This window comes from Syntrophorhabdus sp. (genome assembly GCA_012719415.1).
GTDB lineage: Bacteria > Desulfobacterota > Syntrophorhabdia > Syntrophorhabdales > Syntrophorhabdaceae > Delta-02.
In genome coordinates, this window is sequence record JAAYAK010000272.1 from 1 (window position 1) to 56,914 (window position 56,914).

Consider the following 56,914-nt stretch of genomic DNA (forward strand, 5'->3'; position numbering starts at 1 on the left):
CAGTGGAACTGGAGATTCCCGTCAAGCTCGTGCAGCAGCTTCTCGCGGAGCTCGGGACCGCTGGCCTCGTCGTCGAGGTGGCGACGGGACGGCGGGGCGACTTTGCGTTCCAGCCGGCCAGGTCGATAGAGGATATGACCTTGAGGGACGTTCTCGACGCGTATGAGCAGCGCGGTGAAGTCTTGCCTCCCGCGGGGTCTGAAGAGGCGGAGAAGATCTCTCTCTGCCTGAAGGCCATATCCGATGCCGCCGGCAATTCGGCGGGAAACGTGAAAGTGAAGGACATCTGACCCTCCGGACCGCCATGGAAAGACACGCAAGGATAGGGAGACTTCTGCGAAGGACGGGCAAGGCCCTGGGCCTTCTCTGGCAGGCCCTGGTGAGGTTCTATGATGACAACGGTTTCTTCCTGTCGTCGGGTGTCACCTTCAACATCTTCATCACCCTGATACCCTTCATGTTCCTCGTTCTGGCCGCGGTGGGGAGCTATCTTCACAGCGACCAGGAAGTGCTTGCCCACATACGCGTCTATCTGAAGAACGCCGCGCCGACGATGGACCCGAAGATCATGAGCAACCTCATGGACGTCATCGCGAGGCGTCAGGCGCTGGGTCTTCTCGGGTTTGCCGGATCGGTATGGTTCTCCACATGGTTCTTCGCTTCTCTCCGGGTGGCCCTCAATATCGTTTTCAAGGTGGCAAGGCCACGCGGGATCATACATGCCTTCAGCGTCGACCTTCTCATGGTCGGCGCGGTGGGGACCCTTTTTCTCATGAACATGGCCCTTAGCTCCCTCTTCGCCCTCCTGCAGGGCCATGCGGGCTCGTTCCTCGTCCTTGCCCGGCCTGCCATCCAGGTGACGTTGAGGTACCTGCTTCCCTTCTTTCTCACCTTTTGCGTGTTCTGCCTGGTCTACAAGGTGATCCCCGACGAGGTGATATGCTTCAGGTCCACCCTCAAGGTCGCCCTCTTCACGAGTCTGTTCTGGGAGGCGGCAAAGCACCTTTTCGCGTGGTATGTCGGCAACATAGCCCAATACTCGCTCTTTTACGGTTCCTTGAGCACCCTCGTCGTCTTTGTCCTGTGGATTTACTATTCCGCAACGATCTTTGTTGTTGGAGGCGAGTTGCTCTATCTCCTGGAAAAGGAACGGAAGGCCCTGCCGGCAGCGGCGGCCTGACGGGTGTTGCCAGGACGTCCTCCGTTCAGGGGCAGACCGGACATGGCCCGGTGCGAGGATTCAGGAGGGCTGTCCCACATCCTGCCCCCGGGGGTTGTCCCCGGGGACCTGGAGAGCGGGGAAAATGCGGGTTCAGACGTTGTTGGCGAAGGCGGCAAGCTCTCTCGACATTCTTTTGAGGGAGTCTGTCATATCGATGTAGAGATACGAGGCCTGCGGCATGCACACGCCCGTTATGAGACGATTCTGGTGGACGTGGTCGAATTCGTCTATCATCTTCGTGACCTTGTCCAGATTGCTCTGTATCTGGTTCTTCAGCACGGGGTTCTTCGTGAAGCAGTAGTCCTTCACATCCGTGAATTCAGCCCCGACGGCGACCATGAGCTGCTTTATCTCATCAAGGGCCTTGTCCGTGAAGAGTATGTTGGACTCGACCTTTATCTCCATCTTGTCGAGAAGACTGTCGAGTGCCAGGGCGACACGCTGGAGGTGGGGAAGGGCCATCAGGAACTTCTGTTCGGCCCCGGTCTTCTCCTTCTGTTCCACGAGCTTCTCTATCCCGGGAAGACGCTCTTTCAGGGAATCCCTGAACTTCGTCCGGCTCTCCCTGAGGAGGTTGATCTTTTGCTTTACGAAACCCCTGTATATGTCGTTCAGGATCGGTACTGTCTCTTCGAACAGGTTGCATATGCGTTCAGTCATCTCTCGCTCTTCCATGTGCTCTCCTCCTCCGTTATTTTGTTGTCTTGCATGTTATATAGCATAGGAACGTTTTCTTGTCAGCGACATACCGCAGGGGGGTGGTATGGGCACCCGGCTTGTATCCGGTCCCTTCCCGTGATATGGTAGCTTCATGACACCCGTGGCCGGTACACAGAAGAAGCCTTCACCTCAGGTGGTCACCGCGGCGGTGATCGAGAAGGACGGACTCGTTCTCATCGGGAAACGGAAGCGAGGCAAGCGTTTTGCCGGGAACTGGGAGTTTCCCGGCGGCACCCTCGAGAAGGGAGAAACGCCGGAGGAATGTTTGAGGCGGGAGCTTCGGGAAGAACTGGACCTCGACGTCGAAGTGGGAGAGCTTTTCTGCTCAGCCACGGCCGATTACACCCCGGGATGGACGGTGAGGCTGCTGGCATACAGGGCGACGGTTATCTCGGGCACGTTTTGCCTCAACGACCACGAAGAGATACGATGGGTGAGACCGACAGAACTTGCCGGCTACGATTTCCCCGATGCGGACAGGCCCGTGGTGGAGAAGTTGGTCGGTCTTCACGGAAGGCGTGACGAGGCGAAATGACCGAAAGGCAGGATGGCATGCGCAAGACAGCGACGAGAGTACTGGTGGCAGGCGCCGCACTGGTCCTCGTCCTCTTCATCATCTTCATGATCAACCAGACAGTTTCTCTCGTCGCGCTGGGGGACCGCGTCCATCCGCTTGTGGGTGACGTTGTTCTGTGGGTCCTCGTAGTCTTCTATGCCCTGTGCGTCATCGTGCCCGTGTACCTCTTCTTCACGATGCCGGCGCCTCTTGTCCCACCCCGCAGCGAGATCTCGCCTGAATTTCCACGGTATCTCGGGGAGGTGGCCAGGAGGCTCGGGCGAAACCCTCACGTCGGCAGGACCGTTACGGCCTCACGGGAGGACGTGGAGAACGCCCTGGGGGAGCTTGGCAAGAAGGCTGATGACATCATGAAAGCGGCCGCGGGTCGAATATTCGTCACAACGGCCATATCTCAGAACGGCAAGCTCGACGGCCTCATCGTGCTTTTTGCCCAGTCGAAACTGGTTTTTGACATTGCCCGCATCTACTATCAGCGTCCTACCATCCGCAACCTTCTCTATCTTTACGCGAATGTTGCCGTTATGGTCTTTTTTGCCAGCGAGGTGGAAGACATGGACCTTACCGGGATCGTCCAGCCCATACTGACGGGGGTTCTTGGATCCGCCGCGGGGGCGATACCCGGTTTTCAGGTGGCGAGCATGATACTCATCAGCTCCGTCATATCCGGGTCATCCAATGCATTTCTCACCCTGAGGGTGGGGGCGATAACAAAACAGTATTGCAGATCCCTTGTCGTGCCGACGAAACGGACAGTCCGCCGCCAGGCAACTTTGGAGGCGACAAAAATGCTGGGTTCCATCGTGACCGAGGGGACAAAGAAGGTGTACGACGCGATATGGACGTCGTCGAAGAACAGACTGGGGACTGCCATCGACGATATCGGGACCTACGCGAAGAGGATCTGGATGAGACTGGGCGGCGAGGGGCCGAAAAGCGCTCCGCCCTAGAAACTGCCTGTATTCCCCGCGCCTGCTTTCTTCATCGAACATGAACCATTGAAGGTCGATCCCCTCTCGATGACGATGCCGGGAGAGGTGATATTGCCGTTATGGACGGCCGTCTCTTCCAGCACGACCTGCTCGTCGGCGTAGACATCGCCGTTGATCTCGCCGCGGGACACGAGGGTCTTCGTCCGTATGGTGGCGGTGACCTTCGCGGATGGTCCCACGGTCAGGACGCCTTCGGAGATGATCTCACCCGAGAAAACACCTTCGATCATGAGCGAACTCTTGAACGTGACCGTCCCCTGGACCTCGAGATCGCTGGCAAACACCGTTCCGGCCTTTTCATCCTTGCTTGAAGCGGTTGAAGCTACGTACGCCATTCTTTCCTCTTTCCGTTCATGTATTTTCTACTCTATTTCCCCTGCCTGACGGGAAGGTTGTACATTGTGAGCGTATATCTTACCAGATGTTGCCGAAAAACGCGAAATTAAATCTCCTCGACGGCGGAGACCGTCGCATGTCGCATGTCGCAGGTCACACGTCGCAGGTCGCGGGTCACAGGTGGCAAAAAAGAGACCGCGAAAGTGCACATGGCATGTCAACAGAACTGTCGACCCGGCAGCAAACCTTTTCGCCTTTAGACCTGTGACGTGAGACCTGTGACGTGCGACGTTTTTTACCTGTGACCGTCTTCACCTTTTCTTCCTTTCCAATTCCAGGGTGACCACGTTGGCGGCGTCGGGGCACTGGACCTCTATCCTGTCGCCGTTCCACCAGGGGAGACTGCCGCCGAACTGGAACGTTTGCAGTTCGGGGAAGATGCTGTGGTAGAAGAAACCGCACAGACCGGCGGGGTTGTGACAGCTCAGCTCGAAGGTGTCGCCCGGCCTATGGCCGGCGCTGCAGCTTCCCTTCGTCTCGACGACGGTTGCCGTTACCCTGTACCCGATGCCAGGATCCTTTGCCATATGGATCGACCTCCTTCCTCATGGTATGGCCTGCCTCATTCGATCGGAATGCCTTATTACCTATCATACAGATATTCCGGAAATACGCAACGGTTAGTGAACGCGCCTGAGGGAGGAAACGTTCCGGGGTCCTCAGGCTCCGGCCCGTATGGAGATGATGTCCCCGTCCTCAACGATGTATGTCTTGCCCTCGAGGCGCCAGACCCCGGCCTTCTTGCACTCGGCCATGCCGCCGTATTTCATGAAATCAGCGTAGGAGACGGTCTCGGCGCGGATGAATTTGGAAGCCAGGTCCGTGTGGATGGCCCCGGCCGCCTCCTGGGCGTTGATTCCCCTGCGGATCGGCCACGCCCGGCATTCATCATCTCCCACGGTGAGAAAGGAGATAAGGCCCAGGGTGTCGAAGGCAAGGCGTATCATGCGGCCCCTGATGGATTCCTTGACGGAGAACTCCTCCATGAAGGCGGCGCGCTCCTCGTCCTCCATCATGGCCAGCTCGCACTCCAGGCTGGCGCAGACGTGGATGACGGGGCAGCCCTCCATCTTCCCGGTTCCCCCCTCTTGGCCGGCCGTCCCGCCTATGGCGTCCTCGGAGCAGTTGACGGCGATCATCATGGGTTTTTGGGAAAGGAACCTGAAACCCCTGAGCGCCTTTTCGTCGCCAGCCGGGAGTTCGAGGGTCCTCAGCGGTTTGCCTTCACCCACGTGGGCGAGGCATTGCTCAAGGAGCTTTTCCTCCAGGAGAAGCGCCGTATTCTCCTTCTTCCCGGCCTGCTTTTTGATACGCTCGATGCGTCCTTCGATGAGGATCATGTCGGCCAGGATGAACTCGCTCATTATGGCGTTGAATTCTTTCTCCTGTTCCGCCGCCGTGGCCCCCTCAAAACCATTCAGGGTAAGGATGAAGGCGTCGCTCATGCGCATCTTCTGCAGGGTCTTCGCGTTTATGGTGGAATCCTTGACGTTGCCCTCCGATATGGCGACGGTGTCGGCAAGCTCTATCCGCGCGTAGGTGGTCTTCTTCGGTCTGTAGATCCTCGACAGCTCGTCAACGCGCGCGTCGGGAACGTCGATGGAGATGATGTTGTCCCCGTCGGAGAACCCCCGCGCGCTCTGAACGCCGCTTAAGGCCTGGAAAAGCGTGGTCTTGCCGGAGAGCGCCGGCCCAATGACGGAAATGTACATCCTCTTCTCCCCTGTCTCATATCTCAGGAAGCCACCGCGGCCCGACCACCGGTTGTCATGGGATTGTACCGCTGACCTTGAACGCCCGTAATGCTAACCTGCGTCATTATTATACTGTAACGGGCGTTAAAAGGAAACAGCCACGCACACAGGCACACGGGGAAAGACGTGCTCGGGCCAGCCCTGCGGACAAACGGGAACAGGGGGAGACGGTCCTGTTCCGTCTTCTCCTGTTCCCGTTTGTCTTTACCCCGTATGCTCGTTTGCGCGTCAGCGCAGACCCGTGAGCCCGTCTACGTTACCAGTCTCTTGTCGAGCGCGCGGTATCTGATCGCTTCCGCCACATGTGTCTCGGCTATGGCTTCGCTTGCGTCGAGGTCGGCTATTGTGCGGGCCACCTTGAGGATGCGGTGGTAGGCACGGGGTGAGAGGGCCCATTTGTCGACCGCGGCTTCGAGCATTGTCAGGGCGGGAGGGTCGAGGCGGCAGTGTTTGCGTATGGTTCGGGCGGACATCTGGGCGTTGGCGTGGATGTTTTTCCCGTTGAAACGGTGTATCTGGACGGTGCGGGCCCCGGCAACCCTTTCGCGGATGGCGGCGGAGGGTTCTTCGGGGCGGTCGCGGGATAGTTCCCCGATGTTGACGGGAGGGACCTCTATGTGAATGTCTATCCTGTCGAGAAGGGGGCCGGATATGCGGGACCGGTACTTGTAGATCTGGGAGGCCGTGCAGGTGCAGGAGCGTTTGGGGTCGCCGAAGTGTCCGCAGGGACAGGGATTCATGGCCGCGACGAGCATGAACCTGGCAGGGAAGGTGATAGCGTGGTTCACGCGGGAGATTGTGACGTTACCATCTTCCAGGGGCTGACGCAGGGCGTCGAGGACGTGGCGGTGGAACTCGGGGAACTCGTCGAGGAAGAGGACGCCGTTGTGGGCGAGACTGACCTCGCCGGGCCGCGGAATGTGTCCGCCCCCGATGAGGCCGGCATCGGATATGCTGTGATGTGGGGAGCGGAACGGCCGTGTGGTTATGAGGGCCTTGTCGGGGCCCAGAAGGCCCGCAATGGAGTGGATCTTCGTGGTCTCCACGGCCTCGGCGTAGCCGAGACGCGGCATGATGGTGGGGAGACAGCGCGAAAGCATGGTCTTGCCCGATCCGGGAGGTCCGACCATGAGGATATTGTGTGCCCCGGCGGCTGCCACCTCGAGGGCCCTCTTGGCTTGCCCCTGGTCCCTGATGTCGGAGAAATCAACGTCGTCGCATGCCGCGGCGCCCCCCATGTCACACTCGTTCCCCGCGAAGGTGAGGAGTTCCCCCTCTCCCTTGAAGTAGTGGAAGATCTGGAGGAGATGGTCGGCCCCGAGGACGGTGATGTCCCTCACCACGGAGGCTTCCCTGCCGTTGCCCACGGGAACGACGATGGCGCCCATGCCTTCCTGCCGGGTGAGAAGGGCCACGGGGAGAATACCCCGGACGGGTTTCACGGACCCGTCGAGGGAAAGCTCGCCCGCTATGAGATGGCCTTCGAGCGCCTCCATTTTCAGGGCCCCCATGGCGGCGAGGATGCCGACGGCGATGGGCAGGTCGAAGGACGAGCCTTCCTTGCGGACATCGGCAGGGGCGAGATTGACGGTTATGCGGTCCCCGGGGAACTCGAAGCCGGCATTCTTTATGGCGGACCTGACCCGCTCCTTGCTCTCCTTCACCGAGGCCTCGGGCAGTCCGACGATAGTGAACGCCGGCAGTCCGTAGGCGATATCCACCTCCACATCGATCTTTATCCCGTCGATCCCGTAAACGGTAGCAGTGGGAATGCGTGCGATCACAGCATACCTCCTTCCATGATATGCGGACGAAAGCGTCCGCTACCATGTATTACTTCTCGTGAAACATAAAGTGCGCGGAAAAGTGCGAATTGCCGGCAACCTGGCAGGGGCGTGATACGGTCTTTACTGTTTCTTCCCGAGCGCCTTCGCTATCTGCCGGACTTCCTGGGCCCGGGAGGCGTCGCAGATGAGGATGCCGTTCTTTGAGGCGACTATGACGAGGTCGGAGACGCCGAGGGTGGCGACGGGCGTGGCATCTGTGAGAATGACGCAGTTGGTGGTGTCGACGGAAAAGGTCTTTCCACGAAGGATGTTCCCTGTGGTGTCCCTGGGGAGGACGCGCAGAAGGGAGGTCCAGGTACCGACGTCATCCCATGTGAAAAGGGCTGGAACCATGAGAACGTTCTTTGCTTTTTCCATCAGGCCGTAGTCGATCGACAGCCTCGGGAGGCTGGCGAATATGGCGTCCGCGGCGTGCGTGTCGCCTGCGGCAAGGGTCTTTCGGAACCTGAGGAGGCCGGAGTGGAGGTCGGGCATATGATGCTTTAGCCCTTCGAGGAGAACGCGGGCGCGCCAGACGAAGATGCCGGCGTTCCAGAAGTAAGCGCCATCCCTGAGGTAGCGGCGGGCCTTCGGCAGATCTGGCTTCTCGACGTAGCGGGCCACCTCGAAGCAATCAGCATCCCGCGGTGCCGAGATCTTCCTGCCTGTCTTGATGTAGCCGTATCCCGTCTCCGGCCGGGCGGGAGGGACACCGATGGTGACAAGGTGGTCGCCGCGGCAGGCAGCCTTCACCGTTTCCCGGATGCAGCGGGAAAAAGCGGCAGTGTCGGGGACGTAGTGATCGGAAGGCAGAACGACCATGACGGCATCGGGGTCACGCCCGTGCAGCATCATGGCTGCCAATCCCACGCAGGGTGCGGTGTCCCGGCCGACGGGCTCGATGATGAAATTGCCGTGAGACAAACGGGGGAGACACTTCTTCGCCGCCGGAAGATGCTCCCTGCCGAGCACCACGAAGATGCGGTCAAGGGGAACTACCCTGCGGGCCCTCTCGACAGTGAGCTCTATGAGCGTCTTCTTCCCGGTGATGGAGACGAAGGGTTTGGGCACGAGTCCGGTGCTCTGAGGCCAGAAACGCTCTCCCTTGCCTCCCGCCATTATCACGAAGTACGTGTTGTCAGAAGCCCTTCTCTTTCGGGATGTTCCTTTTCCTGCCGCTGTCTCTTTCCTTTTCATGGCGCGCCAACCCTTTCAAAGGTGTTTGAGTATCTCGGGGAGGATCTCCGAAGCCGTGCCCTTGAGAAAATGGTCCGTGATGGATGAGGTGAAAGGCGTCCTTTCGACGTTTATCTCCACGATGACGGCACCCTTCGATTTCGCGCGATAGGGTATGTCGGCGGCGGGGTAGACGACGCCCGACGTGCCTATGATGAGCATGACCTTGCACGTGTTCGCCTCTTCATTGGCCCTCGCCATCTCCATCATGGGAATGCCCTCGCCGAAGAAGACGACATCGGGTTTCAGGGCCGCGCCGCACCTGTCGCACCGCGGATAGGGGTGGACGGTGGCTGCGTCCGGCGTGAAGGGCAGGCGCGTGTGGCAGTGCATGCATACGAGCCACCGGTGATTGCCGTGGTACTCGATGACGTTGCTGTTGCCGGCCTCCTGGTGGAGGCCGTCCACGTTCTGGGTGATGACCGCCTTCAGGTAACCCATCTCTTCGAGCCTGCCCAGGGCGCGGTGCGCCTCGGAGGGGGCCGACGCGAATACCACCTCTGCCATCTCCCGCAGCATCACCCAGACCTTCTCTGGTTTGCTCACGAAGGAGCTTATCTCGGCATACTCCATGGGGTCGTACTTCTCCCACAGGCCCTGGCCGCCGCGGAAGGCCGGTATGCCGGCATCAACGGATATCCCGGCGCCGGTGAAGGCCACGACATATTTTCGCTCCCTGATGATGTCCGCTATCGCGCCAGAGTCTTCCATTTTGCCCTCCACCTCAGCCCGCTTTCCAGCCTTTGTTGATGTCCCTGAAGGCCGGGATGACGCCGAACCCGTCCGCCTTCTTGATGGCCCTCTTGATGGCCTCGGAAAGGACGAACTCGGCGAGGACGCCGACCTTGTTGATGTCCGCCTCGATATCTCCCAGGGAGAGGGCGAAGACAAGGTCCCCGTCGAAGGTGGTGTGGACGGGATTGATCGTCTTTATGAGACCCCCCTGGGCCATCTGCGCGACCTTGGTGATATCCCTCTTGGTGAAGCTTGCATTCGTGGCGACAACACCGAGCGTTGTGTTCACGATCCCGAACTGCTTCTTCACAATGCCCTGCTTCAGACAGTTGGTCGTGTTGGCGAATTCGAGACTGTCTCCGGACTTTCTCAGACCGGCTATGATCTTGCCCGTCACATTGTCGATGATATCGCCGAAGGCGTTGACGACAACGAGGGCGCCCACCTTGAGACCGTCGGGCATGGCGACGCTGCATGTCCCCAGTCCGCCCTTCATGGCGCGGGAGATCTCGAAAAGCTTGCCGACGACCGCTCCCGTCCCGGCGCCCACGCTTCCTTCGGCGACCTCTTCGCCGGCGTTGAGACAGGCCTCGTAGCCCATCTGAGCGTTGGGACGGATCCTGTGGTCGCCGAAAAGAAGGTCGAAGATGACGGCCGTGGGGACTATGGGGATGCGGGTTATCCCCACATCGAAACCAACGCCCTTTTCCTCCAGGTAGCGCGATACGCCCGATGCCGCGTCGAGGCCGAAGGAGCTTCCGCCGCACAGGAGGATAGCGTGCACCTTCTCAACGATGTGGCCCACGTTGAGCGCGTCCACCTGCCGCGTTCCGGAAGCGCTCCCGCGAACATCGATCCCGGCAACGGCGCCCTCTTCACAGAGTATGACGGTACACCCCGTCCGACCCGTGAGGTCGGTGGCGTGCCCCACCTTGATGCCCGGAATATCAGTTATGGAATTGAACATGGATGATCACCTTTCGCTGATGAGCTTGTGTCAATTGCCCAGTTTGTTCCGAATATTCAGGGATTTCTGCTCGTTTTCCCGCTTGAGGTCCTTCTTCAGTTCTATCAGCGCCTTCGCAATGGAGTCGTACTTGATGGAGAGTATTTCGCAGGCCAGTATCGCCGCGTTCCTGCCGGCGTCGATCCCGACGGAAGCCACGGGGACTCCCTTGGGCATCTGGACTATGGAATAGAGCGCGTCCTTTCCCTTGAGGATGCCGCCGCTCGCAGGAACCCCGATGACGGGCAATGTAGTGTGGGAGGCGATGACGCCCGGCAGGTGAGCGGCCATCCCCGCAACGGCGATGATGACCTCGATGCCATCCTCGCGGGCACCCCTGGCGTAGGTCACCGTTTTCTCGGGGTCCCGGTGTGCCGACGAGATATCGATCATGTAGGGAACACCCGTTTTCTTGAGGAAGGCGAGCCCCTCCTCGATGATGGCGAGGTCGCTGTCGCTGCCGAGCAGGACCAAAACCTTTGGTTTTTCCATACCTGCCCCTCCAACCCCGGTCTTTCTTGTCACCATGATCTGTAACTAATACCACATTTTAGCGGGCGAATACATCCGTTTTGTTCGTTCTTCCCCGATGGTCGTTGTCTTTTTCCCGCGAATATGCGAATCATAATAGCATAGATGCAGAGAACGGACACGATGAAGGCGGTTCCCCTTTTTGAGGGCCTTTCGGACAGGCAGCTCGAAAGCCTGTCCCGCGCCTTTCCTCGGCGCTCCTACGGTGCTGGCGAAACCATCTTCAGAGACGGGGAGCCCGCCGAAGGCTTCTATATCCTCCTTTCGGGAAGGCTGAAGATATACAAGCTCTCGATGGAAGGAAAAGAGCAGATCCTGCACATCATCGAGGCCGGTGAACCTTTCGCGGAGGTGGCGCTTTTCTCGGAGACCACCTTTCCCGCCTATGCCGAGGCGATCAGGGAGAGCGAGGTGATGTTCTTTTCGCGAAAGGCCTTCCAGCAGCTTGTCCGGGACGACCCCTCCATCATAATGAACATGCTCGCCATCCTGTCCCAGAGACTCAAGTATTTTACCCGCCTCGTGGAGGACCTGTCTCTCAAGGAGGTTCCCCAGAGACTTGCCGCGTATCTCCTGTTCCTTGCCGAAAGGGAAGGCTCGCCGCAGGTATCGCTCGGGATATCGAAGGGCCAACTGGCAAGCCTCCTCGGAACCATACCGGAGACCCTTTCGCGCATCACGGCGAAAATGGCGGGACAGGGACTCATCGCGATGCAGGGACGACGCATCACCGTAGTCGACCGCAACGGCCTTCAGGCGCTTGCCGATGGGATGAAGGGACTGTAAAAGAACTGTCTCAAGTCTCAGGTCGCAAGTCTCAGGTTCAAAGGCCAAAAAGATCCTCTGCCGGGTCAACAATCGTGTTGAAAACCGATCCCCCTCCACCGTCTTTCTTTGACGACCTGCGACCTGCGACCTGCGACCTGCCCGGGAACGGGGGTGGGTTGACCTTTGCTTATAGCCTGCTATAATTAATTCCATGCATGTGATTCACGATTCTTATCCGACGAGGAAAAGGAGGTGAGAAGCACATGAAGAAGGAGACGGAAAAAAGGACACTCGAGAGGGAGGCCTCGTTCTGGCACGGCATCAAGAAGGCCCTCATAAAGGACACCACGAAGAGATGCCACAAGTGAAAAAGCTGAAAGGGTTGACGTTGCAGGTCTGCAACGTGAGCGTGAAAGGCAGTGAGGGCCAGGATGCCGTCCTTACTGCCTTTCTTTTGGGTGATGCCGATGAGGTCCATCGCTGAGAACGCCTTCGATTTCTTTGTCCAGATGCACCTGACCGAGAGATGCAACCTGGCCTGTACCCACTGCTACCAGGAGGGAAGCCCGGGGAAGGAAATGACCCTCGAGGAGATCGGCAGGGGCCTCGCCGACATTTCCGATACCGTCCGAAGCTGGTCGGAGACGTACGAGATACCCTTCGCCCCGAGCTTCAACGTGACCGGCGGCGAACCCTTCCTTCGAAAAGACCTTCCCGATATATTGCGGGGTATATCCCGATATGGGTTTGCCTCCTATCTGCTCACCAACGGGACCCTTGTGGACGGGGCAAAGGCGCGGATGCTCGCCGAACTTGCCGTCCGGGGAGTGCAGGTGAGCGTGGAGGGGCCGGAGGAACTGCACGAAAGGATTCGCGGAAAAAATAGTTTTTCCGCCGCCATGCGGGGGATCGGTCACCTTCTCGATGCCGGTATAACGGTCACGATGAACGTGACCCTCTCCGAATTGAACGGGGATTCTTTTCCCGATATCGTGGCGATCGCCGCCGGCGCAGGCGTGCAGCGCCTCGGTTTCTCGAGGCTCGTGCCCTACGGGAGGGGTTCGGCCCTGTCGGGCAGGATGCTTGGCAGGGAAAGGTTGAGGAGGCTCTACGAAGAGATACTCTCACTTGCCGTCCCCGGCCTCGAGATCACAACGGGGGACCCCCTGGCGGCACAGCTCGCGGACGGCCGTGGCGGGATGGATCCCGACGCGCCTGCCCTGGGGGGATGCGCGGCGGGGATATCGGGGATCACAGTGCTTCCCGACGGGACGTTCACACCCTGCAGAAGGATAGGCATCCCCATCGGCAATATCCTGAAGGATGGTCTCAGGGAGGTGTGGGCGAATTCGGAGGTCCTCGCCGCCCTTCGTGACAGGGACTCTTACAGCGGGAAATGCCGCACCTGTGCCCGATGGGCGGGGTGCCGCGGGTGCCGGGCCATCGCATACGCCTGTTCCCTCTCCCGGGGCGGGAAGGACTTTCTGGGGGAGGACCCGCAGTGTTTCCTGGAAACAGCTCCAGGTTCCAGGCCTCAGGTTTGAGGCTGAAGGCCGGGAAACGGAGACATCCCACATCTGTTCAAAACAGATCTACGGCAACGCATATGCTGACTCTCGGGAGCAAACCAAGGTAACAAAAATAACCAATAATCAAATTCCAATGACCAATGAAAAGGATAATGACCAATTTACCAATAACCAATTGAACAAAGGGAAAGGCACAACGGACTGCCTGTATCGTTTTTGGTTATTGGTTATTGTCTGTTTGTCTGGTTATTGGAATTTGGTCATTGGTCATTATTTTCCGTCTTGTATTTTTCCTCTTCGGAATACCGGAAGATTTCGAAGACGGAGATGAAGAGAGCGAGGACGAGGGGGCCCAGGATGAACCCTATGAAACCGAAGAACTTGATACCCCCGAGGATGGCGAAGAATATGGCGACCGTGGGCATCTTCATCTTGCCCTTGATGATGAGCGGCCTCAGAATGTTGTCAACGGAGCTTATCGCAAGAACTCCGACGAGAATGAGGATGACACCTTTCAGATACTGTGCCTGAAAGAAGAGATAGATGACGATAGGGCCCCAGACGATGAAGGTGCCAACCACGGGAATGAAGGACGAGACGAACATGGCAAGGCCCCAGACCATGGGGGAGTGGATGCCGAGAAGGGCAAAGGTGATGCCGCCGATGATCGCCTGCGACATGGCGACGACGACACCTCCATAGATGGTGGAGATGACGATGTCCTTTGTCTGCTGGAGGAGCCGCGAGCGCTGCCGTTGGGAAAAGGGCATGAAGCTCTCCAGCTTTTCGATGAGGGCGGGACCATCCTCGAGAAAGAAGAAGGTGCACAGGAAAATGAAAATGAAATTGATGCCGCCTGTGACGATATTGCCGAAACCCGTCTTTATGAGACCCGTGGATGCCTTGGCCACGTTGAGAATGCCGTGGGTGACGGCTTCGTAGAATTCCACTTCCGTCATGCGGAGGATAACGAGGAGTTTCTGGACAAAGGTGTTGACCACCGGGTGGCCGAGAAAGCTCTGGAGCAGGTTGCTCTCGGTTCCCTGGAGGCGGTTCACGAGAGAGACCGTCTCCAGGGTCAGAAGATAGGCGAAATAGGAGAAAGGCCCGATGATGATAAGGAAGATGGCGAGGAGCGTGAGCACCGATGCGACCGCCCTGTACCTCACGTACCTCAGGATAAAGGCGTAGAAAGGATAGAAGACGAGAGAGAAGACGACAGCCCACATGATGGGGGATAGAAAGGGGTCGAGGATCCTGTATGTCAGGTACCCGAGCACCGCGACGATGAAGATGAGGACGAGATCGTAAAACCTGTTGCCCGTGATCATTGGTCCGCCCGAAAAGACATAAGGCTGTCCCCTCCCCGGGGGACAGCCTTAATGAGTGATGTCAGAGATTGATGGCGCTTCAACCCTGTTTTTCTCTTTCGTAAGCTTCCTTCCCGGCCTCCACGGCCTTGCCGATGATGTTCTTCTCCTTGTCGAGGAGTTCCTTGCCCCTGTCGACGAGGCCCGATGCCTTGCCCTTCACCTGGCCCACATAATCCTCGGCCCTGTCTCTGGCGTCCTCGGCGAATTCCTTGATCATCTTCCTCGTTTCCTGTCCCGTCTTCGGCGCCGTGAGCAGTGCCACGCCCGCGCCGATTATTCCGCCGATGAAGAAAGAGAGAAGAACCGTACCCGCACTGAAACCGCTGTCCTGCTGTCCCATACATTACCTCCTTTTTTTACTGCCGCGTTCCGCCCTTTGCGCAGACGTTTCTCAGAAAATAACCTATGCCCGCCTTGATCCCGGCTTTCAATCCCTGTGTTTCGCTGACCGACGCCTGAGCCGCGTTCTTCACCGCGAAGCTTACCTGTTCCACGGCCTCTCCGACACTTCTCACGGAGCCCGAGAGATACCGGATATCGTCCGTCAGGGTGCCGACGTCATCGGTGATCTTCCTGACGCTCTTCAAGGTCGCCTGCAACTCGTCCAACGCCGGTCGGAGACTCGTTTCCGTGGTCTCCACGAACCTCTCCAGCGAGGCGATGGTCCTCTTGAGATTCAGTATCATATAAACGACGTACACAACGAGAACAACTGCCGCCAGGGTTATGATACCCAGAAAGATGTTGTTCATGACACCCCCTCTTTGTCGGGACCGACCGCGGAGCAGGATACGTATGCTATGCCTTATCCCGTGAACGAACTCTGTACATTATAACCACTCTGATACCGTAAGACAAGGTTTCGGAAAGAAAAAACCGTTTCAGGTTCCACGTTTCAAGTTTCAGGCAAGAGACATGAGAACCGTTTCAGGGATAAAGACCGGTCCCAGGTTCCAGGGAAAGATAAGAAACCTTTACAGGTGTTGACAGCCCATCCCTTTTCACGGTCTTTCTCTGGTAACCTGAAACGGTCTTCTTTTCTTGAAAGTTGAAACCGTCTGTCCATATAATAAGGCAACAAAAAAGCAGGTTGTGGTCACGTGTCCCTGTCGCCCACGGCTCATTACCCATTACCTGTCTCCAAGGAGGATGTGATGAAGAGTGCGGTTATCCTTTTCGGGAGTCCCCGGAAGAAGGGCAACACCGTAGAACTGGCCCGGGCGATGTCGGCCGTGTTGAAGGACAGGGGTTGGGGTGTACGGATGCTCTATCTCAATGACCTCAATATCCGGCCCTGCCAGGGCTGTTATGTCTGCCTGCCAGGGGGCGTCTGCAAGATAAATGATGACATGAAGGATGTCCGCAAGTACATCATGGAATCGGACCTCATCATTTACGCGACACCGATCTACTGGTTCGGCCCCTCGGGGCAGCTCAAGCTCGTCATGGACCGGTCCATCGCCTTCATGGACGAGAGCTATGGGTCCCGCATAGAGGGAAAGAAGGCCGTCACCCTGACGACCTTCGCCGACGAGGACATGGACTCCTGCCGTCCGGCGATCGACATATTCCGGAAGACCTTCGACCTTCTCAAGGTCGCCTACGCGGGACAGGTCAACGCGCCGGGTTGCCAGACGGAAGGAGGCGTCAGACAGGAGTACATAGACAAGGCAAGGACCCTCGCCGAATCGCTGGCATGAACATCCGCGGCCCCTTCTACTTTATCACCAAGAAAACGGGCAAGGCCATCTGGGACTACAAGATGATCTCCGACGGGGACAAGGTCATCGTGGCCGTTTCCGGCGGCAAGGACAGCCTGTGTCTTCTCAAGATCATGCAGGAGCGGCTCAAATTCGTGCCCATCGACTACGAGCTCATCGCCTGTCACGTGGACATGGGTTTCCCCTGGGTCAACGCGGACGTGCTCGCCGACTACTTCGAAAAGGAAGGTCTTTCCTACATCATCGCCAGCCCCCCCGGGGACTGGACGGGAGACATCGAGAACCTCGACTGCTTCTGGTGCAGTTGGAACAGGCGCAAGGCGGTCTTCGACCTCGCGGGGGACATCGGGGCCAACAAGATCGCCTTTGCCCACCACATGGACGACATCATCGAGACGATGCTTCTCAACCTCTTCTTTCAAGGCGAGATCGGTACCATGATGCCCTACCAGGAGATGTTCGACGGCGAACTGGCCATAATCCGCCCCCTCGCCTACGTGGAAGAGAAGGAGCTCACCCGTCTCGCGACGATCCTTAACCTGCCCGTCATCGCCTCGGAATGCCCTCGCGGCGACGTCTCGAAGCGCAGCCTCATGAAAGGCATAGTTGCCGACCTCAAGAAACACAACCGCAACGTGAAGAAGAACATCTTCCGAAGCCTCGCCAAGATCCGTCAGGAATACCTGCCGGAAAAAGCACCAAAATGAAGACGGTTGCAGCCGCTTGAGCCGCTTGAGCGTTTAGAGACAACTTTCTTTAAATACCGTCCTACGGGGTCCCGGGATGATGGGGATTTTGGCTTTTAGCGTTCAAGCGGCTCAAGCGGCTCAAGCGGTTTAAACCGTCTTCACCCCAGTGCCGGCAGCAGCCTGTCGAATACCCAGAAGGTGATGACGAGGCCGAGGATGACCGCGTAGGCGCGCGGCAGGACGGACCGGATGCCTGTCGGTATCCTTTCCAGCCAGCGGCGCGGCAGGATGCTTGCCGTGACGAGGGCGATCAGGAAGAAGGAAAAGGGGTTGTAGAGGAGGGCGTCGGAGGGGTTGCCAGCGATGAGGCAGAGGATGGCGCGGGTCATGCCGCAGCCGGGGCAGGGGATGCCCGTGAGAAGCTCGAAGGGACAGAAGACGGGAAGGACCCCCGCGAGCGTGCCGAAGGGCAGGATGCCCGTCGCGTGCACAACGGCGAGGACAAGAAGAAGAAGGGCAAAGGCTGAGGCCATCTTTCGGGGGATGAGGTGGTGGTCCATCTTATTTGCCGAAAAACTTGTTGATCTCATTCTGCTGTATCGCGTCGGTCACGATGTTGAGGCCGATTATCGTAAGGATGAGGCTTAAGACCGGCAGGTCCTTGGACCTCAAGTAACCGCGTGAATCCTGGGCCTCCACGATGCCCTGGGCCATGTAGTACTCGTAGTAGATGTGGTAGAGACCGCATGTGATGAGCGTCAGGAAGAACCAGAGCCAGAAGCTGTATCTCTCCTGTCCGAGGAGGTGATTGATGGCGCGCATCTGCCGGGCCTGCCAGAAGAACCAGTAGATCCCGCAGGTTATGACGGAGAGGATGACATCGAGGGCGATGTTCGATGTGAGGGTTCCCGACGGGGGCTCGGAGAGAGGGGGTTGAGACATCCTCCCCTGGTTCACCTCCCCCTGCGGGGCGCCTATGGACTTCCCGCAGGCGGAGCAAAACAGGGACCCGGGGGCGATCTGGATTCCGCAATGAGGACAGACGGTTATCCCCGAGCCGGAGGCACCGAACTCCTTTCCGCATTTTATGCAGAATCGTGATCCCTCGGGGCTTTCGTTGCCGCACCTCTCACAGCGCATGATGTACCTCCTCCTGAGTTTTCCCGATTGTACCAGCGGTGCAGGGAATTGTAAAGCGCGAGTGGAGGGCCGCGATGAGTCCCCCGATGGGGGGTGATATTCGAGAATGGTCTAAAGTTTGAGGTGATTATCACGATAAACCAAGTTAGATACCGCACCTTACGAGCCATTCAGCGAAACACCAATAATCTGGAAAGGGTGAACCATGATCAAAAGTCTCAAGATCGGCACCAAATTCATGCTTTTCATCTCCGGCGTCATCACCGTCTCCGTGATCATCACGGCGCTGACCTGCCTCGGCGTTCTTTACATGGGAATGCCGCAAAGTGATTTTCTCGCGGCATTCAACCGTATTGTGCTCTTTGTGGCTGCCATCGCCGTCACACTCATCACTGCCGTGAGCGTCATGTCTTTCTTCTACATGCGCAGGAAACTCACGGTGCCCCTCGGCGAGTGTGTCGAAGCGGCGCGACGGCTGTCGGAAGGCAATCTGGCGGTAGACATAAGCGTGCGCGGCGACAACGAGACGGCCCTGTTGCTGGAGGAGATGCAGAACATGGTCCTCCGCTGGCGGGCCGTTGTCCACGAGGTCAAGGAGGCGGCGGACCAGATGACAGGTGAAAGCCGCCAGCTCAGCATCCATGCCGGCCAGATGAGCAACGGTTCCTCGCAGCAGGCGGCAAAGTCCTCACAGGTTGCCTCATCGGCGGAGGAGATGGCGCAGACCATCGTCGACATTGCGAGAAACACAAGCGACATAGCTGCGTCGGCGAGCACGGCCGTCAGTATCGCCAGGAGCGGCGCCGACGTGGTGAGCCGATCCATTGAGGAGGTAAAGAGCATCGCCGAGGTGGTCAGAAGGTCGGGCCAGATGGTGGAATCGCTGGGGAGACGATCTGAGCAGATCGGTGAGATCGTGGGGCTGATCAACGAGATCGCCGACCAGACGAACCTTCTGGCCCTCAACGCCGCCATTGAGGCCGCGCGGGCGGGAGAGGTGGGCAGGGGATTTGCTGTCGTCGCCGAAGAGGTGAAGAAGCTTGCCGAAAAGACGGCCGACGCCACCCTGGAGATCGGCCAGACGATCGACGGAATGCGCGCGGAGGTCGAGAACGCGACGAGGGCCATGGAAGAGGCCGGTGTGAAGGTCGGGGCCGGCGTGGAGCTTGTCTCACGGACGGGCGGGTCGCTGGGGGAGATCGTCAGCAGCGCCGAGGGCCTTCAGACCATGGTCACACAGATAGCCTCCGCGACGGAACAGATGTCCGCCGCGTCGGAAGAGATCAATCGTGAAATCGTCCAGATAGCCGCGGTAACGAACGAGACCTCGGCAAGTTCGGAGGTGACGGCAGCTTCGGCATCGAGCCTCCTGGAACTGTCCGGTCGACTGCAGAACCTGATGGGCAGCTTCAGGATAAAGTGAAGACGGTTTCAGGTTCCACGTTCCAGGCTTAAAGAAAGTTGAACATTCTAAGGTCTTTGACTTGAAACCTGGAACCTGAAGCCTGGAACGGTCTTTTCTACGTGAAGAGGTGGCCTATCATTCTGTTCAGCATGGGGCCGCCCTTCACCTCGGTCTCCAGCAGGGGTATGGTTGCCCTCACCCCGTCGCCGAAGATGTTCCATATCTCTTCCATGTGCTCGTCCTGCATCTTGACGCGATGGTGGACGAACTCCGCCGCGTCGGCGCCCACCTGTTCTTTCTGGATGATGCCATTGACGACGACGCCGCCGACGGGGATGCCGAACTCGAGGAACCAGTTTATGAAGCGGGTGATGACGGCGATGGGGAGGCTTTCGGGCAATGTCACGAAGAAGAACGCCGTCAGGGCGTTGTCCGTGAGCAGCGACTGGGCCCGCGCCATCCTGTCTTTGAAGCTCAGAAGGTACTCCATGAGAGGGTCCTGCTCCTCCTTTTTGGAGAAGGAGAGCATCTCCCGGAGCGACTTGGCTTCCTCCCTGCTCTTGAGCATCTTGTCGACCCAGAGCGAGTAGACCTTCGACATGCCGAGCAGCCGGCGGGCGTTGGCCGTCGGAGCCGTGTCGAAAACGTAGAAGTCGTATTCGTCCTTGAACATGATGTCCGTCATGTTCTCGAACATGGCCGATTCCTCGAAGGCGGGGTTCATCGTCGCAGACTCGACGAACTCATCGGCCTTGGTCGTGATGTCTGCGAACTTGAGGAACCAGTTTATCTTCTCCCTGATCTCCTGCTTGGACCTCTCTATGGTGTCCTTCGTGTCTATCTCGAAGGCGTGGCAGAGGGCCTCGTCGCAGACGACGGCCGTTTTGCCGAAGACGTCCTGCCCGAGGAGGTTCGACAGGCTATGGACGGGGTTGGTGGAGGCCAGCAGGGTCTTCTTCCCCTGTTTTGCCGCCCAGAGCGCGGCGGTCCCGGCCATGACGGTCTTGCCGACGCCGCCCTTACCGCCGAAGAAGATGTATTTCAGACCGGGATGGTCCTGCATGAACTTGGTCATGTTTGTTGTTATCTGGCCCATTGAAGAATCCCTCCCTTAACCAAACATGGTGTTTGACAGCTTCTCGATCATCTCGAGACCGGTGACGTCCCGTTCCATCTCGGGGACCCAGGCGTGTATCTGGTCCTTGAAGACCTCGTCGATCACCTTCAGGTAATGGTCCTGCATCTCGATGCGATGCTTGAGATAGTCGGGGATGTTCTGCCCTTTCAGCTCGGCGGGGAGGACCCTGTTGACGATGTAGCCGCTTAAAGGCACGTCGAACTTCGCGAAAAGGTCGGCGGCCTTGAGGGTGTCGTTGATGATCATCTCCTCGGGGGTGAGGACGAAGAAGAACGCCGTCTTCTGCTTGTCCGTCAGGATGCTCGATGACTTGTTGATGCGGTCCTTGATGTAGAGGAGTTCATTGAGAATGGCGTCCTCGTCGAGGTCCTTGTCCCTGCGTATCGTCGCGGCCACCTGGTCGTACTCGCGCATCTGCTGGCGAAGACCGGTGATCTTCCCTATCCAGGCGTCGTAGACGGAGGCCATGCTGAGATAGTAGAGGGCGTGGCCGAGGGGCACGAGATCGTAGATATAATAATCGTAGCCGCCCTTGACGACGATGTCGACGACCTCGTCGAAGATGGCGCTCTCTTCCATGGCCGGCTCCGCGGCCGCGGCCTGGATGTAGCTCTCGATCTCCTCGGGTATCTTGTCCATGCCGTACATGTCGAGGATCTTCTGACGGATCTCCTGCTGGTATTCCCTGACGCGGTGGTCCGCGTCGATCTCCTGCGCGTACAGGTTGGGCATGATCTCCGTCGGGCCCTTGCCGAAGATATCCTTCTTGAAGATATCGCTTAAGGATGCCTGAGGATCGACGGAAAAGACGAGCACCTTCTTCCCCTGTTTCGCCAGGTAGTAGGCGGCTGCGGCGGAAAACGTGGTCTTGCCCAGGCCTCCCTTGCCGCCGAACATGATGTAATGCCTGTCCGGATACTGTTCGAATATTTTTGCCAGTGAAATGGGAACCACCCCCTTGTTTTGAGTTATGCTGGATCCTTCAAGCCTTCATCCGACACAGGCTCGCGTGCCATGCGATCTGCCGCCGAGGCCTCATGCCAGGGCGTCCGTCAGGTCCTTCTCCCGGAGCATCCTGCGCTTCCAGGTGGATATCTGGGGGACAACGTAGGGCAGGAGCCTCAGCGAATAGTACGGCGGCAAGATAGGCACCCCGAGCATGTCACCCATGGTGATGAGGATGAACAGGTGCTCCATGCTTGCCCGCGATTTCAGGGCGAAACGCGCGGAGTCGTGTGCCGCGACGCCGTAGACGAACTCCTTCACCGCCCCGAAGAAACCACCTTTCTTCTTCTCTTTTCCTTCTTTTTCACCCATGTTCCTTATATCTCCTTAATGAGGATGGGGTTGCGCCCCCTCATCCTGGTATCTCAGGCCCCGGCCGATTCGGCCAGCTTTCCGTTCTTCAAGGCCCGGTATTTGTTGAATGCCTTGACTCCCTCGATGCCGAGGATGATCGCCGCGACGACGAGGAATATGCCCACGAGCCCCATGAGGGTGTTGCCTATGAGGGCCTGACCCTTCACGGCCCCCGTGAGCACCTTGTTGAGGAGGTTGTAGGACGTGTAGAGCAGGGCGGCGATGGTCGTGATGAACATGAATATCATCGGCCACAGGGCCCAGGAATAGGACTTTCCTTCCGACATGAGCCACGCTGTGATCAGCATCAGCGCAAGCGATGCCATGAGCTGATTGGCGCCTCCGAAGAGCACCCACAGGTACTGCCACCATCCGGTGAGGACAAGGACGATGCCGAGGATGCTGGCGATGAAGGTGCCCACGTGGGCGTTGCGGAAAACGGGATGCCAGCCGGCGAGAAGCTCCGACGTGGCGACCCTCATGAAGCGCACGACAAGCTGCATGATCGTGATCGCGAGGACCACCATCATGACACTTCCGTAGGACCTGCCTATATCCGTGGGAAGCCCCACGGCGTTGAGGAACTTCGCCACGCCGGCCGCGAAGACCCCTCCGGGGCCGAGTTTGATGGCCGCCCCGTAATCGGCGGGGGAGGCGTATATGGTGCCGGCTATGATGAGGGCGAAGGCCGCCAGCATCATCTCGACGAACATGACGCCCGCGCCGACAGGCCGCGCGTCCAGTTCGTTCTCAAGCTGCCGTGCCGTGCCCGAGCTCGACACGATGCTATGCCAGCCCGAGATCGCCCCGCAGGCTATGGTGACGAACATGATGGGCCAGACGGGGCCGATGGGGATCGAGAAGCTCGTGACGGCGGGCAGGGTGAAGTCGGGGTGCAGGATGAAGATCCCGATGATCCCGACGAAAAGGCCGATGAAAACGATGTAGGCAGCGACGTAGTTGACGGGCAGTGCGAACTTCCAGATGGGCAGGACAGCGGCAAAATAGCAGAAGACGAAGGCCGCCACCGCCCACAGGAGCCGGCTGTTCGACAGCGTCTCGCCTATTATCTGATTCGAAGGTGCCACGGTGCCGACCCAGATGCCGGCCATTGCGATGATGACGGTGACGATCGTCGTGAGGATGATGTCCCGTTTCCACCTGTAGATCATCTGTCCGGCGACGATGCCGGCAACGGTCAGGAAGAGCCATGCCATGGGTGCCGGTTTCAGCCGTATGGCAGTATCGACGACAACGTTCCCGAAGGCGCCGGCGATGAGGAGGAGGTAGAAATAGACGAAGGAGAGGAGGATCGTCCGTGCCCGGGGGCTTATGAGCTTGTGGCTCAAGCCTCCGAAAGAGGCGCCCTCGTGGCGCATGGCCATGATGGCGCTCCCGTAGTCCTGGACCCAGCCGATGAAAAAGGTCCCCAGCAGTATCCAGACGAGAGCCGGGAGCCAGCCCCACTGGATGGCGATGATGGGGCCGATGATCGGCCCGGCGCCGGCGATCGATTTGAACTGGTAGCCGAAGAGGACGTTCTTGCTCGTGGGCATGAACTCCACGCCGTCCATGTACATCTTGGCGGGTGTTGCCTTCTTGGGGTCCGCCTTGATGACCTTCCTGTCGATGTACCCGGCATAAAGGCGGTAGCCCACAAAGAACACGACCAGACTGATTATCAGGACAACCACTGAGTTCATATGTTCACCTCCGTGTTGCGTTGGAATGGTGTTGTGCGTTCACATGCTGTCGCCACATCTTTCTTGTGTTCTGGTTTACCTTATTCTCCTCCTATAAGAACCATTTTGCAATAAAGAAATTATGGTGTTAAGCTGTTATACTGTCCCGCGTGACCATTCTTGTCCTTTTCGCGTTCACCGTCTATAATTGTGTCAGGAGAGGTGCAGATGGCAGAAGACAGAACACGCCGGGTCACATCCTCGCTTGTCAAGCCCCTGATCGCCATCATGGTCCTCGCGTGTCTTTTCGTAGGAGTGTTCCTCGTTGTCACCCAGTATTACAGCAACACCCTCTTTGAGGGTGTCGAGAGGGAGTACCGCCAGGGCCTCATCAACACCGTTTCCGTCGCCCGCAACATCATAGAGCCGACACTTGCAAAGGTGCGTTCCGGGGAGATAAGCCGCGAGGAGGCTTTGCGTCGGATACGGCCCGTCGTCCGCGCCATGACGTACGAGGACCGCAACGGAAAGAACTACGTCTTCATGTCGTCCTACGATGGTATCATGCTGGTCCAGCCCTACGAGCCGGTCAGGGAGATGACGAACCAGTGGGACCTCCGGGACGTCAGGGGGACGTACATCATCAGGGAACTGGTCAGGGCCGCCAGAGAGCGCCCGGAGGGGTCCTTTGTCCGGTACCACTACTATACGCTTCCCACGGTTCACGATGTTCAGGAGAAGCTTGCCTACGTGGTCGGGTTGCCCGAGATAGGGTCCTACATCGGTACGGGCATCTACATGAGCACCGTCCTCGAGGATCAGCGGAGGATAGTGGCAAAGATGAGATACGTCTCCATATGGCTTCTGATCATGTTCCTCGTGCCCGTTTGCGTCGCCGCCCTTATCGTTCTCAACAGGAACAGAAGGCTCCTCGACGAAAGGGAGAATCGAGCGAGGGCGGAAAAGAGCCTGGCGGAGAGCGAAGCGAAATACCGTTCCATCTTTGAGAACTCTGTCATGGGTATCTTCCAGTCGTCGCCGGAGGGCCGGGTCCTCGGGGGCAATCCGGCCTTCAGCCGCATACTGGGCTATGCCTCCCCGGAAGAGATGGCGGAGGCCCTGACCGATGTCACCCGCCAGTTATACGTCACGCCCGGTGACCGGGCCAGGTTCCGGGGTGCTCTGGAGCAACAGGGCTACGTCGAGGGGTTTGAGACCGAGTTCTACAGGAAGGACGGGACGAAGGTCTGGGCGTCGGTGAATGCCCGCGCCGTCAAGGACGGTGACGGGAAGATCGCGTACTACGAAGGCACCGTGGAGAACATCACGGAACGCAAGAGATCGGAGGAGGCCCTGCGCACGAGCAGGCTCCAGCTGTCGCAGGCGATGGACCTCGCGAGCATTGTCTACTGGGAAGTTGACCTTCCGGAGGAGATCTTTGTGTTCAACGATCCCTTCTATGCCTTTTGCGGCACCACCGTCGAGCGTGAGGGAGGGTACCGGATGACGAGGGAGGAGTTCGCGGTGCGCTTCCTCCCCCCTGAAGAGTGGCCCTTGTTCCACGGGATGGTTGAGAAGAACAGGACCCTGGAGGATGCCGCCTGGTTGCCCGCCGACTTCGAGCACCGCATCATCCGTCGCGACGGGAAAGTGAGGAATGCGCTCGCGCGGACGAGGATCGTGAGGGACGACGAGGGCGTGGTCCTGAAGATATACGGGGCGGTCCAGGACATAACGGACCGAAAGATTGCCGAGAGGGCCCTCGTCGAATCGGAGGAGAAGTACCGGAATGTCGTCGAGAATTCCCTGATCGGTTTCTATATCGTACAGAACGGACTGTTCCGATACGTGAACAGGCAGTTTTGCGAGATCGTCGGATACAGCTATGACGAGATCGTCGACAGGCTGGGTCCGCTCGACATCACCCATCCCGGCGACCGTGATATGGTGGCGGAGAACATTCGGAAGAGGGCGGCCGGAGAGGCGGAACGCATCGAGTATGATTTCAGGACGGTCAGGAAAGATGGCAAGGTCGTCAACCTGAGGGTCATCGGGGCCACCACCCTGTTTCAGGGCGAGAAGGTGCCTTCGGGGAGCATCATAGACGTGACGAGGGAGAAGACCCTGGAGGATCAGCTTCTCCACTCCCAGAAGATGGAGGCCGTGGGCACGCTGGCGGGAGGTATCGCGCATGATTTCAATAATATCCTCACCGCCCTGGTGGGGTATGCAGACCTCCTGAGAATAAGTATGAGCGACGAGACCCTGCTGGCATACGTGGACCAGATACTGTCCGCCTCGCAGAAGGCGACGGATCTCGTGCGGGGCCTTCTGGCCTTCAGCAGGCAGCAGGCCATCATCCTGAACCCCGTTGGCATAAACAGCATCGTGAGAAGGACCGAAAAGCTCCTGAGAAGACTTGTCACGGAGGATATCGAGGTAAAGATCTCCCTCGCCCCCGAGGAGATCGTCATCACCGCCGATACCACCCAGATCGACCAGATACTCTTCAACCTTGCCACCAACGCGAGGGACGCCATGCCGGGCGGGGGGACCCTCGCCATAGAGACGCGGGCGGTGGAGCTCACCGAAGACTTCCGTCATCTCCACGGATACGGCCAACCCGGGAGGTACGCCCTTCTTTGCGTTTCCGACACCGGTGTGGGTATGGACAGGAAGACGGGGGAGAGGGCCTTCGAGCCCTTCTTCACCACCAAGGAGGTGGGGAAAGGTACGGGGCTCGGGCTTTCTACGGTCTACGGGATCGTGAAACAGCATGACGGGTACATCTCTCTGTACAGCGAACCGGGCAAGGGAACGACCTTCCAGATCTATCTGCCCATCGCGAAAGGCGCCGGCAGGGAGGAGGAAGCGCTCCCGCCCATGGTCGAGGGAGGTCATGAGACAATCCTTGTCGCGGAGGACAACGACATGGTCCGGGAACTGATCTGCCAGGTTCTCGCCCGCTACGGGTACACCACTGTCAAGGCCATCGACGGGGCCGACGCGGTTCAACAGTTCAGGAAGGCCGGCACCGTCGATCTCCTCATCCTCGATTCCGTGATGCCGGGAATGAACGGGCGGCAGGTATACGACGAGATACAGAAGCTGAGGCCCGATATCAGGGTGATCTTCACAAGCGGCTATACCAGGGACGTCTTTCTCGACAAGGGTATCGGGGACGGTGATCTCGACTTCCTCCAGAAACCGATCTTGCCCGACGTTCTTTTGAAGAAAGTGAGGGAAGTGCTGGGCGACAACAGGGATACCGGTTGACCCGCGAGTGATCGTCCGTCATGCCCGTCCTTTCCAGAGAGCGCTACTGTTTTGCGCGTCAACAGCGTGAAGGGAGAGGGTTGCGCCTGGCGGAACCTGTATTATACTTACCTGTAAGGTAAGCTTGCCTCGCCACTTTGGTCCGAAGGGTTCCGGTCCCCAACCGGAGTGAAGGCGCCCCAGCCTTCACCACCCTTCGCCAAGGTGGTTTTTGTTGTGATCCTATTTTGTTGTTCCGTCACTCCATGTTGCGCCCGCGAACTCGGCATTATCCAGTTTGGCACGAGATAGGTCCGCACCGGTGAGATTCGCCTCGCAGAGATTCGCACCGGTGAGATTCGCCTCACTAAGGTCCGCACCGGTGAGGTCGGCCTCGAAGAGGTCCGCGCGGGCCAGATAAGCACGGGAGAGGTCCGCGCGGGTGAGGATGGCATCCGTAAGGTCCGCGCGTGCGAGGATGGCGTCGGTGAGGACAGCGCCGGACAGGTCTGTATTGGACAGGTCTGTATTGGACAGATTGATGCCGGCGAGGGTAGCGCGAATCAGATTGGCTTCGGAGACATTGGCGCGGACGAGATTGACATCGGACAGATCCGCCTCGGACAGATCCGCCCGGGCAAGGTCCGCGCGGGCCATGTATGCTCGGGAGAGGTTGGCTCGGGAGAGGTTGGCGCCCGAAAGGTCGGTCCCGGTCAAGCGGGCGTCAAAGAGATTCGCCCCGGACAGGTCCGCGCGAGTGAGGTTGGCACGGGACAGATCCGCCCCGGCAAGGTTCGCCCCGGCAAGGTTCGCCTCAGAGAGGTTTATGCCGGAGAGGTCGGCACATTCCCCACCCTCGTCTACCGACAGCCATTGTTTGTGTCTCAGCAGGACCTCTTTCAGTTCTTCTTTTGTGATATTCATAGGACTCCCTCATGGATGTGTACGAACAGAGATACTACTAATCAACGAAACATTTATCAAATGAATTCGGCTGGACGATTGTTTTCCCGCACCCCCCATGCGCCCCCGAAACACATCGGAGGGAACATTCCTGAAATGCCGAGATGCCACCTGATCTGTCAGGTCGCGCGCTAATCTGTCAACGTATCGAGATCGTGCCCATTTGCCCTGATGGGGCATGATCGCCGTTCCGGGAAACAGGGTGTCTTCTCCTTTAAGCAACAAGGGAGCGTCTATAAAGGAGATTCTGGTTTTGCAGGGGCGCCTGCTGCCACCAGCGGAAGTGGACCGTCTCACCGGAACAGGTCAATATTGACATGGTCACTGGTCGCGGATATCATGTGAAACAGGTACCTTCGTGAACAAAAGAAAGTGTGCTGACCCTTTTGAGCAGACGGCATCGAGAGAGCGACTGGAATTCGAAAGATTCCTGGCCGATCTTTCTGCGAGATTCGTTTCCCTCCACCCTGAACAGGTCGACAACGAGATAAACAACGCATTGAAGGGGATATTACGGTTCTTCAGGATCGACCGGTGTTCCCTGCTGCGGCGCCTGCCCGTCAAGACGCTATGCATGGTCACCCATAATGCCGATGTCTCGGGTGATTCGCCGTATCCCGTCGCGGCCCCGCTGCCTACCTCGCTTTTTCCCTACTTTAACCGCAAACTGGCAGTGGAGCGGGAAATAATCGCCTTTTCGTGCCTCGACGACCTTCCGGAAGAAGCCGCCCCCGATAAACGGTGGCTCCAGGAGTGGAATGTCCGCTCCGGTCTTTACATACCGATAGCTTCCCTCCAGTCGTCCACGGAGTACACGCTCGGCATAAGCTCGGGCGAGGATGGCCGGACATGCCCGGAGGAATACGTCCCGCGGTTGCGTATGCTGGGGGAGCTGCTTGTGAATGCCCTCGAGCGAAGCATGGCGGAGCAGGCCCTGCGTGAAAGCGAGGAGCGCCTGAGCCTTGCGGCATCCGCCGCCGAAGCGGGGCTCTGGGTCCTCGATAAGGAGAAGGGTCTGATCTGGACAACCCGAAAGCTCTGGGAGCTGTTTCGCCTTGATCCCGATGAGAACGCGGGGTTTGAAGGGCTTCTCAATGCGGTACACCCCGACGACCGGCGAAGGATCAGCGAGCGGATACGGGAAAGTTTCGAGAAGAACGAGGCCTTCGAAATAGACTTTCGGGTGGTGCGTCCTGACGGGGGCTTCTCCTGGATATCTTCCCGGGGGAACCTGTCGTCGGACGGGTCGGGACTCTCGCAGCTTCTCATGGGTGCGTCCGTTGACGTGACGGAGCGCAGGCAGATGGAGGCGGAGCTCCGGGCGAACCTGGAAGAGATCGGGCGGCTGAAGCTCCAGTTGGAGAAAGAAAACCTCTATCTCCGGGAAGAAATAAAGGCGGGTCTCGGTTTCGAGAAGATCGTCGGGAAAAGCGACGCGCTCAATTACGTTCTTTTCAAGGTCAGGCAGGTAGCCCCGACGGACGCGACGGTGCTCATTCTGGGCGAGACGGGCACCGGCAAGGGAATGGTGGCCCATGCCATCCACGAAATGAGCGCCCGCAGGGAACGCCCGATGATCACCGTGAACTGCGCCGCCCTTCCGGCAAATCTCATCGAGAGCGAACTCTTCGGCCGCGAAAAAGGGGCCTTTACCGGGGCCCATGCAAGACAGGTCGGCCGTTTCGAACTCGCGCACGGCGGGACGCTCTTCCTGGACGAGATCGGTGAGATGCCCCTGGAGCTGCAGACGAAGCTCCTCAGGGTCCTGCAGGACGGGAAGTTCGAAAGGCTCGGCAGCCCTCAAACCATTGAGGTCGATGTCAGGGTGATCGCCGCGACGAGCCGCGACCTCAAGGATGATGTCGCGAACAGGCGATTCCGTGAGGACCTTTTCTACCGGCTCAATGTCTTTCCCATCTCCATCCCGCCCCTGAGGATGCGGCGGGACGACATCCCCCTGCTTGTCCGGCACTTCGTGGACAAGCATGCCCGGAAGATCGGCAGAAGGTTCGAGACGATCCCGAAGAATACCATGAAGGCCCTGCAAAACCAGTCCTGGCCGGGGAACGTGAGGGAACTGGAACACGCGATCGAGAGGGCCGTCATCACGAGTCCCGGTCCGCTATTGCAGCTTGCGGACGGGCTCGAAACACAGGTTTTCCAGGAGAGAGAGGATTCCCTTAAGGGGCTCGACGCGATAGAGCGGGAGCACATCCTCAAGGTACTCGGCGAATCCGGCTGGAAGATAGACGGCCGGGGCGGTGCCGCCTCCCTTCTCGGGCTTCACCCGAGTACGCTGCGGTTTCGCTTGAAAAAACTGGGGATCAAGCGTCCGTAAAGAGCAAAACCTCAATACATTGCTCTCAACATGTTGCGGAAACCTCAATATGTTGAGAGCTTGCCTTTCAGCACCATTTATCGATATTCAACAATACCCCCATGGAATCAAGACGTTGACCGCGGTGTGACCGGGCCAGGCTTTCCGGCACGCGTATTGCCAGTGTGAAGGACGCACGATGAGGGTCACATTTGTGAAACTTACGATCGAGATGAAGGCCAATCCGGGCAAGTTCCAGGAATTGCACCAGACACTCGAGGCACTCCTCCCCATGATACGCGGGCAGAAGGGGTGTCGGGATTGCCGGATCAGCCGGGACATTGAAGATGAGGAGGTCCTCACCCTTGCGGTCGACTGGGATGCCCGGGAGGACCTTGAACAGTATGTGGGATCTGAAGACGGAAGCGCGCTTCTCGGGGCCATTGAACTGCTCAGCGAAACGTCGAGGGTTGCCATGGGCAGGGACCTGTCGTGGGAGGGAATCGAGGCCTTGAAAAAAATGAGGAAGAAAACGCAAGAGATCAAACGGCAGAGATCATGATCGATGCATCAGCGCCGGGGAAACTCGAACACGGCCCGGCGGCAAGAAGGAGAATAGGGTGATGAAGATAACAGGCATTTTGTCGTCAGTATCCATGATATTTCTTGTATGTGTGACCTTTCTGAGTCCTTTGGCTCACGGGCAGACAACCGCGCCCGGTGCGGGCAAACCCGCAAAAGGCGGCAGCGGCGGCGAATGGAATTTCACCGTAGCGCCTTACATGTGGGCCGTCAGCATGCACGGAAAGGTTACCGTCGGCGATTACAGCACGTCATCTTCCATGTCCTTCTCGGACATCATGAAGAACCTTGAGGTCGGCGGGTTGATGCACATGGAAGCGCGAAAGGGCAGGCTCGGGTTCTTTGCCGACCCCATATACCTGAAGATGAGGGAGGACAAGACGCTCACAGCGGTATCGAGCGGCTCGGCACAGCCTTCCACGAGAGATATCACCGCCACCGTGGAAACGTGGCTCGTCGAATTCGGGGTCATCTACCAGGCCGGCAAGTGGCAGCTGGGCGATAGGGACAGCGCCAGGTCGGCCTCTCTTGACGTGTACGGGGGCGGCCGCTACTGGTACATGCACAGCAGCCTCGACACGAGCGGGCCCGAAAACCCCACCAGCTCCGTGGATTTTACGGACCCGATGATCGGCCTGTCCTTCAATACGAACCTCACCGAGAAGGTGGTCCTCAACCTGAGGGGCGATATCGGGGGTTTCGGTGTGGGTTCCGATTTCAGCTGGAGCGCCGCGGCCCTCGTCGGATACCGTTTCACCCCGGGCATAACCGGTTTCCTGGGCTACAGGGCACTCTACCTCGATTACAAGACCGCTCATTCCCCGAGGTTCAACGTGACGATGCAGGGCCCGATAACGGGGATCCAGTTCGCCTTTTGAGGCCAACCGGATGGCGAGTGGAGGATCGGCCCGGTCATGTGGACGGGCAAAGAATATAGAAGGAGGGAAAAGGGACCATGAAACAGAAGGAATGTGTACGGCAGATAGCAAAAGCGCGGGGCAGCGGTCCCCTGGTGGCAGTCAGTTCCGTGGTGGCGCTGGGGACATTGTTCGGCGGCATCGCGTCATCACAGGAAGTTCTGCCAGCGCCGCCTCAGCAGTTCAAGGGGCAGATAGGACTCACCACGAAAGATTCGAAGTCCGATTTTCCAGTACCGGTCCATGCACCAAAGGGGGCGCCAAACATCGTTCTCATTATCCTTGACGACGTGGGCTTCGGGGCATCCAGCACCTTCGGAGGGCCATGCGACACGCCTACCCTTGACCGATTGGCGAAAAACGGCCTGCGCTACACACAGTTCCATACCACGGCACTCTCGTCGCCCACGCGCGCATCGCTGCTCACCGGCCGCAACCATCACTCGGTCCACACCGGGACCATCATGGAGACGGCGACGGGATTCCCCGGCTACGACAGCCTGATGGGCAGGGACACCGCGACGATCGCCGAGGTCCTCAAGCAGAAAGGCTGGAACACCTCCTGGTTCGGGAAGAACCACAATGTGCCTGATTGGCAGACCAGTCAGGCCGGACCATTCGATGTCTGGCCCACGGGGCTCGGGTTCGAGCACTTTTACGGGTTCATAGGCGCCGAAACGGATCAGTGGAGACCGGCAGCCTTTGAAGGGACGAGGCCCATCGAGCCGTACCTCGCAAACCCGGACTATAACTTCGATTATGACATGGCGGACCAGGCCATAAAGTGGGTACGCAACCAGAAGGCCGTTGCACCTGACAGGCCGTTCTTTCTCTACTATGCCCCCGGGGCCACCCACTCACCGCACCACCCGAGAAAGGAATGGATAGCGAAATACAAGGGCAAGTTCGACCAGGGCTGGGACAGGGTACGGGAGGAGACCCTGGCACGGCAGAAGAAGCTGGGCATCGTCCCTGCCGACACCCAGCTCACGAAACGCCACGCCGAATTGCCGGCCTGGAATTCCCTGAGCGCCGACGAGAGGCAGCTTTTTACCTACATGATGGAAGTGTACGCAGGCTTTCTCTCGCAGACAGACCACAACGTCGGCCGTGTCCTTAACGCCATTGAGCGGATGGGGCAGCTCGATAACACGCTGGTCATCTACATTTGCGGCGACAACGGCGCCAGTGTTGAGGGCAATATCGGGGGCTCATTCAACGAGATAGCCTCCCTGAACGGGATCCCTGAGAACTTGAAACAGATGCTGGAGCGCAAGGACGACCTGGGCACGTGGAAGACGCACAATCACTACCCGGTGGCCTGGGCTCATGCGATGAACGCACCCTTTCAGTACGCGAAGCAATACGCCTCGCACTACGGCGGCACCGCCAACGGCATGGTCATCTCCTGGCCTGAGCGCATCAAGGACAAGGGCGGCATCCGGTCTCAATGGCACCACATCATCGACATCGTGCCGACGATACTGGAGGCAACCCGTATCGAGCAGCCTTCCGCGGTCAACGGAGTGGCGCAGAAACCCATCGAAGGCGTAAGCATGCTTTACTCCTTCAACAATGCCAAAGCGCCTTCCACGCGCCTGACCCAGTACTTCGAGATGTTCGGCATGCGCGGCATCTACCACGACGGCTGGGTGGCCTGCACCACCCCGGTAACACCCCTCGGTGATTCACGTGACCCGAAGCAGGACGTCATCAACGGTTATAACTGGGAGCTCTACAACGTGGCGAAGGATTTCAGCGAGGCGGTCAACGTTGCCGGCGAGTATCCCGAAAAACTTCACGACCTTCAGTTGCTGTTCTACGCGGAGGCCGCAAAATACAACGTCCTGCCGCTGGATAACGCCAGGTTGCCGCGGATGGACGTGTCCATCCGCCCGAGCCTCACGCGCGGACGTACGGAGTTCACGTATTCGGGAACGATCACGCGCATCCCGGAAGGGGCGGCGCCGGATCTGAAGAACAAGTCATTCCGCATCACCGCCGACGTCGTCCTCCAAAAGGGCAACGAAGAGGGGATCATCGTCACTCATGGGGGGATCAGCGCGGGGTACGCGTTGATGTTCGAGTCCGGCAAGCCGGTCTTTCACTACAACTTCGCCAACATCGAGCATTACAACATTGGCGGCAGGGAAGCCCTGAAACCGGGCAGGCACAACGTTGTCTTCGACTTCCTGCATGACGGCGGAGGCGTCGGCAAGGGCGGCACCGGAACGCTCAGCGTGGACGGCAAAGAGGTCGCCCGGGGGCGGATCGAAAAGACCGTTCCCTTCCGCCTGTCCCTGGACGAGACCTTCGACGTGGGCGAAGACACGGGCACGCCTGTCAGCCTCTCCTATGACGTGCCGTTCAGGTTCACGGGCACCATTGAGAAAGTGGTCGTGAGACCTGGTGAATCCAGGCTCTCCGCCGGCGACAGGAAGAAAGTGCGGGCAAAAGAGGCAAAGATAAAAGCTGATTGAGACTCCGACCCTTTTTCCCCGGTATATCCCCCACCCCCTTCACCCGGGGGTGGGGGATATGGTATAGAGTACCATGAGCACGTACAAGGCAAAGACTGAAGCGTCCCATGTGAGCCCTGAGGCGGGCATCCACGTGGTGGCAAAGCCCACAGGGCCGCTGTGCAACCTTAACTGCGAGTATTGCTTCTACCTTGAGAAGCAGGCGCTGTTCGGGGCAGGCGAGAAATACCGGATGTCCGATGAGGTCCTGTCCCGCTTCATCACGAGCTACATCACCTCGCAGCCAACCCCTCTCGTCGAATTCGTCTGGCAGGGCGGAGAGCCGACCCTTACGGGGGTCGACTTCTTCAAACGTGTCATTGAGCTTCAGAGGCCTTTCGTCGGGACGAAGACCATAACCCATTCACTTCAGACCAACGGGACGCTCCTCACTGACGAATGGTGCGCCTTCCTGAAAGAACACGATTTCATGGTGGGCATCAGCCTCGACGGCCCGAGAGAGATCCATGACCGGTATCGTCGCGACCATGAGGGGAACGGAACGTTCGACAGGGCAATGCGGGGATTGAGATTACTGCAAAAACACCGGGTCGACTACAACATAATGGCCTGCGTTGCCGGGGAGACAGCGAAGCATCCCCTCGATGTCTACCGGTTCTTCAGGAATGAAGGCGTCGAGTTCATCCAGTTCACGCCGATCGTCGAGCGGATGCCTGGCGAGGACAGCAAACAGCTTGGTCTGCGCCTCGCAGGGCCAGCATCGCTTGACAAAGAAGAAGGCGAGACCGGGGTCACCCCCTGGACGCTTGTCCCCGGGGAATACGGCGACTTTCTCATCTCCATTTACGAGGAATGGGTCCGCAATGATGTGGGCAGGGTTTTTGTCATGAACTTCGAGTGGGCGCTGAACGCCTGGATCGGGAACCCTTCACCCGTCTGCGTCCACGCCGACCGGTGCGGCCGATCGCTCGTCGTGGAGCACAACGGCGATGTCTACGCCTGCGATCATTCCGTCTATCCCGAGTACAAACTCGGTAACATCAAGACCGACACGCTGGCGGAAATGGCGGCCCGATCGCTCCAGTCGGGATTCGGGACCAGGAAAGAGACGGCCCTGCCCCGCTGGTGCAGGGAATGTGAGGTCCTCGCGGCATGCAGGGGCGCCTGCCCCAAGCACCGCTTCGCGACCACCTTCTACGGTGAACCGGGGCTTCACTATCTCTGCGAAGGGTACAGGAAGTTCTTCCTTCACATCAGGAAATACTGCCACGCCATGACCCAACTCCTGGAAAACGGCCTCCCCGCCTCACGCATCATGGACGCCTTCAAGGGCCCTCTCGTGATCAAACGACAAACTGCGAAGGGATAGCCGGCCCCGCCTGACCTGTTCCGAAGGGTCTCCTCGCCGGCATAGTTAGCCGCCTTCAAGGTGTCAGATTGAGAACCTCTAAGCGAAGTTATCAAGCCCAGTCCAGAAATCAAGAGGCGAGGAAACCACCACATATTCACGAGGGATCGCTTCTCTCGCGTGTCATGGCGAAAACGGAATCCATCGGCGACCGCAAGACCTGGCGAGTGCGGTCTGTGACCCAGCAGTTGAATGTTTCAGGCAAACATGGAAGAGATGCGAGATTTGCGGGAGGGACCCGGGGACCCGGTAATATGCTTCAGAAATAGAGCCCCAGAGATAAAGTGACTGAATCGATTCCTTGATTGTGTCTGTTGAGACCAGCGTTCGAGACGTGGTGTAATCGGGCGGCGATGAAATAGTCCTTGAACGGGCCCGATAAGAATTCAGCTCCTATCCCGAGTTGAGGATTGAAATTCAGTGTTGATCCCTGGTCTTCAACCTTGAAATCCGTGTAAATGACGCCTATGCCGCCTTCGACGTAAGGCCTTACAGTTGCGGTCGTCAGCGTATCGAGGTAATAGAGCGCAAACATGCCGCCGGAAATGATCGCCCGCGTGTTGGGCCGTGTGGTGATGCCCGGGCTCAACTCTATTTTGAACCGGAGCTGCTCGGGTGCTGCGTGGGGCCAAACCCTGTCGTAGTCGAAAAGGGCGATACCGGTGAGGGCAAGGAATGAGGTTTCGGAGTTGGGATTGAAGGTATTCGCACAGGTGACGGCAAGGCCGTAACGGGTGGGCTCATAAGCCGCCGAAATGTCGTCGGCAAGAAGAGGCCCACCGGTTACGGCCAAAGCAAACATTATACAGAGGATCAGCCTGACCAACTTCATGGTGCGCTCCGGGCCAACATCATAAGGATGCCCGCTATTGCCCGTCTTGCGGCCCGAGATATGGCTTTTCAGAATCAGGTTTTGCGTTCCATTTCTCGATGTACTCTACTCTCTTGGACTGAATGCTCCTCGCGTTGTCCTTCGCCCAGGCTTGAGTGTCGGGTGTGCTTTCAACGAGTTCACAACTACTGAACCATTCTTTAAACTCCTCCGAAGAGAGCTGGCTCTTGCTGACAGGCCGCAAGGAGAACCGGGCTTTCCACACCCCAAGCCTCGGGGTGACCAGCGCGTAATAGATCTTGCCGGATTCCAGGTCAGCTCTCATAAAGTCGCCGCTCTCACCGGTTACCATGAACATATGCTTGCCCGGATTGGTCTTATAGAGTACCTTTTTCTTTGCGGAAACGATACCGATGACTTTGTTCTCGCTATCCGTAATATCAAAAACGGCCGAGTCTATGGCGTAACCAAGACCGGACGGACGCATGAAGACTATAAGCGACTGATCCTCGTCCGGCCGGTACTGATCGGACCTCTCCTGGGCCAGCCTCATGTACTTGCTGGAACCGGCGCAACCGGCAAGAAAGAAGCCGGACACGACCAGTATGACACATAGTACCACGCTTATCTTTCTCATCCACTTTCCTCCTGCATCTTTATCAGGTATTTCTGAACACCCCATCGTGTTCCCCATCGCTGCTGCCGATTGTGACGAATCCAGACCAGCCTGAACCATCGCTCTTGACACATGCAATGCGCTCCCCCCCAGGGACATGCTCATTGCCTATGATCTTTGCTCCGGGTCCTTTGACATGATGACCCGGGGAAGCGAAATATCTTCTTCTTTTCATGGCGAGGGCGGCTATCGCCATATCAAAGGCTTGACCCGTGGGAAGGCTTCCATATAGCGGAGTGTAACAGGCGATAGGTGAAGGCCCCGAAAGGAAGCGTCCGTAAGAGGCTGCACACTCCCTGTGTCCATCGGCAGCGAGAAAAAGGATTGTTTCCCTACCCGCCGCACGTGCAGCATCCCTGGTCTTGTCGAAATGGATATCTTCTATGAGGGCATAACCCGGGACGCGATCCCCGCGGGACAATACAAAAAATGCTGCTCCCTCTCCCGGGATGGCGCTCTGAACATCAAGATCAAGGGGGTTCATCCCGGAGACCCCCGCCGTATCCCCGAAAAAGCGATAGCGGCAGTACCCCAGGACATCGCAGTATTCATCCACGGCGCCGAAAAGAACGGAGTCAACCATCTCCTCCTGGAGCCAGCACCGCGCCGTAAGAAGCGCCGACGGAACAGACATCCCGAACTGGCTGACGGTAAGCCCCGGCCCCGTTATGCCGAGAAGCATGGAAACGTGCGCGACGGCCGCGTTGTGAACGGAGCTTGAGAAGTGGGTAGGTGAAGAAAGACTGTCGCCTCCCTTAATGAAGGAATCGAGAAAGGTAAAGGTGGTACGGCTTGCGCCGTAACCGGTGGCAATAATGACGCCCATCCTTTCCTTTGCGGGATCGGTTATGCCGGCGTCCCGAAGTGCCAGGAATGACCCCAGGAGGGCCATCCTGGAATAACGACCGATTCGCCTGAGGGCCTTTTTGCCGGTAAAATCCTCGAGAGTCGATGTATCTGCCAGAAAAGCGGGCATATCAACGTGCCCCGTCTCCGTCTTGACGGAAACGATCCCGGGCAGGCACTCTCCCCTTGTCGCCGCCGCCGCCAGGGCATCGATGCCGCACCCGAAACCGCCGATTGCACCGACCCCGCGGATAACGGGTTTCATGACGTCCCCTCCTCCACCGACAGCACCAGGGCGGCGTTGTGACCGCCGAAGGCAAGGGATTCCGACAGGGCAACGGTGCCTTTGAGCGTTGTAGCGCATCGCACGGGAGATGCGGGCAGATCCGGGTCCGGCGACTCAAAACCGATGCTTTGCGGTATCCTGCCTTCCTCGAGGCATGCCACGGTGAAAGCCGCTTCGATGGCACCCGCTGCACCGAGAGCGTGCCCCGTACATCCCTTTGTGGACAGAAAGGGGACCTCGGGGAGCATGTCGCTCAGCACGATGGACTCAACACGATCGTTGTCTTTCGTACCCGTGCCGTGGGCGTTGACAAAGGAGATATCGTGGGAGGAAATGCCGCTCGTGCGGAGGGCTTCCCCGATAGCCCGCCTCAATCCCTGTCCATCGGGATGCGGGGCGGTAAGATGATGCGCGTCGCAGGAGGCACCATAGCCAAGGACAAAGGCACGAGGGCGTCTTGCGGCGCCGTGCCTGAGGGGTGCGGCTTGAAGGACCAGCATTGCGGCGCCTTCCCCCAGATTGAGACCCCTTCGATGGAGGTCGAAAGGCCTGCAGAAGGAGCTGTCGGTGATCATAAGGGACACGAAACCATTGTAGCTCACGTGGCAGAGTTCATCCGCTCCTCCAGCCAGAACGACGTCACACAGACCGGACCGAATCCACAGCGCCCCAACCCCGATGGCATCCGTGCCGGAAGAACAGGCATTCACGATTGTCTGGCAGGGACCGGTAAGACCGAACTGCCTGGCGACTGCCGCGGCGGGATTGCCGTTAAGAAAACCTGTAATGGGCGCCATGTCCGGCTTCTCGCCCTCGCTGTAGCGGCGATAGAAGACTTCGTCGTTCATGGCGCTGCCGACCGTTGTCCCCACACACACACCCACGCGCGGGGAGCGCAGGATTTCCCTGTCAAGTTCCGCGTTGGTCATGGCCTCCATGGATGCGGCAAGAACGAGCCTGTTGGTACGCGACGTGCCGGCGGTCCCCGACCCGGGGGCTATCCAGTCTTCAGGCACCTCGAAAACCGGATAGGATATGGAATGACCATGGCGAAAACCCCTGGGCGGCAAGGGCTTTGTCCTTCCGGCGAAAAGAGTATCCGTGCATTCCGGAAGATTCCTGCCTGGAGCGCATATACAGCCGATTCCCGTTATGGCAACACGGGGGCACCCGTTCATTATGCGGTCCTCTCCTCAACAAACACGGCCAGCGTGTTGATCGATTGAAAGGCAACGCGGCCTTCTTCAAGACTTTTTATCTCTATGCCAAAATGTTTTTCGAGGATAACGACGAGCTCGACGGCATCGAGGGAATCGAGACCGAGCCCTTCCCCGAAAAGTGGCATATCGTCATCGATCTCCTCGGGTGTGATCTCTTCGAGGTTCAACTCACTAACGAGGAGGTGTTTCAGCCGCTCCTGAAATGTCATTTGGTTCACCTTTCCACTATTTGAATTGATTTGTACGAATCCGGTTCTTCACCACATATTGTAAAAATTGAAGAACTGGTAAGGGTGTTCCGCGGTATATGCCTCGAGGGCGCGGACGTAACGCTGAACGCCGGCGGCGAGGGCTTCTTTCGTCCCTTCGGGACGGATCGTTTCGGGAATGGCTATGGTGTATTCGGACAATCCGGACCTGTGAGTGAGGAATACAGCGACAGGTGCGCCCATAGCCGCGGCAATCTTGAAGGGACCCAGGGGGAAGAGCGCCTTTTCCCCCAGGAACTCCACGCTGACACCCCCCTTCGGGCTGCCTGCCATCCTGTCACCCATGATGCAGACCACCTCGGATCTTTTGAGCGCCTGGATCATTTCGATAACGGCCGCCATGTAATCCGTGGGGTCGATGATGGTGCAAGGGAAACCTTCCCCTCCGTGCTCGAGGTAGTGGATATCGATATCCTCCCTGTCCTGTTCTACCAGGAGGTTAATGGGGGCGTTGAGGAACTTGAGTGCCGGCATGACTGCCTGCCAGCAACCGACATGAGAGGTAAGCAGTACAAGTCCTTTCCCCTCTCCGAGGACTTTGAGAAGCTCCTGGCCGGCAGGAAATGCATGGGACAAGGACCCGTAACCTCGGATGCCTATCGCGGCCCTGTCGATGAGGGCCTTGCCGAAGTTATAGTAGAGGCGCCAGCAGTGAAAGGGCATGACGTAAGGAGAATCTCCCTTGAACCTTTTCGTGAGGTATGGGTATGTCCTTTCACGTATCGAAGGCCTGCAAAGGGTGTAGTAGAGGGTGACAAAGGCAAGAAGCACATATGCGGGGACTCTCCCGCCGCAACGAATGAGACAATAGAAGATATCGTGCTGCCTTCGCGAACCGATGGAGCGGCTTGTCCACTTCTTTTCGCGCGGCGAAGCCGAACTATTGTCAGGCGGTTTCATATTTCCGGTGTTTGAGAAGGTTCGCAAGGATGTAAACGGCAACGCCGATGACAAGACCCAGTATGGGCCCGACCACAAGGGACCCTATGAACCATTCCAGGATCCTTTCCAATCCCTGATACCCCAGCGTCTGAAACGACACTTCCGTAAGGAACCTGCCATGGCGGATATAGTATCCCACCTCGATGCACACGGCAGGTACGATGGGAGGCATGCAGAGCTGGCCGGCGCCGAGGGCTGCGAACTTGTTGAACCTGAAGAAGCTTGCGGCAAAGAGGATCGTAATGGTCTGGCATGCGATGAGGGGAAGACAACTCAACAAGACACCAAGACCACTCGACATTGCGAGTTCTTCCGGGGAAGAGTGCCGTATGAGAAGGGTTCTCAGGGACCGGACGGGATGGAGGGCAGTGATCTTTCCCATGTCATCCTTTAACGGCATGAATCTCCTGTGCGGAATGGGCAGGAAGGAACGGATGGTGAGACGGGCGTGAAGGATGCTCAGGCTCAGGTTGTCCCGGAGTGCATGGAAATGGGAGACTCGCTCTTCCCGCGCCGGATAATAGACGGAAACGGGTATTTCCCTGACCTCGATGCCGGCCCATAGGGCCTTTACGAGCACCTCCACCTCAAAGGAAAACCTCTTCTCACGGAGGGTAAGCCACCTGAGGAGGGCCACGGGGTAGGCCCTGAATCCGCTCTGCGTATCATTCAGGGATGTTCCCGTCTGGATCCTGATCCAGAAATTGGAAAACTGCCTGCCAAAACGGGAAGAGAAAGGCACCGTCTTGTCAAAGTCCCTATTGCCCACAATGATGGCGTCGGGGGTCTCATTGATGGCGGAGATGATTCTTGGGATGTCGTCAGGCGAATGCTGACCGTCGGCATCAATGGTGATGACATGGGTCATCCCCAGTTCCTGCGCAACGCAGGCCGCCGTGAGGATTGCCGCTCCTTTGCCCCGATTTCTTTCGTGGCGGACAATCCTGATGCCGGGGCTTTCGAGGAGATCCGAAGCCCTGTCCAGGCTTCCATCGTCAATGACAAGAATGTTGCTGTGGAATGCAAGGGATTCCTTCACGACTCCGGGCAAAGTGTCGGGATTGTTATAAACGGGGATGACAACGAGGACCCTGACAGGTCTTTCTTTTTCCATATTGACGGTGCCGGTCGTCAGGAACCGGCGATCCTCCTCGAGGTTCTGGCGAAATTGACGAAGCTCAGGATGCCCGCGATAAACCGCTTCCAGCTGTCGGGCGACCGCCAGATCATAGAGATGTAACCGATGAGTATTCTCGGTCGCATGAAATGTTTGCGGTAAAATAGTGTAAAAAGCTTCTCAAGGGACCTTCTCGTCATCTCTTTCGGGACAAAGAGAAAATGCATGCAGTCCATCTCCTCCCACTTTTCCTCAAAAGCGCCCAGTTCGTGGACATTCCGATAGATGGGCGTACCGGGGAAAGGAGTGAATTTGGATATATTGATATCATTGATGGGCAGCGAGAATACGAAGTCCATGCTCTTCTTGATACTGGAGCGCGTCTCTCCGGGCAGGCCCATCATCAGAAGACCCTTGACCCGAATATCCGCATTCCTGATAAGGTGGATCTTTTCCGTGAGCATCCGGAGATCCGCGTTCTTTCGGTGCATAGACAGAAGTCCTTCGTCGCCGGTCTCGATTCCGAGGCTGATCATCCAGCAACCGGCCCTCTTCATCAGGCGCAGGAGGTCCAGGTCGACATGTTCGGCGCGGGCAGCGCAATTGAAGGTCATCCCCAGCGGGGCGTCGATCATCATCCGGGCGAACTCAACAACTCTTTGCCGGTTGAGCGTGAACTGGTCGTCATACAGATTGACGTGGCGGATCTTAAACCTCTCTTTCAGATATTTCAGGTGCTCGTACAGATAAGAAGCCGAGTTGTACCGGAAGGTTTGTCTGAAGACAGACCTGTCACAATAGCTGCAGGAGTAAGGACAACCCCGGCTCGTGACGCAGCTGGTGTTCGGTGTGCCGGGATAATTGAACAAGGGGAGTTTGTAGATATGGGGAAACCCGTCCAGTTTCTCATAGGATGGAAAAGGAAGGGTGTCCAGGTCAAGCCCGTCACTTCGATACCCGGTAAAACAGGGTTGCCCCCCCTTTTCCCTGTATGCCAGGCCCTTTATATCGGAAGATTCGTCCCCGTTTCGTTCGATGAGCTCACCGAATGTCTCTTCGCCCTCGCCAACCACCGCGAAATCAATAACGGGGAAATCTCTCAGGGATCTTTCCTTCAGAGCGCTCACGTGAGGCCCGCCGAAGACGACCTTCGTTTTGGGTGCAACGCTTTTCGCTAATGCGGCCAGTCGGACACCGTCAAGGAAACTCGACGTTGTGCAGCTGAAACCGACAAAAGCGGGGCGTTCCGAAAGGATGTGATCCCTGATGACCCTTTCCGAATCGGGCATTGCATAGCAATCGACTATGCGGGTCGTTATCCTTCTCGCCTCGAGATAGGCGGAAATGCTCGCAAGTCCCAGAGGCGGCATGATATTGGCCTTTCGGGAAATGTCCCGGTCGGCCATCCTGTCGCTGTAGCCAAGGGGATGAACGAGGAGGACGTTGGATCTGATACCGTGGGGACCCATAGAGCTTATTGACCGGAAAGGAGTTTTGTCCACAAGAAACCGCGGAAACCGAACGTGTTGAGGACCCGTAATCGTGCATTTGCCCTGGATGGCGGAAAGAGCCGGTCTCTCCTTCCGCCGAAGGACTCCCCGATCTTTTGGTTCATCAAAGGTGTGTCTATCTCGGGCGAATAGTAGAACGCCGGTTTCAACAGTTCATTGTCGCATGAGAGGACTCCATCGGCAATTGCCTTTCCGTGAAGGGGTGTTCCGGGAAGAACACGGATACCCGAAAAGGCCAGCACGATACAGCCCGTGAGCCGTCCTATGTTATCGAGCCCTTCCGCCACGGTCTCCATGGACTCGCCGGGGCATCCGAACATGACGTAGTGGATGCAGGGAATCTTCTCCCGGGCACAGGCATCGTTAAAGGCGATGGCATCGGAGAAACCGAAGCCCTTGTTCAATCCCGAAAGCGCAATATCGCTCGCCGCGTCGGTGCCAACCTCGATCGCCGAAAGGCCTGAGCGTTTCAAGAGGAGGATCTCTTCCCGGGAAATGGCCTGCGGGCGAAAAAAAGCGGACCATTCAACCCGGATGTCCCTTTGTATGAGTTCTTCAGCGATGGAGAGGTAGTTGCTTTGCGGTTCATTGAAGATGGAATCCGTGAAAAAGATGAATCTTACGCCGAAGTCCATGGCGAGACGTTCCACTTCATCGGCGACGGACCCGGGATCTTTGCAGCGAAGATTGCCGCCTTCTATCGCGGGGTAGGGGCAATAGGCGCAACTATGCATGCAGCCGCGCTTTGTCTGTACGCCGATGACGCCGCCCCGATTCACATAGGAACTGACGAGGCCGCCTTGCCAGAGCGGGTGGTTCCGTTCGGGGTCGGCAAAAGACCCATCGCCCATGCGGTATATCCCGCCCTTTGCTGTGCCCGCCTCAATGTCCTCGATGAGTGCCGGGAAGGAGTCCTCTCCTTCGCCGGCAACACCATGATCTGCGCCGAGATAGTCGAGCATTGCCTCGGGCATGATGGAAAATGCCGGTCCTCCCAGGACTATCGGGGCAGGGGTGATTCCTCTTACGGCCCTGATCAGTGTGCGGTCGCGATCGAGACTCCATTTTTCCGCGTCGGTGGAGTCGGTGGTGTCTATATTGCGTATCGAAATGCCGATAACATGGGGTTGGAAAGAGCAAATTGTGTCAAGCAGCTCTTTGGTTGACCCTTTGGCCTCAAAAAGATCGAATTGTCCTACCCTGTGCCCGTGTGCGCGCAGGGCCGCCGCCATCGATGCCATGCCCAGGGGGTAGACGGGGTATGGCTCCGAGTAGGTGTTCGGGGAGACCAGAAGGACGTCACTCATGCATGTCGTCCTTGCCGGCGTTCGCAGGGTGCCGCCTCTTGTGGCCCTCATATCTGCGGTAGGTGCCGTCGGCGATCTCCTTCTTTATGACCTTGCGGAAAAGTTCTCCCATTTTCAATTGATACCCGCCGCTTTGATAAAAGGTGTCCCAGGCGTAGAAGTAGAGTTCCTGCAGTCGTTCCGGTGTCATGTGCCTGGGCTGGAAGACGACGGTATCCGCGGTGTAGTCAAGCCAGTTGTTGCTCAGGACCCTGTTTTCAGCCTCGAGCTTCGCCCGGATGGGAGAGTGGGGATAGGGAGTGAGAATCGTGAATTCCGCCATATCGACGCCGATTTCCTGGATGAAATCGACAAGCCGCTTGATATAGTCCTCGTCATGGTCATCGGTCCCCAGTATTATCGTTCCCTCAACCCCTATTCCGTGGTCCTTGAGGCGCTTCACCCTGTTTCTGATCGTTTCGGATGTGTCGAAGATGGCTTGATAGACATACCAGCATCCCGCCTCGGCCGCGAGGGACAGTATCCTGTCATCGTCGATGATGGGGTGGCTTACCCACTTTTTCTTGAGAGGGGCCATGGCGGTGAACAGATCGATCAACCATTGACGGTTCTGGGCGAGGGAGTTGTCCACGAGAAAAAGGCGGTTGTTCGGAATCGATTCCATCTCCTCCAATACCCTGTCAAGAGGCCGGGGTCTGAATTGTCGCCCTCCGAGGAAACCGACGCAGCAGGGAAAGCAGTTGAAACGGCAACCCCGGGATGCGTGGACAAGGTCCACCATCTGGACGCCGCGATAGTTGTAAAGGCTCCTGTTCAGCAGATCGCGCCGTGCCGTACCGACAAGGTCGATGGCCGGACGGTTCTCCAGGTGATCGTACACGCGTTTGAGGCGACCCGCCTTCAGGTCCTCGATAACCTCGGGAAAACGATCCTCCGCCTCGCCGATGAAAACGGAATCGGAGTGACCGGCGACCTCCGGGGCGTGGAGCGTGGCTGCAATGCCGCCGAATATAACGGGGACACCCCTTCTCCGGTACTGTGCTGATATCTCGAAGGCCCTGGGGAGTTGGCTGGTGAGCATCACCGACATTGCGACGATATCCGGCGTATCGTCGAAAGCATGCCCCTCGACGTTCTCGTCGATGAAGGTGATGTCGATCTCCTCCGGGACAGTCGCGGCAAAGACCACCGGTCCGTGGGGCGGGAGGTTGAAAGGGGTCTGCCTTTTGAGCTTCGGCCACCGCGGATAGATCAAGTCCATTCTCATGATCGTGCCCCCGCGCCGGTCGGGCCATCGATGCACATACGGACAAGAGAGAGGACGGAGTCGACCCGTCTTCCGTTAAAAGAAACCTCTCCTTCCTCATTCCAGTCTATCTCGCCATATGCCTTCGGTGCCGCTATCCTGCCGTTGCGGCGCCTCAGGAGAGCGAAGATGGAACCTGCAGGGTGTTCTTCATCGGCACCCAGGGCGCCGGTACCTTCCGTGTTGCACATTCCCGCAAGCATGCTGCTGCATTCACCGCCGATGATGGAGGCAATGGCGAAACGTACCGAGGCCATACCCGTCAGAGGGTTTTCGTACACGGCAAATGCGGCGCCCGCGAGCCCGAAATGGATTGCTGCTTCCCCGAGGAAGGCATTGGGCAGAGTGTACGCAAAAAGGTTCGGGCTTGCCAGATGGCCCCCGGCGGCAATGACGGTATCGAAATAGTCGGCATCCGTGTGGAGGCACCCGGTGATGGTGGAAGAGATTATCCCCACATTCCGTTTCCTCTTCCACAGGTCGAGACCGCCATCCTTGAGTGCAAGCGAGGCGGCGGCGAGACCGCACCTGGAGTAATCATCAAGCCTTCCGAACCGTGGCAGGGGCCTCGCAAGAAACGCTTTGCGTGCAATACGGGGAAGGGTGCCGGAAAGTTCCGGTGGCGTGTCGAAATCCCGTCCCCTTCCCGTGCCGCCAGGCGTGACCCAGCCTATACCGGTGAGGAGCACACTCATGGGTCAGAGCTCCTTTTCAGGATGAGGACCGCGCTAATCCCGCCGAAACCGGAATTCGTGACCATTAAGTGATCACCCGATATCGGCGTCGGCTCTCGTGTGACGAAATCCCGAGCGGCGGCCTCGGGTTCTTCGAGTCCCACGGTGGGCGGGAGGAGCCTCCTCCTGAGGACCTCTGTCGCTATGACGGCCTCTATGCCCCCGGCGGCCCCGAAGGTGTGGCCGATGGCCCCTTTTACCGAGTATGCGGGAGGGACTCTGCCCGAGAAGAACCTGTGGAATGCCTTTATTTCCATCGCATCATTCCGGATGGTTCCCGTTCCGTGGGCGCTGATGCCGGCTATCTCCTGTTTCTCCAGGGACGCCCTTTTCAAGGCGCTGTGCATTGCGTTACACAGGCCTCGGCCGTCACGGGCCGGCGCAGTGACGTGAAAGGCGTCGTTTGCAACTCCCCAGCCCGCAATCTCGGCAACGGGACGGATGAAGTGTTTCTCCGCCAGGGCGCCGCTCACAAGGTGGATGAACGCGGCGCCTTCCCCCAGGGAAAGCCCGGCGCGCGAGCGGTCAAAGGGCCGCGCCCGGTCGGGTGAGAGCACCTGGAGGGCGGAAAACCCCGAAAAGACGAACTCGGTTATTACATCGGCACATATCACAAGGACCGATTTCTCCATACCCGCCGCGATCAACGAGGCCCCTTGCGCGATAGCCACGGTCGCAGAGGCGCAGGCGGCGCTGACATTGACGGAAGGCCGTGGGATCCCGAGCGTGCGGGATACCCTTTTGCACAGGTCGCCCGGGAGAGTGCCAAGTCCATCCGGCACGGTTCCCCGTTTGTATCTTTCGAGAGAATCGATCCCTGCCTTCGTGGTGCAGGTGGTCAGGAGTGTATCCGGCGGTGGTGGAGGTACACTCTTCAGGAGAGGATCGAGAAGATCATACACCAAAGGATGCCCGTTCGGGGAGAGGCCTTCGATGGAAGCAGCCGTCCGGGCCCGGTACTGCCCCACAGGGAAACGGGTAACCTCCGTCAAGGCGGATAGGCCGGAGAGAAGAGCCCCGTATGTCTCCTTGCCCGTCGCACCGAGGGCGGTTATGGCATCGCACCGGGCCAGCACGACAGCATTTTTCACCTTAGCCTTCCCTCTTTCCAGCGCAGGAGAAAGTCTTCGTAGAATCGAGGCGGTATAAGAAGGAGATTGTTATTGAGGTCCAGCATCACCTGTACGGAATATCCCCTTGTCGTGACCTCGCCCCTGCTGTTTCTGATGGTATACTCAAAATTGATGCGGGCCGCCTCGGACCACCTGAGTATCCCGTCGATGGTGATATCTTCCTGAAAACCTATAGGCAAAAGAAAGTCGGTGTGAAAGATCCTGAGCGGGGCTACGGTTTCGTTTCGGTAAAAGTCCATGTAGCCGATACCGTATTTCTCCCCCACCGCGGCCCTCGCATCCTCAAAATAGCTCGAATATCGGCCGTGCCAGACGATTCCCAGGGGGTCCGTCTCTTCAAACCGAACCCTTCTTTGAACCGTTACCACCAGAGGCTCGGGATCTTCTTTCTCATTGGTGAAGTAAGGTTTTACCATCTGCTTTGTACTCCCTTTTTCATGACAGCGGACTCTCGGAACAGGTGAAGACGATAGTTGAAGCGGTTTTACCTGCCACTTTCAGCCGGGCGTCAATGACAGACCGATCTGGCTTCTGAAGTTCGCGGTATGAAGCTTCCACCTTCAAGCCCGGCGTGATTTCCATCTGGAATTTTGCCTTTTCTATGGTCTGAATGCTGAGCGTGAGGCCCTTTGTCTCTTCGACAATGGACTTGACGAGAATGATCTGCATGAATGCGGGGAGGATGGGAAACCCGGGGAAATGTCCCGAGAAACCGACAAAATCGGGGGTGAAACAGTAATGACGGGAGTACCAGCCTTCCCGGGACCTCCCGATCTCATCGAGGGCGCACCTCGCGACTGCCGCCGCCAGGGAATGCTGGCCTTTCATGCCGATTCCGACGGACCTTTCCCATAAAATGCCGGGATCACGAAGACCGCCGCGGGGATTGCTCCGCACATCCCGAGGAAAACCGTGACCCCTATGGAGTGCAGCGACGGGTGGCGGGCGATCATAAGTGAACCGAGGCCCACGAGACTCGTCGATCCGCTCAGGACGACGGCAAGGATGGTGTCCTTGTCGACGCTGCCCGTGACCCGGCTCACCATGAAGATCCCGAGGTCCACGCCGAGACCTATCACGAGGATCGTCGCAATTATATTAAAGATGTTGAAATCGATCCCGCAAAGACCCATGGTGCCGAACATGAAGACCATTCCTGTCGCGACGGGAATGAGCGCAAGGAGAACCTTCTTGACGTTCCTGAAGAAGAAAGCGAGGGCGGCGACCATCACCAGAGACGAGAAAAGTATATACCGGAAGAAGTTGTCTGTCATCGCCCGGCTCATGGACTCGCTAAAGCGTTTCTGGGATATGAAGACCGCGCCGTCGGGCGATTGCCGCCCGGCAAAAAAGCTCGACGCGCCATCGGTGTCAGGCAGGTATGTCAGGACCCGGTACCCTTCGGCGTCCTTCTGAATAAACGATTCGAAAAGATCGCCCAGACCGGCCGCCCTGTATGTTTCAACGTTGATCATGGCTGGTTTTTGCGTAAGTCGCGCAAAGAACGCGGAGAACACCCCGGGGTTGAATCCCAGTGAATTGCTTTCCGTTGAGATCAGATCCCGCACCTTGTTTCTCTTCGCCTCAGACCACAGATCGCTCCAATTCCTCCAGGAGGCCTCCTGTGTCGCCGATGACGGAAGGACTGGCGCTATGCTCTTGATCTCACCGGGGGGAAAGGTTCTTCGAAGAGCTTCATAAAGGCGGTCGTTCTTTGCCAGTGCGCCCTCCAGACTGGGGGCCTTGACGAGGGCCATGCCGTGAGACCTGAAATCGCCGAAGACCCTCTGAAGCCCCTCCTCTGTCTTCCTGATCTCCTCGGACACCATCCTTACAGCCCGCATATCACCGTTGAAATTCAGGTTGGTCATCTGCCAGCCGCAAAGGGCCATGGAGAGTAGCCATATGACTATGATGATCTTTCTGCGGAACCCATCCATCGGCGCACGCTGCGGAACCGTCTCGACCAGCCGGGACCCTCCAGCCGGGACAAAGTGGGGAAGGACGACAAGGGAGAGTATGAGGGAGACGGCTATCCCGATCATGGAGAAATATGCGATCTGTCGTTGCCCGGGAAGATCGGAAAGGAACAATGTCGCAAAGGTCGCCATTGTGGTGATACCGCTGATCAGGACCGGACGTGCGACAGATGCTATGAAACGCCCCGGGTCCCTCCTGTTGCGGAGGGAAAAATACACGTATATGGGATAATCGTCTGAGATCCCCATGAGAACGGAACCGAATGCAATGGTCATGGCGGATATGGTCCGGTCGGCAAGGGCAACGACGGCCGTGGCGACGGCGACCACTATGAGAGGGACGAAGTAGACGAAAACCGCCCGCCAGTTTCTCATAAAGGCAAGCAAAAGGACCAAGATCGCAACAGAAACGGTGGTGAAAATGGCAAAAAGATCCTTTCGCACCGTTTCGGAGTTTATTGCGGTGTATAGATGGCCGCTTAGAAAAGACGCTGTTATCCCTGCCGGTAGATATTCCTTGATGAGGCCGCGCAGGGAATTGCCGAGTTTCACGGAGCCGCGGGAATCGGTTATCTTCACCGGGGTTTGGGCTATCATGAGAAGATGCTTCCCGTCGGGAGAGACAAAGTGGTTGTCCCTGACATCCACTCGTCCCAGGAAGTTGAGCGAGCTGAGCTTTGTGAGCCCTGACGCATAGAGCCTCAAGGGGTCTTCCTGGAAAAGCGCCTTCATCATCCACCCTTCGGGTGTCTCAAGGCTGCCCCGGAGAGCTTGAAGCTCCCTGCGAATGCCGTCGGCGCCGAGGCGCTTCTTGAGGTTCTCTATGTCGCCTTCGGTCGCCATGAGCGGCGCGGCCCTGGAGAAAACAAGGGCGACACCCGCAGGGTCGGGGATACGTACCCCTGTGACGACACGATCGAAAAGCGGCGGTTTCATCTGAGAAGCCAGTCTATCTGCGGAATCGATGAGTTCCCTGCGAGGCACATCATCGTTTCCGCTCAGATGAATGAAGACCTTTTCCACAAAAGGTGCGTTCCTCAGATACTGGAAATCGCGGGTCACGGCCGGGTCCCTGTCGGGAATCATGGCGCCGATGTCCTCGCCGAGCTTGATGTTGGAGAGGGCGATGACAGTGAGGACGACGATGGCAAGAACGGTGCAGAAAAGGATCCTCCTGTGTGACGAGAGTCTGGCAAAAGATGTCGAGAATAGCGTAAGGAGAGACTGCATTCCGGTCAGAAGATATCTCTTGGGAGAATCGCGTTAAGGTCCGTGTTTTCGAAAGCAATCACGGTTGAATCCCCTCCCCGCTCGTTGATCCTCACGGAACGGAGGCGGCTGAGATCATCGGAAAACCTCAGAACGATGGAACGTATGTACTTCTTTTCCTGAGGGGAAAGGGGATCGAGGGCCAGAGTTGTGTTGCCGTCCCCGGTTACGGTGATCCGATAGCGTTTTTCAATCCAGGCGATATCGGCGCGGGCCCAGGCAAACACCTGCTCGACGGTTGACCGTATTGCGGGTTCCCGCGAAAGCTCAAAAGGTTCGGAACGGTCGGGGTTTCCTATCCAGCGCCTCGTCTTTTCACCATTGACGACAAAACCTGCGGGACCCGGTTTTGAGATCTCCCATCTCAGGCGGTCCGGCTTTTCGTAGAAGAAGGACCCTTTGGATATAATGGGCTCCTTGAGCATTGCCGTGTATCGTGTCTGAACGTAATCGCTCCGGATCGTCTTGATGAGCAGGGTGTTGTGCGAGATGGTGCTTAGAATTGCGAGTTTGTTGCCTTTCGAGGGGGCAGGGACAGGGGCGCTGTCCTGGGCCTCGCAGAAGCAGGGGGTCAGGAAAAGGAAGGCAAGCATTGGGATAATAAAAAGCGTGCGACGAAATGGCCTCATTGCCGGTTATCTCCCTTCCGGAAGCCAGACGACGATATCACCGGATGCGATCCTGTCACCGTCGCACGTAACGGTGCCTTTCCCGAGCGTGAATTCGCCGATCTCTCCCGAATTGACGATGGACACAAGGAGCCTGCCCCCGGGCTTTGCCCTCCCGGATACCTGGAGATCATTGATCTTCACCAGATAGCCCTTCTTTATCGGTTTGCCCCGGACGAGGTCGCTATAGCCCTTAAGTGCCGCGAAGGATTGTGCCAGGAGTTCCACCATGACGGCCTCTTCAAGGTATCCGTCTGCATTCACGAAGATCGTGTTCTCCCCGATGGTCGATTCAACCGTCCCCGCCCCGTCTTCATAAGAGACCAAGTTTTCCACGAGTCTCATGACCGACCGATGAGGGATCAGCCGCTCGACGGGCAAAGGCAATGCAAGATCGGGAATCATCCTTCTCTCAGCACCCGGGAGATCGTGTCGGCCATGACGCCTTTTGTATGCTTGCGAAGCCCCATATGGGCCTCAGACCCTTCAAAACAGGCCGGGTCTATGGGCGCCAAGGCTTCGAGGCGGATCGTGGTCGGCCTCATCAGCCAACTGCCGGGTGGCAGTAACCTGTCGGTTCCGGTTATGCACAACGGAAGGATTCTTGCCCCGGTTTCACAGGCGAGCTTGAAGGGCCCCGAAAAAAAACGCTGAAGGCGGCCATCCCGGCTTCTGTGGCCCTCGGGGAAGAAAAGCACCGAGCCTCCCCCGGCCAGGATTTGCCTGCCCGCAGACACTGTCTGCGTCCAATCGCCGCTTTCCACATTAATATAGCCTGCCAGTCTCATGAAGGGAGCATACCAGAACATCTTGAATGGCCAGGCGCGGACCGCGAAAGCTATATCATGGAGGGGCAGGAGCGCCATGCAGTATGTATCGAAGAAGGAGCGATGGTTTACCACGATGACATAAGGCGGTTCCAGATCGAATTCGTCAAAACCCACCCGTTCGAATCGGACAAAAGGGGACATCAATGCCAGCCAGCCCTTGCCGTAGAGCCATATGAAAAGACGCATGATGCGGTCGTTCCGCCAGCGGGTAATGCCCTTGAAGCATGCAAAAAGGGGCACAAAGAACACAATCCCCGCCACCGTCCACAGGGCGATCATGCTATAGACAGCCAGAGACATGGCAAGAGAGGAGATAGAAAACCGGCTGGTATCCTCAAGAGATATGGCGTTCTCCATGTTCGGCGACCTCATCGGATGCGGCACCGTTGAAGCCGGACGTACGGTCTATTGCATCGAGTGGAGTTTGCCGAGCACGTAGTCATGGATCTGGCCAAGGGTGATTATTTCCCTGATCGCCTCTTCTTCCCGTATCTTGAAATTGAACGACTTTTCGAGGACGATCACCATGTCGACGCGATCCAGGCTGTCGAGGCCGAGATCATCGTGCAGGTGGGCCTGGGGAATCATCTGCGCCGGCTCTAACTCAAACTCGTCTACCAGGGACGTATTGATCCGGGAAATCACCTCTGTTTCAGTCATCTTTATATTTCCTTAGTATAATTGAAGAGTTAATTCCGCCGAGAGCAAAGTTGTTCTTTAGTGCATAGACTACTTCGGCGGTTTCAGATCCTGTTACATGCCTGATATTGTCGCACAACGGGTCAGCATTGTCCAGATTGAGAGTGGGAATAAGCCTGCCCCGGTTCATCATTGCGATCGTCGCTATGATCTCGAGGGCTCCCGATGCTGCCAGGGTGTGACCAAGATGGCCCTTGAGACTGCTCACCGGGACATTCTTCCCGAAGACCGCCGCGATGGCGGCGCATTCGGCGATATCGCCCTGGATGGTACCTGTGGCGTGGGCGTTTACATAACCTATCTCATCCGCCCCGACACGGGCATCGGCGAGGACCCCCGCGATGCACGATTCTATCGACTCTGCATCGGGTTCGACGATGCTTTTGGGGTCCGACAGAGTTGAGAAGCCTGCGATCTCCCCCAGGATTGTTGCCCCGCGTTCCCTGGCGGAATCAAGGGACTCAAGGAGCAGTATCCCGCAGCCTTCCGCGCATACCACCCCATCGCGGTCCCGGTCGAATGGGCGGGGGGTCTTCGATGGCCTGTCGTTATACTTCACGGAAGATGCATTTATGATGTCGAAGGTTGCCGCAGTCAGGGGATGAAACTCGTCTGCTCCGCCGCAAAGCATCATCTCCTGTTTTTTGAAGGCAATTGTTTCATATGCCAGGCCTATGGCCTGACAGCTCGTCGAACAGGCCGCCGAGGGCGCCATCACCCTTCCGGACACTCCCAGGGCCTGGGCGACATTCGACGCGCAGGAATGGTTCATTATCTGGAAAAAGAAGGTTGACCTGGTGCTATCGATACTTGCCGTGGAGATGAAGTCCCTGTAGAATTCATTGGTGGCTATGGGGCTGCCGATCGTTGATCCGATGGCGAGCCCGAACTGACCGCTCCCGTACTGCAGGGGTGTCACATGTCCCTGCAGGGCCGCTTCCTGGCTTGCCAGGGTTGCGTATATGGACATCTTCGACATGGACCGCCGGAATCTGCGGGGAATCTCCCTGGCGTCCATGTCAGGGACCAGGGCGCCGACACCAGTTCGTATGCCACCGACCTGTGCAAGCTCGGGTACCCTGCGAACCCCGCTTTCGTTTGCGGCGAGAGCCTCGATGAGTCTGTCGATCCCCCTGCCAAAAGGGGATACGGCCCCCATACCGGTAATCACGACCCTTCTCATATATACGCCCTCAGTTCTTTTCGTAGTTTTTCATGCCCTACAATGCACCCGGAAGCAACGAACCCCGAAATGGCAGCCCCGAGTATCCCCGGGGCCGTAACCGCCTGCCCGGCGACAAAGACCTTGTCGATCTTTGTCATCGGCATGGGGTTGTATTGTCCGGATTTATGTTTTACCCCGTAGAGACCGCCGGTGGGGTTGTTGGTGAACCCCATGAAGGTAAAGGGTGTTGCCGATTCAACAATCTCCATGTTGTTGTGAAGTTCGGGGATCGAATTTTCCACATGGGCCGCGAGACGACGCGTCGCTTCCCCCTTCCACCGGTCGTATTGCTGCCGGCCGGCTGGAAGACCCTGTGCCCTGAAGATGCGATCCCGTGTGTTGGGATAGGGGGAGATCACGATGACCCCGGCCTCGTACTTGTCGTTTCTTCGGGGCCCGCCGGAGATGAACAGGGGGTTTTGCTCTATGTTGGTATTGCCGGCGACAGCAGGGTATAGGGCGCTGGGCATGTGGAAGATGTTCGAGCGGGAGAGTGTTTCGGCGGGTTTCTTACACGTTCCGAAAAGGGAGATTGCCGACGAAGTATCCTCCAGGGTTTTCAAGTGGTCCCGCAAGGCAGGGCGGAAGGCCCATTCGGGCAGTATGTCGACCAGATACGAGGGGTGGACGGTGCAGACGACGCCGCCGCACGGTATGGTTTCCCCGTTTTCCAAACATACTCCCGAGATGGAGCGGTCGCCAGCCCACGCCAGCCCCGTTGCCCCCCGTCCGCAATAGATATCGGTTCCCAGATCCCCGAGCCTTTCTTCAAAGAACCTCGCGAGGCTTGCTCCGCCACCCACTATGGCGTGCGAGGAACGATAATAGGGCACCACTACGCCGGCGTGGTTTGTTATGGGTACTTCGCAAGGGGACACACCGTGGAGGAGGCAGTGTGCGGAAAGCACACACTTTAGGAGCGTGTTGGAGGTGAGCCCGTCCAGGACTTGTTGAAGGGTGGGTTCGTGGACGCTGAAGGGAAGGAGGTTTTCCGGCATTTCGCTTTCAAGGTCCATATAAGGCAACCGCCGGCAGGCCCGCGTGATAATGGACAGATATCCATCGATAGCACCTTTTTCGCCGGGAAAATCACCGAGCAGACGCTGCCGAAGCGCTTCCAGGCCAGAAGGGAAGGAAAATTCAAATGACGGCTCGCGAATACGGAGGATATCAAACCCATCGGGGTCGAATGGGACCTTTTCGAGACTCTCCGACAGTCCGAGATATTTCAGGATCACATCGAGGGGCCCTTTGTCCTCCAGGCCGCCCGCATAGTGGAAGCCGGTGTCGAAGAATTTTCCGTTGCGGGAAAAGCCCCTGATTGTTTGGGCGGACTCCGGGGCCTTTTCCACGATGGCCGTGCGGTAACCGCTCTTTGCGAGGATGATCGCAGAGACCATGCCGGACACGCCGGCGCCTATGATGATCCAGTCATATTTCATCGGGAAAAGTCGAGAACGATGCAGGAATTGGTCCCGCCGAACCCGGCGGAATTGCACATCACCTTTTGTGGCGCCCGCTCCACCGTCTCCGTTGCAATATTGAGACGAGCCGAATGCTCATCGGGATTCTCGAAGTTTATATTGGGCGCCATGAAACCGTTCATAGCCATGATGACGCTGTAGACCGCCTGTGCGGCACCGGACATCCAGAGTTCGTGACCTGTCATGGATTTCAGGGAGGAGACAAGGGGGGTCTTCGGGCCGAACACCGTGGTGATGCCCTGGGCCTCAACGGCATCGCCGACAGGGGTGGAGGTTGCGTGTGCACATATGTAATCGATGTCACCCGGCACAAGGTTTGCGCCTGCCAAAGCCTTCCGCATGACCGACACCAAACCCTCCCTGCTCGGGACCGAAAGGGAGTGACCGTCTGAGGAAAAGGCGTAGGATCTTATCTCCCCCAGGATCGGCGCATCCCTTTTCATGGCAAGGTCGTATCGCTCGAGCACTAACGCCGCGGAGCCGCCGCTTGGCACCAGACCGTCCCGGCTGCGGTCAAAGGGGCGGCTTGCCTGACCGGGCCTGTCCATTTTCGTCGAAAATGCGCCGAGGGCATCAAAGCTGCACATCGATTCCCAGCTGATCTCCTGAGCCCCACCGCAGATCACTCGTTCCTGACGTCCCATCGCGATGAGATCGGCTGCTTGACCGATGGCGTGACCGCTGCTTGAACAGGCGGAGCTTATCGACCAACAGGCGCCCCGCGTCTTGAAAAGGGTGTTGAGGTTCATGGTGATCGTTGACGTCATGGAACGGAAGATGAGTCCGCTGCCAACGGAGCGAGTGTCGCCCTTTTCCCGGACGAGGTTCACCTGCTCGGCCGCGGAAACACAACTTGAATC

General features: G+C 57.9%; 56 protein-coding genes (1 of these 56 cut by a window edge). 15 read left to right on the plus strand and 41 right to left on the minus strand.

Annotated elements, in window-relative coordinates; translation table 11 throughout:
- A partial coding sequence (locus GXX82_15885) for a hypothetical protein (protein ID NLT24522.1) occupies positions 1-290 on the plus strand: 290 nt, incomplete at its 5' end.
- A gap of 14 nt (positions 291-304) precedes the next feature.
- On the plus strand, positions 305-1,180 hold the full coding sequence (locus tag GXX82_15890; protein NLT24523.1) for a YihY/virulence factor BrkB family protein: 876 nt from the start codon (positions 305-307) through the stop codon (positions 1,178-1,180).
- A gap of 132 nt (positions 1,181-1,312) precedes the next feature.
- On the opposite strand, the gene GXX82_15895 is transcribed toward GXX82_15890, so the two are convergent.
- On the minus strand, positions 1,313-1,897 hold the full coding sequence (locus GXX82_15895; GenBank protein ID NLT24524.1) for a hypothetical protein: 585 nt from the start codon (positions 1,895-1,897) through the stop codon (positions 1,313-1,315).
- 136 nt (positions 1,898-2,033) lie between these two features.
- Between GXX82_15895 and GXX82_15900 the strand changes: the two genes are divergently transcribed.
- Both GXX82_15900 and GXX82_15905 read left to right on the plus strand, forming a co-directional pair.
- On the plus strand, positions 2,034-2,477 hold the full coding sequence (locus tag GXX82_15900; GenBank protein ID NLT24525.1) for a (deoxy)nucleoside triphosphate pyrophosphohydrolase: 444 nt from the start codon (positions 2,034-2,036) through the stop codon (positions 2,475-2,477).
- Complete coding sequence (locus GXX82_15905) at positions 2,474-3,469, plus strand: DUF697 domain-containing protein (GenBank protein NLT24526.1); 996 nt, start codon at positions 2,474-2,476, stop codon at positions 3,467-3,469. Before GXX82_15900 ends, GXX82_15905 begins: the two co-directional genes overlap by 4 nt.
- On the opposite strand, the gene GXX82_15910 is transcribed toward GXX82_15905, so the two are convergent.
- From GXX82_15910 to purE, 8 genes are all read right to left on the minus strand, one after another.
- On the minus strand, positions 3,466-3,846 hold the full coding sequence (locus tag GXX82_15910; protein ID NLT24527.1) for a polymer-forming cytoskeletal protein: 381 nt from the start codon (positions 3,844-3,846) through the stop codon (positions 3,466-3,468). The two genes, GXX82_15905 and GXX82_15910, sit on opposite strands and share 4 nt — an antisense overlap.
- Positions 3,847-4,158: 312 nt before the next feature.
- Positions 4,159-4,434 (minus strand): TIGR04076 family protein, encoded by a 276-nt coding sequence (locus GXX82_15915; protein ID NLT24528.1) that lies wholly within the window; start codon positions 4,432-4,434, stop codon positions 4,159-4,161.
- A 132-nt stretch (positions 4,435-4,566) separates the two neighbouring features.
- Complete coding sequence (ychF, locus tag GXX82_15920) at positions 4,567-5,619, minus strand: redox-regulated ATPase YchF (protein ID NLT24529.1); 1,053 nt, start codon at positions 5,617-5,619, stop codon at positions 4,567-4,569.
- Between the two features lie 293 nt (positions 5,620-5,912).
- The gene (locus GXX82_15925; GenBank protein NLT24530.1) at positions 5,913-7,445 is read right to left on the minus strand and encodes a YifB family Mg chelatase-like AAA ATPase; all 1,533 of its coding nucleotides are present in this window, start codon (positions 7,443-7,445) and stop codon (positions 5,913-5,915) included.
- Between the two features lie 123 nt (positions 7,446-7,568).
- Positions 7,569-8,684, minus strand: a complete 1,116-nt coding sequence (locus GXX82_15930; protein ID NLT24531.1) for a mannose-1-phosphate guanylyltransferase — start codon at positions 8,682-8,684, stop codon at positions 7,569-7,571.
- A gap of 15 nt (positions 8,685-8,699) precedes the next feature.
- The gene (locus tag GXX82_15935; GenBank protein ID NLT24532.1) at positions 8,700-9,434 is read right to left on the minus strand and encodes an NAD-dependent deacylase; all 735 of its coding nucleotides are present in this window, start codon (positions 9,432-9,434) and stop codon (positions 8,700-8,702) included.
- A gap of 13 nt (positions 9,435-9,447) precedes the next feature.
- A complete protein-coding gene (locus GXX82_15940; protein ID NLT24533.1) occupies positions 9,448-10,425 on the minus strand; it encodes a P1 family peptidase in 978 nt (325 codons plus the stop codon).
- A 30-nt stretch (positions 10,426-10,455) separates the two neighbouring features.
- The gene (purE, locus tag GXX82_15945; GenBank protein NLT24534.1) at positions 10,456-10,956 is read right to left on the minus strand and encodes a 5-(carboxyamino)imidazole ribonucleotide mutase; all 501 of its coding nucleotides are present in this window, start codon (positions 10,954-10,956) and stop codon (positions 10,456-10,458) included.
- A 144-nt stretch (positions 10,957-11,100) separates the two neighbouring features.
- Between purE and GXX82_15950 the strand changes: the two genes are divergently transcribed.
- Both GXX82_15950 and GXX82_15955 read left to right on the plus strand, forming a co-directional pair.
- Entirely contained in the window at positions 11,101-11,781 is a 681-nt protein-coding gene (locus GXX82_15950) for a Crp/Fnr family transcriptional regulator (protein NLT24535.1), read from the plus strand.
- A gap of 449 nt (positions 11,782-12,230) precedes the next feature.
- Complete coding sequence (locus GXX82_15955) at positions 12,231-13,307, plus strand: radical SAM protein (GenBank protein ID NLT24536.1); 1,077 nt, start codon at positions 12,231-12,233, stop codon at positions 13,305-13,307.
- A 245-nt stretch (positions 13,308-13,552) separates the two neighbouring features.
- On the opposite strand, the gene GXX82_15960 is transcribed toward GXX82_15955, so the two are convergent.
- The 3 genes from GXX82_15960 to GXX82_15970 all read right to left on the minus strand — a co-directional run bounded on the left by GXX82_15960 (position 13,553) and on the right by GXX82_15970 (position 15,417).
- On the minus strand, positions 13,553-14,623 hold the full coding sequence (locus tag GXX82_15960; GenBank protein NLT24537.1) for an AI-2E family transporter: 1,071 nt from the start codon (positions 14,621-14,623) through the stop codon (positions 13,553-13,555).
- Between the two features lie 79 nt (positions 14,624-14,702).
- The gene (locus GXX82_15965; GenBank protein ID NLT24538.1) at positions 14,703-15,005 is read right to left on the minus strand and encodes a YtxH domain-containing protein; all 303 of its coding nucleotides are present in this window, start codon (positions 15,003-15,005) and stop codon (positions 14,703-14,705) included.
- Positions 15,006-15,021: 16 nt separating this feature from the next.
- The gene (locus tag GXX82_15970) at positions 15,022-15,417 is read right to left on the minus strand and encodes a DUF948 domain-containing protein (protein NLT24539.1); all 396 of its coding nucleotides are present in this window, start codon (positions 15,415-15,417) and stop codon (positions 15,022-15,024) included.
- A gap of 402 nt (positions 15,418-15,819) precedes the next feature.
- On the opposite strand from GXX82_15970, the gene GXX82_15975 reads away from it, so the two are divergent.
- Both GXX82_15975 and GXX82_15980 read left to right on the plus strand, forming a co-directional pair.
- Complete coding sequence (locus GXX82_15975; protein NLT24540.1) at positions 15,820-16,365, plus strand: flavodoxin family protein; 546 nt, start codon at positions 15,820-15,822, stop codon at positions 16,363-16,365.
- Positions 16,362-17,093, plus strand: coding sequence for a tRNA 2-thiocytidine(32) synthetase TtcA (locus tag GXX82_15980; protein NLT24541.1), 732 nt, complete (start codon positions 16,362-16,364; stop codon positions 17,091-17,093). Before GXX82_15975 ends, GXX82_15980 begins: the two co-directional genes overlap by 4 nt.
- A gap of 140 nt (positions 17,094-17,233) precedes the next feature.
- Here the strand turns inward: GXX82_15980 and GXX82_15985 are convergent, their stop codons facing one another.
- Together GXX82_15985 and GXX82_15990 are read right to left on the minus strand one after the other, a co-directional pair.
- On the minus strand, positions 17,234-17,665 hold the full coding sequence (locus GXX82_15985; GenBank protein NLT24542.1) for a DUF2752 domain-containing protein: 432 nt from the start codon (positions 17,663-17,665) through the stop codon (positions 17,234-17,236).
- Positions 17,637-18,215: a DUF4234 domain-containing protein gene (locus GXX82_15990; protein ID NLT24543.1), complete on the minus strand. Its 579-nt coding sequence runs from the start codon at positions 18,213-18,215 to the stop codon at positions 17,637-17,639. The genes GXX82_15985 and GXX82_15990 overlap by 29 nt, the downstream gene beginning before the upstream one ends.
- A 205-nt stretch (positions 18,216-18,420) precedes the next feature.
- Here GXX82_15990 and GXX82_15995 point away from each other — a divergent pair, with 205 nt between their 5' ends.
- Positions 18,421-19,638, plus strand: coding sequence for a methyl-accepting chemotaxis protein (locus GXX82_15995; GenBank protein ID NLT24544.1), 1,218 nt, complete (start codon positions 18,421-18,423; stop codon positions 19,636-19,638).
- Between the two features lie 97 nt (positions 19,639-19,735).
- Here GXX82_15995 and GXX82_16000 read toward each other — a convergent pair whose 3' ends face one another.
- From GXX82_16000 to GXX82_16015, 4 genes are all read right to left on the minus strand, one after another.
- On the minus strand, positions 19,736-20,716 hold the full coding sequence (locus GXX82_16000) for an ArsA family ATPase (GenBank protein ID NLT24545.1): 981 nt from the start codon (positions 20,714-20,716) through the stop codon (positions 19,736-19,738).
- A gap of 15 nt (positions 20,717-20,731) precedes the next feature.
- Positions 20,732-21,703: a TRC40/GET3/ArsA family transport-energizing ATPase gene (locus GXX82_16005; protein NLT24546.1), complete on the minus strand. Its 972-nt coding sequence runs from the start codon at positions 21,701-21,703 to the stop codon at positions 20,732-20,734.
- A gap of 90 nt (positions 21,704-21,793) precedes the next feature.
- Positions 21,794-22,075 carry a hypothetical protein gene (locus tag GXX82_16010; protein NLT24547.1) on the minus strand — a complete coding sequence of 94 codons (282 nt, stop codon included), beginning with the start codon at positions 22,073-22,075 and terminating at the stop codon, positions 21,794-21,796.
- A gap of 53 nt (positions 22,076-22,128) precedes the next feature.
- Entirely contained in the window at positions 22,129-23,820 is a 1,692-nt protein-coding gene (locus GXX82_16015) for a hypothetical protein (GenBank protein NLT24548.1), read from the minus strand.
- 207 nt (positions 23,821-24,027) lie between these two features.
- Here GXX82_16015 and GXX82_16020 point away from each other — a divergent pair, with 207 nt between their 5' ends.
- Positions 24,028-27,075, plus strand: a complete 3,048-nt coding sequence (locus GXX82_16020; protein NLT24549.1) for a PAS domain S-box protein — start codon at positions 24,028-24,030, stop codon at positions 27,073-27,075.
- A 222-nt stretch (positions 27,076-27,297) separates the two neighbouring features.
- Here the strand turns inward: GXX82_16020 and GXX82_16025 are convergent, their stop codons facing one another.
- Positions 27,298-27,978 (minus strand): pentapeptide repeat-containing protein, encoded by a 681-nt coding sequence (locus GXX82_16025; protein ID NLT24550.1) that lies wholly within the window; start codon positions 27,976-27,978, stop codon positions 27,298-27,300.
- 1,306 nt (positions 27,979-29,284) lie between these two features.
- Between GXX82_16025 and GXX82_16030 the strand changes: the two genes are divergently transcribed.
- The 5 genes from GXX82_16030 to GXX82_16050 all read left to right on the plus strand — a co-directional run bounded on the left by GXX82_16030 (position 29,285) and on the right by GXX82_16050 (position 35,682).
- Positions 29,285-30,355, plus strand: a complete 1,071-nt coding sequence (locus tag GXX82_16030; protein ID NLT24551.1) for a sigma 54-interacting transcriptional regulator — start codon at positions 29,285-29,287, stop codon at positions 30,353-30,355.
- Between the two features lie 178 nt (positions 30,356-30,533).
- Positions 30,534-30,896, plus strand: a complete 363-nt coding sequence (locus GXX82_16035; GenBank protein ID NLT24552.1) for a hypothetical protein — start codon at positions 30,534-30,536, stop codon at positions 30,894-30,896.
- 58 nt (positions 30,897-30,954) lie between these two features.
- The gene (locus GXX82_16040; GenBank protein ID NLT24553.1) at positions 30,955-31,794 is read left to right on the plus strand and encodes a hypothetical protein; all 840 of its coding nucleotides are present in this window, start codon (positions 30,955-30,957) and stop codon (positions 31,792-31,794) included.
- Between the two features lie 77 nt (positions 31,795-31,871).
- Positions 31,872-34,313: an arylsulfatase gene (locus GXX82_16045; GenBank protein NLT24554.1), complete on the plus strand. Its 2,442-nt coding sequence runs from the start codon at positions 31,872-31,874 to the stop codon at positions 34,311-34,313.
- 73 nt (positions 34,314-34,386) lie between these two features.
- Positions 34,387-35,682 carry an anaerobic sulfatase maturase gene (locus tag GXX82_16050; protein NLT24555.1) on the plus strand — a complete coding sequence of 432 codons (1,296 nt, stop codon included), beginning with the start codon at positions 34,387-34,389 and terminating at the stop codon, positions 35,680-35,682.
- Positions 35,683-35,980: 298 nt separating this feature from the next.
- Here the strand turns inward: GXX82_16050 and GXX82_16055 are convergent, their stop codons facing one another.
- The 22 genes from GXX82_16055 to GXX82_16160 form a co-directional block, all read right to left on the minus strand.
- On the minus strand, positions 35,981-36,553 hold the full coding sequence (locus tag GXX82_16055; GenBank protein NLT24556.1) for an acyloxyacyl hydrolase: 573 nt from the start codon (positions 36,551-36,553) through the stop codon (positions 35,981-35,983).
- A 34-nt stretch (positions 36,554-36,587) separates the two neighbouring features.
- On the minus strand, positions 36,588-37,190 hold the full coding sequence (locus GXX82_16060; protein ID NLT24557.1) for a hypothetical protein: 603 nt from the start codon (positions 37,188-37,190) through the stop codon (positions 36,588-36,590).
- Between the two features lie 22 nt (positions 37,191-37,212).
- Positions 37,213-38,340, minus strand: a complete 1,128-nt coding sequence (locus tag GXX82_16065; protein NLT24558.1) for a beta-ketoacyl synthase — start codon at positions 38,338-38,340, stop codon at positions 37,213-37,215.
- Positions 38,337-39,539: a beta-ketoacyl-[acyl-carrier-protein] synthase family protein gene (locus GXX82_16070; protein NLT24559.1), complete on the minus strand. Its 1,203-nt coding sequence runs from the start codon at positions 39,537-39,539 to the stop codon at positions 38,337-38,339. The genes GXX82_16065 and GXX82_16070 overlap by 4 nt, the downstream gene beginning before the upstream one ends.
- Positions 39,539-39,790: an acyl carrier protein gene (locus GXX82_16075; protein ID NLT24560.1), complete on the minus strand. Its 252-nt coding sequence runs from the start codon at positions 39,788-39,790 to the stop codon at positions 39,539-39,541. Before GXX82_16075 ends, GXX82_16070 begins: the two co-directional genes overlap by 1 nt.
- A gap of 48 nt (positions 39,791-39,838) precedes the next feature.
- Positions 39,839-40,621, minus strand: a complete 783-nt coding sequence (locus GXX82_16080; protein NLT24561.1) for a lysophospholipid acyltransferase family protein — start codon at positions 40,619-40,621, stop codon at positions 39,839-39,841.
- 115 nt (positions 40,622-40,736) lie between these two features.
- Entirely contained in the window at positions 40,737-41,906 is a 1,170-nt protein-coding gene (locus tag GXX82_16085) for a DUF2062 domain-containing protein (GenBank protein NLT24562.1), read from the minus strand.
- Positions 41,907-41,923: 17 nt separating this feature from the next.
- Complete coding sequence (locus tag GXX82_16090; GenBank protein ID NLT24563.1) at positions 41,924-43,363, minus strand: radical SAM protein; 1,440 nt, start codon at positions 43,361-43,363, stop codon at positions 41,924-41,926.
- Positions 43,364-43,383: 20 nt separating this feature from the next.
- On the minus strand, positions 43,384-44,727 hold the full coding sequence (locus GXX82_16095) for a radical SAM protein (GenBank protein ID NLT24564.1): 1,344 nt from the start codon (positions 44,725-44,727) through the stop codon (positions 43,384-43,386).
- A complete protein-coding gene (locus GXX82_16100) occupies positions 44,720-45,994 on the minus strand; it encodes a radical SAM protein (GenBank protein NLT24565.1) in 1,275 nt (424 codons plus the stop codon). Before GXX82_16100 ends, GXX82_16095 begins: the two co-directional genes overlap by 8 nt.
- The gene (locus GXX82_16105) at positions 45,991-46,728 is read right to left on the minus strand and encodes a beta-ketoacyl synthase (GenBank protein ID NLT24566.1); all 738 of its coding nucleotides are present in this window, start codon (positions 46,726-46,728) and stop codon (positions 45,991-45,993) included. Before GXX82_16105 ends, GXX82_16100 begins: the two co-directional genes overlap by 4 nt.
- Positions 46,725-47,858: a beta-ketoacyl-[acyl-carrier-protein] synthase family protein gene (locus tag GXX82_16110; protein NLT24567.1), complete on the minus strand. Its 1,134-nt coding sequence runs from the start codon at positions 47,856-47,858 to the stop codon at positions 46,725-46,727. Before GXX82_16110 ends, GXX82_16105 begins: the two co-directional genes overlap by 4 nt.
- On the minus strand, positions 47,855-48,316 hold the full coding sequence (locus GXX82_16115) for an acyl-CoA thioesterase (protein NLT24568.1): 462 nt from the start codon (positions 48,314-48,316) through the stop codon (positions 47,855-47,857). The genes GXX82_16110 and GXX82_16115 overlap by 4 nt, the downstream gene beginning before the upstream one ends.
- A 19-nt stretch (positions 48,317-48,335) precedes the next feature.
- On the minus strand, positions 48,336-48,728 hold the full coding sequence (locus tag GXX82_16120; GenBank protein NLT24569.1) for a hypothetical protein: 393 nt from the start codon (positions 48,726-48,728) through the stop codon (positions 48,336-48,338).
- Positions 48,725-51,109 carry an MMPL family transporter gene (locus GXX82_16125; protein NLT24570.1) on the minus strand — a complete coding sequence of 795 codons (2,385 nt, stop codon included), beginning with the start codon at positions 51,107-51,109 and terminating at the stop codon, positions 48,725-48,727. Before GXX82_16125 ends, GXX82_16120 begins: the two co-directional genes overlap by 4 nt.
- Positions 51,110-51,114: 5 nt before the next feature.
- The gene (locus GXX82_16130) at positions 51,115-51,777 is read right to left on the minus strand and encodes an outer membrane lipoprotein carrier protein LolA (GenBank protein ID NLT24571.1); all 663 of its coding nucleotides are present in this window, start codon (positions 51,775-51,777) and stop codon (positions 51,115-51,117) included.
- A 6-nt stretch (positions 51,778-51,783) separates the two neighbouring features.
- Entirely contained in the window at positions 51,784-52,152 is a 369-nt protein-coding gene (locus GXX82_16135; protein NLT24572.1) for a 3-hydroxyacyl-ACP dehydratase, read from the minus strand.
- Between the two features lie 65 nt (positions 52,153-52,217).
- The gene (locus tag GXX82_16140; GenBank protein NLT24573.1) at positions 52,218-53,003 is read right to left on the minus strand and encodes a 1-acyl-sn-glycerol-3-phosphate acyltransferase; all 786 of its coding nucleotides are present in this window, start codon (positions 53,001-53,003) and stop codon (positions 52,218-52,220) included.
- Between the two features lie 48 nt (positions 53,004-53,051).
- Positions 53,052-53,306, minus strand: a complete 255-nt coding sequence (locus tag GXX82_16145; GenBank protein ID NLT24574.1) for an acyl carrier protein — start codon at positions 53,304-53,306, stop codon at positions 53,052-53,054.
- Positions 53,299-54,528, minus strand: a complete 1,230-nt coding sequence (locus GXX82_16150; protein ID NLT24575.1) for a beta-ketoacyl-[acyl-carrier-protein] synthase family protein — start codon at positions 54,526-54,528, stop codon at positions 53,299-53,301. The genes GXX82_16145 and GXX82_16150 overlap by 8 nt, the downstream gene beginning before the upstream one ends.
- Complete coding sequence (locus GXX82_16155; protein ID NLT24576.1) at positions 54,525-56,012, minus strand: NAD(P)/FAD-dependent oxidoreductase; 1,488 nt, start codon at positions 56,010-56,012, stop codon at positions 54,525-54,527. The genes GXX82_16150 and GXX82_16155 overlap by 4 nt, the downstream gene beginning before the upstream one ends.
- Positions 56,009-56,914, minus strand: partial view of a beta-ketoacyl-[acyl-carrier-protein] synthase family protein gene (locus tag GXX82_16160; protein ID NLT24577.1) — the 3' portion only. Its footprint extends 321 nt past the window's final position; 906 of the gene's 1,227 nt are visible here — the last part of the coding sequence; its start codon lies off the right edge, out of view; its stop codon occupies positions 56,009-56,011. The genes GXX82_16155 and GXX82_16160 overlap by 4 nt, the downstream gene beginning before the upstream one ends.

What these genes read in the sequence shown, in the direction of transcription:
- GXX82_16065 (NLT24558.1), bottom strand. Translation starts at nt 38,340, where the DNA reads ATGAAACCCGTTATCCGCGGGGTCGGTGCAATCGGCGGTTTCGGGTGC.
- GXX82_16050 (NLT24555.1), top strand. Translation starts at nt 34,387, where the DNA reads ATGAGCACGTACAAGGCAAAGACTGAAGCGTCCCATGTGAGCCCTGAG.
- GXX82_15940 (NLT24533.1), bottom strand. Translation starts at nt 10,425, where the DNA reads ATGTTCAATTCCATAACTGATATTCCGGGCATCAAGGTGGGGCACGCC.
- GXX82_15915 (NLT24528.1), bottom strand. Translation starts at nt 4,434, where the DNA reads ATGGCAAAGGATCCTGGCATCGGGTACAGGGTAACGGCAACCGTCGTC.
- GXX82_16070 (NLT24559.1), bottom strand. Translation starts at nt 39,539, where the DNA reads ATGAACGGGTGCCCCCGTGTTGCCATAACGGGAATCGGCTGTATATGC.
- GXX82_16145 (NLT24574.1), bottom strand. Translation starts at nt 53,306, where the DNA reads ATGACTGAAACAGAGGTGATTTCCCGGATCAATACGTCCCTGGTAGAC.
- GXX82_16060 (NLT24557.1), bottom strand. Translation starts at nt 37,190, where the DNA reads ATGAGAAAGATAAGCGTGGTACTATGTGTCATACTGGTCGTGTCCGGC.
- GXX82_15905 (NLT24526.1), top strand. Translation starts at nt 2,474, where the DNA reads ATGACCGAAAGGCAGGATGGCATGCGCAAGACAGCGACGAGAGTACTG.
- GXX82_16155 (NLT24576.1), bottom strand. Translation starts at nt 56,012, where the DNA reads ATGAAATATGACTGGATCATCATAGGCGCCGGCGTGTCCGGCATGGTC.
- GXX82_15890 (NLT24523.1), top strand. Translation starts at nt 305, where the DNA reads ATGGAAAGACACGCAAGGATAGGGAGACTTCTGCGAAGGACGGGCAAG.
- GXX82_15910 (NLT24527.1), bottom strand. Translation starts at nt 3,846, where the DNA reads ATGGCGTACGTAGCTTCAACCGCTTCAAGCAAGGATGAAAAGGCCGGA.
- GXX82_15955 (NLT24536.1), top strand. Translation starts at nt 12,231, where the DNA reads ATGAGGTCCATCGCTGAGAACGCCTTCGATTTCTTTGTCCAGATGCAC.
- GXX82_16105 (NLT24566.1), bottom strand. Translation starts at nt 46,728, where the DNA reads ATGAGTGTGCTCCTCACCGGTATAGGCTGGGTCACGCCTGGCGGCACG.
- GXX82_16085 (NLT24562.1), bottom strand. Translation starts at nt 41,906, where the DNA reads ATGGAAAAAGAAAGACCTGTCAGGGTCCTCGTTGTCATCCCCGTTTAT.
- GXX82_16100 (NLT24565.1), bottom strand. Translation starts at nt 45,994, where the DNA reads ATGAGAATGGACTTGATCTATCCGCGGTGGCCGAAGCTCAAAAGGCAG.
- GXX82_16055 (NLT24556.1), bottom strand. Translation starts at nt 36,553, where the DNA reads ATGAAGTTGGTCAGGCTGATCCTCTGTATAATGTTTGCTTTGGCCGTA.
- GXX82_15930 (NLT24531.1), bottom strand. Translation starts at nt 8,684, where the DNA reads ATGAAAAGGAAAGAGACAGCGGCAGGAAAAGGAACATCCCGAAAGAGA.
- GXX82_16150 (NLT24575.1), bottom strand. Translation starts at nt 54,528, where the DNA reads ATGAGAAGGGTCGTGATTACCGGTATGGGGGCCGTATCCCCTTTTGGC.
- GXX82_16130 (NLT24571.1), bottom strand. Translation starts at nt 51,777, where the DNA reads ATGAGGCCATTTCGTCGCACGCTTTTTATTATCCCAATGCTTGCCTTC.
- GXX82_16045 (NLT24554.1), top strand. Translation starts at nt 31,872, where the DNA reads ATGAAACAGAAGGAATGTGTACGGCAGATAGCAAAAGCGCGGGGCAGC.
- ychF (NLT24529.1), bottom strand. Translation starts at nt 5,619, where the DNA reads ATGTACATTTCCGTCATTGGGCCGGCGCTCTCCGGCAAGACCACGCTT.
- GXX82_16015 (NLT24548.1), bottom strand. Translation starts at nt 23,820, where the DNA reads ATGAACTCAGTGGTTGTCCTGATAATCAGTCTGGTCGTGTTCTTTGTG.
- GXX82_16125 (NLT24570.1), bottom strand. Translation starts at nt 51,109, where the DNA reads ATGCAGTCTCTCCTTACGCTATTCTCGACATCTTTTGCCAGACTCTCG.
- GXX82_15960 (NLT24537.1), bottom strand. Translation starts at nt 14,623, where the DNA reads ATGATCACGGGCAACAGGTTTTACGATCTCGTCCTCATCTTCATCGTC.
- GXX82_16025 (NLT24550.1), bottom strand. Translation starts at nt 27,978, where the DNA reads ATGAATATCACAAAAGAAGAACTGAAAGAGGTCCTGCTGAGACACAAA.
- purE (NLT24534.1), bottom strand. Translation starts at nt 10,956, where the DNA reads ATGGAAAAACCAAAGGTTTTGGTCCTGCTCGGCAGCGACAGCGACCTC.
- GXX82_15995 (NLT24544.1), top strand. Translation starts at nt 18,421, where the DNA reads ATGATCAAAAGTCTCAAGATCGGCACCAAATTCATGCTTTTCATCTCC.
- GXX82_15935 (NLT24532.1), bottom strand. Translation starts at nt 9,434, where the DNA reads ATGGAAGACTCTGGCGCGATAGCGGACATCATCAGGGAGCGAAAATAT.
- GXX82_16075 (NLT24560.1), bottom strand. Translation starts at nt 39,790, where the DNA reads ATGACATTTCAGGAGCGGCTGAAACACCTCCTCGTTAGTGAGTTGAAC.
- GXX82_15980 (NLT24541.1), top strand. Translation starts at nt 16,362, where the DNA reads ATGAACATCCGCGGCCCCTTCTACTTTATCACCAAGAAAACGGGCAAG.
- GXX82_15970 (NLT24539.1), bottom strand. Translation starts at nt 15,417, where the DNA reads ATGAACAACATCTTTCTGGGTATCATAACCCTGGCGGCAGTTGTTCTC.
- GXX82_15900 (NLT24525.1), top strand. Translation starts at nt 2,034, where the DNA reads ATGACACCCGTGGCCGGTACACAGAAGAAGCCTTCACCTCAGGTGGTC.
- GXX82_15965 (NLT24538.1), bottom strand. Translation starts at nt 15,005, where the DNA reads ATGGGACAGCAGGACAGCGGTTTCAGTGCGGGTACGGTTCTTCTCTCT.
- GXX82_15975 (NLT24540.1), top strand. Translation starts at nt 15,820, where the DNA reads ATGAAGAGTGCGGTTATCCTTTTCGGGAGTCCCCGGAAGAAGGGCAAC.
- GXX82_16020 (NLT24549.1), top strand. Translation starts at nt 24,028, where the DNA reads ATGGCAGAAGACAGAACACGCCGGGTCACATCCTCGCTTGTCAAGCCC.
- GXX82_16010 (NLT24547.1), bottom strand. Translation starts at nt 22,075, where the DNA reads ATGGGTGAAAAAGAAGGAAAAGAGAAGAAGAAAGGTGGTTTCTTCGGG.
- GXX82_16120 (NLT24569.1), bottom strand. Translation starts at nt 48,728, where the DNA reads ATGAAAGGCCAGCATTCCCTGGCGGCGGCAGTCGCGAGGTGCGCCCTC.
- GXX82_16140 (NLT24573.1), bottom strand. Translation starts at nt 53,003, where the DNA reads ATGGAGAACGCCATATCTCTTGAGGATACCAGCCGGTTTTCTATCTCC.
- GXX82_16115 (NLT24568.1), bottom strand. Translation starts at nt 48,316, where the DNA reads ATGGTAAAACCTTACTTCACCAATGAGAAAGAAGATCCCGAGCCTCTG.
- GXX82_15950 (NLT24535.1), top strand. Translation starts at nt 11,101, where the DNA reads ATGCAGAGAACGGACACGATGAAGGCGGTTCCCCTTTTTGAGGGCCTT.
- GXX82_16030 (NLT24551.1), top strand. Translation starts at nt 29,285, where the DNA reads ATGGGTGCGTCCGTTGACGTGACGGAGCGCAGGCAGATGGAGGCGGAG.
- GXX82_15990 (NLT24543.1), bottom strand. Translation starts at nt 18,215, where the DNA reads ATGCGCTGTGAGAGGTGCGGCAACGAAAGCCCCGAGGGATCACGATTC.
- GXX82_16000 (NLT24545.1), bottom strand. Translation starts at nt 20,716, where the DNA reads ATGGGCCAGATAACAACAAACATGACCAAGTTCATGCAGGACCATCCC.
- GXX82_15985 (NLT24542.1), bottom strand. Translation starts at nt 17,665, where the DNA reads ATGAGATCAACAAGTTTTTCGGCAAATAAGATGGACCACCACCTCATC.
- GXX82_16035 (NLT24552.1), top strand. Translation starts at nt 30,534, where the DNA reads ATGAGGGTCACATTTGTGAAACTTACGATCGAGATGAAGGCCAATCCG.
- GXX82_16095 (NLT24564.1), bottom strand. Translation starts at nt 44,727, where the DNA reads ATGAGTGACGTCCTTCTGGTCTCCCCGAACACCTACTCGGAGCCATAC.
- GXX82_15895 (NLT24524.1), bottom strand. Translation starts at nt 1,897, where the DNA reads ATGGAAGAGCGAGAGATGACTGAACGCATATGCAACCTGTTCGAAGAG.